At 58.0% G+C, this 56144-nt stretch carries 54 protein-coding genes, 7 tRNA genes, 1 other RNA gene and 1 pseudogene (2 of these 63 only partly in view); 41 read left to right on the top strand and 22 right to left on the bottom strand.

Annotated elements, in window-relative coordinates; all coding sequences use genetic code 11:
* The 19 genes from cydA to ACLEXF_RS11530 form a co-directional block, all read left to right on the top strand.
* On the top strand, nt 1–1506 hold the 3' portion of the coding sequence (gene cydA, locus ACLEXF_RS11620) for a cytochrome ubiquinol oxidase subunit I (RefSeq protein ID WP_032455734.1). The gene continues 63 nt to the left of window position 1, outside the view; 1506 of the gene's 1569 nt are visible here — the last part of the coding sequence; the start codon falls outside the window, past its left edge; its stop codon occupies nt 1504–1506.
* Nucleotides 1507–1521: 15 nt separating this feature from the next.
* The gene (gene cydB / locus ACLEXF_RS11615) at nt 1522–2661 is read left to right on the top strand and encodes a cytochrome d ubiquinol oxidase subunit II (RefSeq protein WP_004885993.1); all 1140 of its coding nucleotides are present in this window, start codon (nt 1522–1524) and stop codon (nt 2659–2661) included.
* 15 nt (nt 2662–2676) lie between these two features.
* Nucleotides 2677–2793, top strand: a complete 117-nt coding sequence (cydX, locus tag ACLEXF_RS11610; protein WP_002895051.1) for a cytochrome bd-I oxidase subunit CydX — start codon at nt 2677–2679, stop codon at nt 2791–2793.
* Nucleotides 2793–3083 (top strand): cyd operon protein YbgE, encoded by a 291-nt coding sequence (ybgE, locus tag ACLEXF_RS11605; RefSeq protein WP_002895053.1) that lies wholly within the window; start codon nt 2793–2795, stop codon nt 3081–3083. The genes cydX and ybgE overlap by 1 nt, the downstream gene beginning before the upstream one ends.
* 149 nt (nt 3084–3232) lie before the next feature.
* Nucleotides 3233–3637: a tol-pal system-associated acyl-CoA thioesterase gene (gene ybgC / locus ACLEXF_RS11600; protein WP_002895056.1), complete on the top strand. Its 405-nt coding sequence runs from the start codon at nt 3233–3235 to the stop codon at nt 3635–3637.
* Nucleotides 3634–4326 (top strand): Tol-Pal system protein TolQ, encoded by a 693-nt coding sequence (gene tolQ / locus ACLEXF_RS11595; RefSeq protein ID WP_004152221.1) that lies wholly within the window; start codon nt 3634–3636, stop codon nt 4324–4326. Before ybgC ends, tolQ begins: the two co-directional genes overlap by 4 nt.
* A 3-nt stretch (nt 4327–4329) precedes the next feature.
* A complete protein-coding gene (gene tolR / locus ACLEXF_RS11590; RefSeq protein WP_002895061.1) occupies nt 4330–4758 on the top strand; it encodes a colicin uptake protein TolR in 429 nt (142 codons plus the stop codon).
* A 99-nt stretch (nt 4759–4857) separates the two neighbouring features.
* Nucleotides 4858–6198 (top strand): cell envelope integrity protein TolA, encoded by a 1341-nt coding sequence (gene tolA / locus ACLEXF_RS11585; RefSeq protein WP_099441834.1) that lies wholly within the window; start codon nt 4858–4860, stop codon nt 6196–6198.
* A 132-nt stretch (nt 6199–6330) separates the two neighbouring features.
* Entirely contained in the window at nt 6331–7623 is a 1293-nt protein-coding gene (gene tolB / locus ACLEXF_RS11580) for a Tol-Pal system beta propeller repeat protein TolB (RefSeq protein ID WP_004885999.1), read from the top strand.
* 34 nt (nt 7624–7657) lie between these two features.
* Nucleotides 7658–8182 (top strand): peptidoglycan-associated lipoprotein Pal, encoded by a 525-nt coding sequence (pal, locus tag ACLEXF_RS11575; protein WP_002895068.1) that lies wholly within the window; start codon nt 7658–7660, stop codon nt 8180–8182.
* 9 nt (nt 8183–8191) lie between these two features.
* Complete coding sequence (gene cpoB, locus ACLEXF_RS11570) at nt 8192–8986, top strand: cell division protein CpoB (RefSeq protein WP_004886003.1); 795 nt, start codon at nt 8192–8194, stop codon at nt 8984–8986.
* Nucleotides 8987–9147: 161 nt separating this feature from the next.
* A tRNA-Lys gene (locus ACLEXF_RS11565) sits at nt 9148–9223 on the top strand.
* Nucleotides 9224–9348: 125 nt separating this feature from the next.
* Nucleotides 9349–9424: transfer RNA gene (locus tag ACLEXF_RS11560), tRNA-Val, on the top strand.
* A 2-nt stretch (nt 9425–9426) separates the two neighbouring features.
* Nucleotides 9427–9502, top strand: a tRNA-Lys gene (locus ACLEXF_RS11555).
* 52 nt (nt 9503–9554) lie between these two features.
* A tRNA-Val gene (locus tag ACLEXF_RS11550) sits at nt 9555–9630 on the top strand.
* A gap of 3 nt (nt 9631–9633) precedes the next feature.
* Nucleotides 9634–9709 (top strand) — tRNA-Lys (locus ACLEXF_RS11545).
* 146 nt (nt 9710–9855) lie between these two features.
* Nucleotides 9856–9931 (top strand) — tRNA-Lys (locus ACLEXF_RS11540).
* Nucleotides 9932–10065: 134 nt separating this feature from the next.
* A tRNA-Lys gene (locus ACLEXF_RS11535) sits at nt 10066–10141 on the top strand.
* Nucleotides 10142–10177: 36 nt separating this feature from the next.
* Nucleotides 10178–10299, top strand: a non-coding RNA gene (locus ACLEXF_RS11530) — RtT sRNA.
* A 59-nt stretch (nt 10300–10358) separates the two neighbouring features.
* On the opposite strand, the pseudogene ACLEXF_RS11525 reads toward ACLEXF_RS11530, so the two are convergent.
* Nucleotides 10359–10521: pseudogene (locus ACLEXF_RS11525) on the bottom strand (hypothetical protein).
* A gap of 69 nt (nt 10522–10590) precedes the next feature.
* Here ACLEXF_RS11525 and nadA point away from each other — a divergent pair.
* On the top strand, nt 10591–11634 hold the full coding sequence (gene nadA, locus ACLEXF_RS11520; RefSeq protein ID WP_017899604.1) for a quinolinate synthase NadA: 1044 nt from the start codon (nt 10591–10593) through the stop codon (nt 11632–11634).
* 35 nt (nt 11635–11669) lie between these two features.
* The gene (gene pnuC, locus ACLEXF_RS11515; protein WP_407259883.1) at nt 11670–12389 is read left to right on the top strand and encodes a nicotinamide riboside transporter PnuC; all 720 of its coding nucleotides are present in this window, start codon (nt 11670–11672) and stop codon (nt 12387–12389) included.
* Here the strand turns inward: pnuC and zitB are convergent.
* Together zitB and ACLEXF_RS11505 are read right to left on the bottom strand one after the other, a co-directional pair.
* Nucleotides 12386–13330, bottom strand: coding sequence for a CDF family zinc transporter ZitB (gene zitB, locus ACLEXF_RS11510; RefSeq protein ID WP_048294396.1), 945 nt, complete (start codon nt 13328–13330; stop codon nt 12386–12388). The genes pnuC and zitB overlap by 4 nt on opposite strands.
* Before the next feature lie 118 nt (nt 13331–13448).
* The gene (locus ACLEXF_RS11505) at nt 13449–13826 is read right to left on the bottom strand and encodes a YbgS-like family protein (RefSeq protein WP_017899606.1); all 378 of its coding nucleotides are present in this window, start codon (nt 13824–13826) and stop codon (nt 13449–13451) included.
* A gap of 316 nt (nt 13827–14142) precedes the next feature.
* Between ACLEXF_RS11505 and aroG the strand changes: the two genes are divergently transcribed.
* On the top strand, nt 14143–15195 hold the full coding sequence (gene aroG, locus ACLEXF_RS11500) for a 3-deoxy-7-phosphoheptulonate synthase AroG (protein WP_049004307.1): 1053 nt from the start codon (nt 14143–14145) through the stop codon (nt 15193–15195).
* Between the two features lie 72 nt (nt 15196–15267).
* Here the strand turns inward: aroG and gpmA are convergent, their stop codons facing one another.
* From gpmA to modE, 7 genes are all read right to left on the bottom strand, one after another.
* The gene (gpmA, locus tag ACLEXF_RS11495; RefSeq protein ID WP_002895089.1) at nt 15268–16020 is read right to left on the bottom strand and encodes a 2,3-diphosphoglycerate-dependent phosphoglycerate mutase; all 753 of its coding nucleotides are present in this window, start codon (nt 16018–16020) and stop codon (nt 15268–15270) included.
* A 290-nt stretch (nt 16021–16310) separates the two neighbouring features.
* Nucleotides 16311–17354, bottom strand: a complete 1044-nt coding sequence (galM, locus tag ACLEXF_RS11490) for a galactose-1-epimerase (protein WP_114505806.1) — start codon at nt 17352–17354, stop codon at nt 16311–16313.
* Nucleotides 17348–18496, bottom strand: a complete 1149-nt coding sequence (gene galK / locus ACLEXF_RS11485) for a galactokinase (protein WP_043521777.1) — start codon at nt 18494–18496, stop codon at nt 17348–17350. The genes galM and galK overlap by 7 nt, the downstream gene beginning before the upstream one ends.
* 2 nt (nt 18497–18498) lie before the next feature.
* Nucleotides 18499–19545 (bottom strand): galactose-1-phosphate uridylyltransferase, encoded by a 1047-nt coding sequence (gene galT / locus ACLEXF_RS11480; protein ID WP_004886023.1) that lies wholly within the window; start codon nt 19543–19545, stop codon nt 18499–18501.
* A 9-nt stretch (nt 19546–19554) separates the two neighbouring features.
* Nucleotides 19555–20571 carry a UDP-glucose 4-epimerase GalE gene (galE, locus tag ACLEXF_RS11475; protein ID WP_017899610.1) on the bottom strand — a complete coding sequence of 339 codons (1017 nt, stop codon included), beginning with the start codon at nt 20569–20571 and terminating at the stop codon, nt 19555–19557.
* Nucleotides 20572–20780: 209 nt separating this feature from the next.
* On the bottom strand, nt 20781–22253 hold the full coding sequence (modF, locus tag ACLEXF_RS11470; RefSeq protein WP_114505807.1) for a molybdate ABC transporter ATP-binding protein ModF: 1473 nt from the start codon (nt 22251–22253) through the stop codon (nt 20781–20783).
* Between the two features lie 67 nt (nt 22254–22320).
* Complete coding sequence (gene modE / locus ACLEXF_RS11465) at nt 22321–23109, bottom strand: molybdenum-dependent transcriptional regulator (RefSeq protein ID WP_004886029.1); 789 nt, start codon at nt 23107–23109, stop codon at nt 22321–22323.
* 153 nt (nt 23110–23262) lie between these two features.
* On the opposite strand from modE, the gene ACLEXF_RS11460 reads away from it, so the two are divergent.
* From ACLEXF_RS11460 to modC, 4 genes are all read left to right on the top strand, one after another.
* Complete coding sequence (locus ACLEXF_RS11460) at nt 23263–23412, top strand: AcrZ family multidrug efflux pump-associated protein (RefSeq protein WP_002895156.1); 150 nt, start codon at nt 23263–23265, stop codon at nt 23410–23412.
* 142 nt (nt 23413–23554) lie between these two features.
* The gene (gene modA / locus ACLEXF_RS11455) at nt 23555–24328 is read left to right on the top strand and encodes a molybdate ABC transporter substrate-binding protein (RefSeq protein ID WP_114505808.1); all 774 of its coding nucleotides are present in this window, start codon (nt 23555–23557) and stop codon (nt 24326–24328) included.
* Nucleotides 24328–25017, top strand: a complete 690-nt coding sequence (modB, locus tag ACLEXF_RS11450) for a molybdate ABC transporter permease subunit (RefSeq protein WP_080837401.1) — start codon at nt 24328–24330, stop codon at nt 25015–25017. The genes modA and modB overlap by 1 nt, the downstream gene beginning before the upstream one ends.
* A gap of 2 nt (nt 25018–25019) precedes the next feature.
* On the top strand, nt 25020–26078 hold the full coding sequence (modC, locus tag ACLEXF_RS11445) for a molybdenum ABC transporter ATP-binding protein ModC (RefSeq protein ID WP_080837405.1): 1059 nt from the start codon (nt 25020–25022) through the stop codon (nt 26076–26078).
* On the opposite strand, the gene ACLEXF_RS11440 is transcribed toward modC, so the two are convergent.
* Nucleotides 26079–26897 carry a pyridoxal phosphatase gene (locus tag ACLEXF_RS11440; protein WP_004886041.1) on the bottom strand — a complete coding sequence of 273 codons (819 nt, stop codon included), beginning with the start codon at nt 26895–26897 and terminating at the stop codon, nt 26079–26081. It abuts the gene before it with no gap.
* Between the two features lie 227 nt (nt 26898–27124).
* Between ACLEXF_RS11440 and pgl the strand changes: the two genes are divergently transcribed.
* Nucleotides 27125–28120, top strand: a complete 996-nt coding sequence (gene pgl / locus ACLEXF_RS11435) for a 6-phosphogluconolactonase (RefSeq protein ID WP_004886043.1) — start codon at nt 27125–27127, stop codon at nt 28118–28120.
* Between the two features lie 109 nt (nt 28121–28229).
* On the opposite strand, the gene ACLEXF_RS11430 is transcribed toward pgl, so the two are convergent.
* The 3 genes from ACLEXF_RS11430 to ycgZ all read right to left on the bottom strand — a co-directional run bounded on the left by ACLEXF_RS11430 (nt 28230) and on the right by ycgZ (nt 29223).
* Nucleotides 28230–28496 (bottom strand): biofilm development regulator YmgB/AriR family protein, encoded by a 267-nt coding sequence (locus ACLEXF_RS11430; RefSeq protein ID WP_423265766.1) that lies wholly within the window; start codon nt 28494–28496, stop codon nt 28230–28232.
* A 51-nt stretch (nt 28497–28547) separates the two neighbouring features.
* Nucleotides 28548–28853 (bottom strand): hypothetical protein, encoded by a 306-nt coding sequence (locus ACLEXF_RS11425; protein WP_017899616.1) that lies wholly within the window; start codon nt 28851–28853, stop codon nt 28548–28550.
* A gap of 124 nt (nt 28854–28977) precedes the next feature.
* The gene (ycgZ, locus tag ACLEXF_RS11420) at nt 28978–29223 is read right to left on the bottom strand and encodes a regulatory protein YcgZ (protein ID WP_004151693.1); all 246 of its coding nucleotides are present in this window, start codon (nt 29221–29223) and stop codon (nt 28978–28980) included.
* Nucleotides 29224–29550: 327 nt separating this feature from the next.
* Here ycgZ and ACLEXF_RS11415 point away from each other — a divergent pair, with 327 nt between their 5' ends.
* Together ACLEXF_RS11415 and ACLEXF_RS11410 are read left to right on the top strand one after the other, a co-directional pair.
* Nucleotides 29551–30762, top strand: a complete 1212-nt coding sequence (locus tag ACLEXF_RS11415) for a diguanylate phosphodiesterase (protein WP_004886055.1) — start codon at nt 29551–29553, stop codon at nt 30760–30762.
* Between the two features lie 154 nt (nt 30763–30916).
* Nucleotides 30917–31651 (top strand): MerR family transcriptional regulator, encoded by a 735-nt coding sequence (locus ACLEXF_RS11410; RefSeq protein WP_017899619.1) that lies wholly within the window; start codon nt 30917–30919, stop codon nt 31649–31651.
* A 41-nt stretch (nt 31652–31692) separates the two neighbouring features.
* Here ACLEXF_RS11410 and ACLEXF_RS11405 read toward each other — a convergent pair whose 3' ends face one another.
* Nucleotides 31693–32247, bottom strand: coding sequence for a helix-turn-helix transcriptional regulator (locus ACLEXF_RS11405; RefSeq protein WP_017899620.1), 555 nt, complete (start codon nt 32245–32247; stop codon nt 31693–31695).
* 82 nt (nt 32248–32329) lie between these two features.
* A complete protein-coding gene (locus ACLEXF_RS11400; RefSeq protein WP_004886058.1) occupies nt 32330–32542 on the bottom strand; it encodes a biofilm development regulator YmgB/AriR family protein in 213 nt (70 codons plus the stop codon).
* 370 nt (nt 32543–32912) lie between these two features.
* Here ACLEXF_RS11400 and ACLEXF_RS11395 point away from each other — a divergent pair, with 370 nt between their 5' ends.
* Nucleotides 32913–33209 (top strand): hypothetical protein, encoded by a 297-nt coding sequence (locus ACLEXF_RS11395; RefSeq protein WP_162304088.1) that lies wholly within the window; start codon nt 32913–32915, stop codon nt 33207–33209.
* A gap of 53 nt (nt 33210–33262) precedes the next feature.
* Nucleotides 33263–33769 carry a hypothetical protein gene (locus tag ACLEXF_RS11390; RefSeq protein WP_004886059.1) on the top strand — a complete coding sequence of 169 codons (507 nt, stop codon included), beginning with the start codon at nt 33263–33265 and terminating at the stop codon, nt 33767–33769.
* A 16-nt stretch (nt 33770–33785) separates the two neighbouring features.
* On the opposite strand, the gene ACLEXF_RS11385 is transcribed toward ACLEXF_RS11390, so the two are convergent.
* Genes ACLEXF_RS11385 through ACLEXF_RS11375 form a run of 3 tightly spaced genes read right to left on the bottom strand, consistent with a single transcriptional unit; the run spans nt 33786 to nt 38899 of the window.
* The gene (locus ACLEXF_RS11385) at nt 33786–34709 is read right to left on the bottom strand and encodes an acyltransferase (RefSeq protein WP_074186554.1); all 924 of its coding nucleotides are present in this window, start codon (nt 34707–34709) and stop codon (nt 33786–33788) included.
* Between the two features lie 38 nt (nt 34710–34747).
* The gene (locus ACLEXF_RS11380; RefSeq protein ID WP_049093526.1) at nt 34748–37813 is read right to left on the bottom strand and encodes an efflux RND transporter permease subunit; all 3066 of its coding nucleotides are present in this window, start codon (nt 37811–37813) and stop codon (nt 34748–34750) included.
* A complete protein-coding gene (locus ACLEXF_RS11375; protein ID WP_094311247.1) occupies nt 37814–38899 on the bottom strand; it encodes an efflux RND transporter periplasmic adaptor subunit in 1086 nt (361 codons plus the stop codon).
* A 534-nt stretch (nt 38900–39433) separates the two neighbouring features.
* On the opposite strand from ACLEXF_RS11375, the gene ACLEXF_RS11370 reads away from it, so the two are divergent.
* Together ACLEXF_RS11370 and ACLEXF_RS11365 are read left to right on the top strand one after the other, a co-directional pair.
* Nucleotides 39434–39865 carry a universal stress protein gene (locus ACLEXF_RS11370; RefSeq protein ID WP_004886076.1) on the top strand — a complete coding sequence of 144 codons (432 nt, stop codon included), beginning with the start codon at nt 39434–39436 and terminating at the stop codon, nt 39863–39865.
* Between the two features lie 51 nt (nt 39866–39916).
* The gene (locus tag ACLEXF_RS11365) at nt 39917–42604 is read left to right on the top strand and encodes a cation-transporting P-type ATPase (protein ID WP_049116087.1); all 2688 of its coding nucleotides are present in this window, start codon (nt 39917–39919) and stop codon (nt 42602–42604) included.
* 76 nt (nt 42605–42680) lie between these two features.
* On the opposite strand, the gene ACLEXF_RS11360 is transcribed toward ACLEXF_RS11365, so the two are convergent.
* Nucleotides 42681–43964, bottom strand: a complete 1284-nt coding sequence (locus ACLEXF_RS11360; RefSeq protein WP_335894863.1) for a putative acyl-CoA thioester hydrolase — start codon at nt 43962–43964, stop codon at nt 42681–42683.
* 214 nt (nt 43965–44178) lie between these two features.
* Between ACLEXF_RS11360 and hutI the strand changes: the two genes are divergently transcribed.
* The 6 genes from hutI to ACLEXF_RS11330 all read left to right on the top strand — a co-directional run bounded on the left by hutI (nt 44179) and on the right by ACLEXF_RS11330 (nt 52018).
* Nucleotides 44179–45438: an imidazolonepropionase gene (hutI, locus tag ACLEXF_RS11355; protein ID WP_072421935.1), complete on the top strand. Its 1260-nt coding sequence runs from the start codon at nt 44179–44181 to the stop codon at nt 45436–45438.
* Nucleotides 45435–46391: a formimidoylglutamase gene (gene hutG, locus ACLEXF_RS11350; protein WP_048294407.1), complete on the top strand. Its 957-nt coding sequence runs from the start codon at nt 45435–45437 to the stop codon at nt 46389–46391. The genes hutI and hutG overlap by 4 nt, the downstream gene beginning before the upstream one ends.
* Before the next feature lie 57 nt (nt 46392–46448).
* A complete protein-coding gene (locus tag ACLEXF_RS11345; RefSeq protein WP_017899626.1) occupies nt 46449–47174 on the top strand; it encodes a histidine utilization repressor in 726 nt (241 codons plus the stop codon).
* A gap of 142 nt (nt 47175–47316) precedes the next feature.
* On the top strand, nt 47317–49005 hold the full coding sequence (gene hutU / locus ACLEXF_RS11340) for a urocanate hydratase (RefSeq protein ID WP_004886099.1): 1689 nt from the start codon (nt 47317–47319) through the stop codon (nt 49003–49005).
* Nucleotides 49002–50537: a histidine ammonia-lyase gene (gene hutH / locus ACLEXF_RS11335; RefSeq protein ID WP_136084606.1), complete on the top strand. Its 1536-nt coding sequence runs from the start codon at nt 49002–49004 to the stop codon at nt 50535–50537. Before hutU ends, hutH begins: the two co-directional genes overlap by 4 nt.
* Before the next feature lie 98 nt (nt 50538–50635).
* Entirely contained in the window at nt 50636–52018 is a 1383-nt protein-coding gene (locus tag ACLEXF_RS11330) for an amino acid permease (RefSeq protein ID WP_004886104.1), read from the top strand.
* Nucleotides 52019–52258: 240 nt separating this feature from the next.
* Here the strand turns inward: ACLEXF_RS11330 and ACLEXF_RS11325 are convergent, their stop codons facing one another.
* Complete coding sequence (locus ACLEXF_RS11325) at nt 52259–52735, bottom strand: kinase inhibitor (protein WP_002895575.1); 477 nt, start codon at nt 52733–52735, stop codon at nt 52259–52261.
* 70 nt (nt 52736–52805) lie between these two features.
* The gene (bioA, locus tag ACLEXF_RS11320; RefSeq protein ID WP_064189369.1) at nt 52806–54095 is read right to left on the bottom strand and encodes an adenosylmethionine--8-amino-7-oxononanoate transaminase; all 1290 of its coding nucleotides are present in this window, start codon (nt 54093–54095) and stop codon (nt 52806–52808) included.
* Nucleotides 54096–54180: 85 nt separating this feature from the next.
* Here bioA and bioB point away from each other — a divergent pair, with 85 nt between their 5' ends.
* Nucleotides 54181–55221 carry a biotin synthase BioB gene (gene bioB / locus ACLEXF_RS11315; protein WP_004886109.1) on the top strand — a complete coding sequence of 347 codons (1041 nt, stop codon included), beginning with the start codon at nt 54181–54183 and terminating at the stop codon, nt 55219–55221.
* Nucleotides 55218–56144, top strand: partial view of an 8-amino-7-oxononanoate synthase gene (gene bioF / locus ACLEXF_RS11310; RefSeq protein ID WP_004886112.1) — the 5' portion only. It continues 231 nt past the right edge of the window; 927 of the gene's 1158 nt are visible here — the first part of the coding sequence; the start codon lies at nt 55218–55220; the stop codon falls past the right edge of the window. The genes bioB and bioF overlap by 4 nt, the downstream gene beginning before the upstream one ends.

Below are 56144 nucleotides of genomic sequence, written 5' to 3'. Positions count from 1 at the left end.
TTTGTGCCACTGACGCTCGGTATGGCGTTCCTGCTGGCCATTATGGAAACGGTCTACGTCCTTTCCGGCAAACAGATTTATAAAGATATGACCAAATTCTGGGGCAAGTTGTTTGGTATCAACTTCGCGCTGGGTGTGGCGACCGGTCTGACCATGGAGTTCCAGTTCGGGACTAACTGGTCGTATTACTCACACTACGTGGGGGATATCTTCGGTGCGCCGCTGGCCATTGAAGGTCTGATGGCCTTCTTCCTCGAATCCACCTTTGTAGGTCTGTTCTTCTTCGGTTGGGATCGTCTGGGTAAAGTTCAGCACATGGCCGTCACCTGGCTGGTCGCACTGGGCTCCAACCTCTCCGCGCTGTGGATCCTCGTCGCAAACGGTTGGATGCAGAACCCTATCGCATCGGACTTCAACTTTGAAACCATGCGTATGGAGATGGTTAGCTTCTCCGAACTGGTGCTCAACCCGGTTGCTCAGGTGAAATTTGTTCACACCGTGGCGTCGGGCTATGTCACCGGTGCGATGTTCATCCTGGCTATCAGCTCCTGGTACATGCTGAAAGGCCGTGACTTTGCCTTTGCTAAGCGCTCCTTTGCCATCGCAGCCAGCTTCGGTATGGCAGCGATCCTCTCCGTTATTGTGCTGGGTGACGAATCTGGTTACGAAATGGGCGACGTGCAGAAAACCAAACTGGCGGCTATCGAAGCAGAGTGGGAAACCCAGCCTGCGCCGGCGGCCTTTACCCTGTTTGGTATTCCCGATCAGAATGCGCAAACCAACCACTTCGCCATCCAGATCCCTTACGCGCTGGGCATCATTGCCACCCGCTCGGTGGATAAGCCGGTTATCGGTCTGAAGGATCTGATGGTTCAGCACGAAGAGCGTATCCGTAACGGCATGAAGGCCTATGCGCTGCTGGAGCAACTGCGCGCCGGTTCCACCGACCAGTCCGTTCGCGACCAGTTCAATAACGTGAAGAAAGATCTTGGCTATGGTCTGCTGCTGAAACGCTATACCCCGAACGTCGCTGACGCCACGGAAGAGCAGATCGCCAAAGCGACCAAAGACTCTATTCCAAGCGTCGCACCGCTGTACTTCGCCTTCCGTATCATGGTGGCGTGCGGCATCCTGATGCTGTTGATTATCGGCGCCTCCTTCTGGAGCGTGATCCGTAACCGTATCGGCGAGAAAAAATGGCTGCTGCGCGCCGCGTTCTATGGCTTGCCGCTGCCGTGGATTGCCGTGGAGTCAGGCTGGTTTGTTGCCGAATACGGCCGTCAGCCGTGGGCGATTGGTGAAGTCCTGCCGACGGCGGTGGCCAACTCGTCGCTGACCGCGGGCGATCTGATCTTCTCTATGTTGCTGATCTGCGGCCTGTACACGCTGTTCCTGGTGGCTGAACTGTTCCTGATGTTCAAGTTTGCCCGCAAAGGACCTAGCAGCCTGAAAACCGGCCGCTATCACTTTGAACAGTCCTCTGCGGCTATTCAGTCGGCACGCTAAGACAGGAGTCGTCAAATGATCGATTATGAAGTATTGCGTTTTATCTGGTGGCTGCTGATTGGCATCCTGCTGATTGGCTTCGCCGTCGCCGACGGGTTCGACATGGGGGTGGGCATGCTCACCCGCTTCCTCGGCCGTAACGACACCGAGCGTCGGATTATGATCAACGCCATCGCCCCGCACTGGGACGGTAACCAGGTGTGGCTGATCACCGCCGGCGGCGCGCTGTTCGCTGCCTGGCCGATGGTCTACGCCGCGGCGTTCTCCGGTTTCTATGTGGCGATGATTCTGGTGCTGGCCTCGTTGTTCTTCCGTCCGGTCGGTTTCGACTACCGTTCCAAGATCGAGGACACCCGCTGGCGCAACATGTGGGACTGGGGCATCTTCATCGGCAGCTTCGTGCCGCCGCTGGTGATTGGCGTGGCCTTCGGCAACCTGCTGCAGGGCGTGCCGTTCCATGTCGACGAATACCTGCGTCTCTTCTATACCGGTAATTTCTTCCAGCTGCTGAACCCGTTTGGTCTGCTGGCCGGTATCGTCAGCGTGGCGATGATCCTGACCCAGGGCGCGACCTACCTGCAGATGCGTACCGTAGGCGAACTGCACCTGCGCACCCGCACCGTCTCCACGGTGGCGGCGCTGGTGACGCTGGTCTGCTTCGCGCTGGCGGGCGTGTGGGTCTACTACGGTATCGACGGCTATGTGGTGAAATCGGTGATTGACCATACCGGCCCGTCTAATCCGCTGACCAAAGAAGTGGTGCGTGAAGCTGGCGCGTGGATGGTGAACTTTAACAATATGCCAGCGCTGTGGGCGATCCCTGCCCTGGGCGTGGTGCTGCCGCTGCTGACCGTCGTTTCGACCAAAGCGGATAAAGGCGCCTGGGCATTCCTGTTCTCCTCGCTGACCCTGGCCTGCATCATTCTGACTGCCGGTATTGCGATGTTCCCGTTCATCATGCCGTCCAGCACTATGCTGAACGCCAGCCTGACGATGTGGGACGCGACCTCCAGCCAGCGGACGCTGAATCTGATGACCTACGTGGCGATTGTCTTCGTGCCGATCATTCTGGGCTACACCAGCTGGTGTTACTGGAAAATGTTTGGCCGCATCACGCGCGAAGACATCGAAAAGAACACCCACTCGCTGTACTAAGGTAAGGAGCTATATATGTGGTACTTCGCATGGATTTTGGGAACGCTTCTTGCCTGTGCCTTTGGGGTGATTACCGCGCTGGCGCTTGAGCACGTGGAAGCCACCAAAGCCGGGAAGAAAGAAGAAATCTGATGAAATTTATCGCTACTCTGTACGCGATAATGGACAAGCGCCCGCTCCGGGCGCTTTCCTTATTGATGGCGCTGCTGCTGGCAGGCTGCATCTTCTGGGATCCGTCGCGCTTTGCCGCGAAGACCAGCGAGCTGGAAATCTGGCATGGTTTCTTGCTGATGTGGGCAGTTTGCAGCGGCGTTATTCACGGCGTGGGCTTCCGCCCGCGTGCCGTTCACTGGCAGGGGATTTTTTGTCCGCTTATCGCTGATATCGTGCTCGCTTTAGGTCTCTTCTTTTTCTTCTTTTGAATAAGAGATCTCTGTTAATGCTATGGGCTTGCATAAGCCCATAAAAATTTACGCCCCGTTTACTTTCCCCCATTCCAAACCACCTTTCCCGCGCGTATAGTAGCGAAGTTTGAAAGCTCTAACCTTTTTTTGCATTACCGGGATGTAAAGTGAATACAACGCTGTTTCGATGGCCGGTTCGGGTCTACTACGAAGATACCGACGCCGGTGGTGTGGTTTACCACGCCAGTTACGTCGCTTTTTATGAAAGAGCACGCACAGAGATGCTGCGCCACCATCACTTTAGTCAACAGGTTCTGTTGGCTGAACGCGTTGCCTTCGTGGTTCGCAAAATGACGCTGGAGTATTTTGCCCCCGCCAGACTCGACGACATGCTCGAAGTCCAGACGGAAATTACCTCGATGCGCGGCACCTCTTTGGTTTTCACGCAGCGAATCGTCAACGCCGAGAATACAGTGTTAAACGAAGCTGAGGTTCTCATTGTGTGCGTTGATCCACTCTTAATGAAGCCACGTGCGCTTCCCAAGTCTATTGTCGCGGAGTTTAAGCAGTGACTGACATGAATATCCTTGATTTGTTCCTGAAGGCGAGCCTTCTGGTTAAACTTATCATGTTGATTTTGATTGGTTTTTCTATCGCTTCCTGGGCTATCATTATTCAGAGAACGCGTATCCTTAACTCGGCCGCGCGCGAAGCTGAAGCGTTCGAGGACAAATTCTGGTCCGGGATTGAACTGTCCCGTTTGTATCAGGAAAGCCAGGGGCGTCGCGATAATCTGACCGGTTCGGAGCAGATCTTCTACAGCGGCTTCAAAGAGTTTGCGCGCTTGCATCGGGCCAACAGCCATGCGCCGGAGGCGATCGTCGAAGGGGCATCGCGCGCGATGCGTATTTCGATGAACCGCGAGCTGGAAACGCTGGAGACCCATATTCCGTTCCTCGGCACCGTAGGCTCCATCAGCCCGTATATCGGTCTGTTCGGTACCGTTTGGGGGATCATGCACGCCTTTATCGCTCTTGGCGCGGTGAAGCAGGCCACCCTGCAGATGGTGGCGCCGGGTATCGCCGAAGCGCTGATCGCCACTGCGATCGGTCTGTTCGCTGCTATCCCTGCGGTCATGGCGTATAACCGCCTGAACCAGCGCGTGAACAAGCTTGAACTGAATTACGACAACTTTATGGAAGAGTTCACCGCCATTCTGCACCGTCAGGCTTTTACCACCAGCGAAAGCAATAAGGGGTAAGCCATGGCCAGAGCACGTGGACGCGGACGTCGCGAACTGAAGTCCGAGATCAACATCGTTCCGCTGCTGGATGTCCTGCTGGTGCTGTTGCTGATCTTTATGGCAACGGCGCCGATCATTACGCAGAGCGTGGAAGTCGATCTGCCGGACGCCACGGAATCGCAAGCGGTGAAAAGCAATGACGATCCGCCGGTGATTGTGGAAGTCTCCGGGGTAGGGCAGTACAGCGTGAAAGTGGGGCAGGAGACGCTGTCCCAGCTGCCGCCGGAGCAGGTGATTGCCGAAGCGAAGCGTCGTCTTGAAGCCAATGAGAAAACGGTATTCCTGATCGGCGGTGCGAAAGACGTCCCTTACGATGAAATTATTAAAGCGCTGAACCTGTTGCATAGTGCAGGGGTTAAATCGGTCGGCTTGATGACCAAACCTATTTAATCGCTTCAGGTAGGTGCGTCCGCGCGGCGTTCGGCGGCGAGTATCGCTCGCCGTCGGTGCGCATCGCGGGTACAGGCGAACAGTTTTTGGGAACCGATAGTGTCAAAGGCAACCGAACAAAACGACAAGCTTAAACGAGCGATCATCATTTCAGTCGCGCTGCACATCATACTGATCGCGCTGCTGATCTGGAGTTCGTTTGACGAGCATCTTGATGCCTCTGCCGGCGGCGGCGGGGGATCGTCGATTGATGCCGTCATGGTCGATCCGGGGGCGGTGGTAAATAACTATAACCGTCAGCAACAGCAGCAGGCCAGCGCACGTCGCGCCGCTGAACAGCGCGAAAAACAGGCGCAGCAGCAGGCGGAAGAGTTACGTGAGAAGCAGGCGGCGGAACAGGAACGGCTGAAACAGCTCGAACAGGAGCGGCTGCAGGCGCAGGAAGCGGCGAAAGAAGCGAAGGAACAACAGAAGCAGGCTGAGGAAGCCGCAGCCAAGGCTGCCGCGGCGGCGAAAGCCAAAGCGGATGCGCAGGCTAAAGAAGCGCAGGAAGCAGCGGCCAAAGCGGCCGCCGAGGCGAAAGCGAAGGCGGATGCCCAGGCGAAAGCGGCTGAACTGGCGGCAGCGAAAGCGGCTGCTGACGCGAAGAAACAGGCCGAAGCCGCCGCCGCGAAAGCAGCGGCCGAGGCGAAGAAACAGGCGGAAGCCGAAGCGGCGAAAGCCGCGGCAGAGGCGCAGAAGAAAGCAGAAGCGGCAGCGGCGAAGAAAGCGCAACAGGAAGCGGAGAAGAAGGCCCAGCAGGAAGCGGCTAAACAGGCAGCGGCTGAAAAAGCGGCTGCAGAAAAAGCCGCCGAAAAAGCAGCTGAGAAAGCGGCCGCGCAAAAAGCGGCCGCGGAGAAGGCCGCCGCCGAGAAAGCCGCCGCAGCTGAAAAAGCAGCGGCAGCCAAAGCGGCAGCTGCTGAGAAGGCGGCGGCTGATAAAGCGGCCAAAGCGGCAGCAGCAAAAGCCGCGGCAGCGAAGAAAGCGGCTGCAGCGAAAGAAGCGGACGGCGTTGACGACCTGCTCGGCGATCTGAGCTCTGGTAAGAATGCGCCGAAAGGTAGCACCAGCGGTAGCACAGGTGGCTCTTCACCTGCTAAAGGAAGTAAACCGGGGCAGGGCGGTGCATCTCAGGCGGAGATTGCCAGCTATATTTCGCAGGTGCAGGCCGCGATTAAAGGACATCTCTATGACTGGGATACGTACAAGGGTAAAGTATGTACGTTGCGCGTAAACCTGGCTCAGGATGGAACGTTGTTGAGTGTGAAATCGGAAGGCGGCGATCCGGCTTTCTGCCAGCAAATGCTGGCGGCTACCAGTCGGATGAGCAAATTCCCTAAACCGCCGTCGCAGGCTGTTTATGAAACGTTCAAAAATGCGCCACTGGACTTCAAACCTTAAGCGCTTTTTCTCCCCGCGTTAGCGGGGGGAAAGAAAATAGGGCGGTCATGGGTTTTGGTAGTTTTGTGTATTTGAGTTTGTTAACATTCTGCTAAATTATCGTGGGCTTTCCGCCCGGATAAGGGAGATATGATGAAGCAGGCATTACGAGTAGCATTTGGTTTTTTAATGCTGTGGGCGGCGGTGCTGCACGCAGAAGTACGTATCGAGATCACCCAAGGGGTGGACTCGGCGCGCCCCATCGGGGTGGTACCGTTCCAGTGGGCCGGCCAGGGCGCTGCGCCGGAAGATGTTGGCGGTATCGTGGCAGCTGACCTGCGCAACAGCGGTAAATTCAACCCGCTGGATCGCTCGCGTCTGCCGCAGCAGCCGACCAGTCCCCAGGAAGTGCAGCCTGCAGCCTGGTCTGCGCTGGGTATTGACGCCGTGGTCGTCGGTCAGGTGACGTCAAACCCGGATGGTTCTTATCAGGTCGCGTATCAGCTGGTGGATACCGGCGGTGCGCCGGGCACAACGCTGGCGCAAGGCTCTTTCAAAGTCACTAAGCAGTACCTGCGCTATGCAGCGCACACTGCCAGCGATGCGGTATTTGAAAAGCTGACTGGTATTAAAGGCGCCTTCCGTACCCGTATCGCCTACGTGGTGCAGACCAACGGCGGTCAGTTCCCGTATGAGCTGCGTGTCTCCGATTATGATGGCTACAACCAGTTCGTGGTTCACCGCTCCTCCCAGCCGCTGATGTCCCCGGCCTGGTCTCCGGACGGTTCAAAACTGGCTTACGTAACCTTCGAAAGCGGTCGTTCTGCGCTGGTGGTGCAGACCCTGGCGAACGGCGCAGTGCGTCAGATTGCCTCCTTCCCGCAGCACAACGGCGCGCCGGCGTTCTCGCCGGATGGCTCTAAACTGGCTTTCGCGCTGTCGAAAACCGGTAGCCTGAACCTGTACGTGATGGATCTGGGCTCGGGTCAGATTCGTCAGGTGACCAACGGTCGCAGCAACAACACCGAACCAAGCTGGTTCCCGGACAGCCAGAACCTGGCCTTCACCTCTGACCAGGCCGGTCGTCCGCAGGTGTATAAAGTCAATATTAATGGCGGCACGCCGCAGCGTATCACCTGGGAAGGCTCGCAGAACCAGGACGCTGACGTGAGCGCGGATGGTAAAACGATGGTAATGGTCAGCTCGGCCGGCGGCCAGCAGCACATTGCCAAACAAGATCTGGAAGCGGGTGGTGTACAGGTTCTGTCATCAACGTTTTTAGACGAAACGCCAAGTCTGGCACCTAACGGCACTATGGTAATCTACAGCTCTTCTCAGGGGATGGGATCCGTGCTGAATCTGGTTTCTACAGATGGGCGTTTCAAAGCGCGTCTTCCGGCAACTGATGGACAGGTAAAATCACCTGCCTGGTCGCCGTATCTGTGATAATAAATAATTGATTATTAAAGGAATCAAAGAAATGCAACTGAACAAAGTGCTGAAAGGGCTGATGATCGCTCTGCCGGTTATGGCAATCGCGGCATGTTCTTCTAACAAGAACGCCAGCAACGACCAGAGCGGTGAAGGCATGCTGGGTGCCGGCACTGGTATGGACGCTAACGGTAACGGCGGCAACATGTCTTCTGAAGAGCAAGCTCGTCTGCAGATGCAGCAGCTGCAGCAGAACAACATCGTTTACTTCGATCTGGACAAGTACGATATCCGTTCTGACTTCGCTGCCATGCTGGACGCGCACGCTAACTTCCTGCGCAGCAACCCGTCCTACAAAGTGACTGTAGAAGGTCACGCGGATGAGCGCGGTACGCCGGAATACAACATCGCGCTGGGTGAGCGTCGTGCTAACGCCGTTAAGATGTATCTGCAGGGCAAAGGTGTTTCTGCCGATCAGATCTCCATCGTTTCTTACGGTAAAGAAAAACCAGCAGTACTGGGTCATGACGAAGCGGCATATGCCAAAAACCGTCGCGCCGTACTGGTTTACTAAGAGAATTGCATGAGCAGTAACTTCAGACATCATTTATTGAGTCTGTCGTTACTGGTTGGCATAGCGGCCCCCTGGGCCGCTTTTGCTCAGGCGCCAATCAGTAGTGTCGGCTCAGGCTCGGTCGAAGACCGTGTCACTCAACTTGAGCGTATTTCCAATGCTCACAGCCAGCTTTTAACCCAACTCCAGCAACAACTCTCTGATAACCAGACTGACATTGATTCTCTCCGTGGTCAGATCCAGGAGAACCAGTATCAGCTGAATCAGATCGTTGAGCGTCAAAAGCAGATTCTGCTGCAGATTGACGGGCTGACGAGCGGGGGTGGCGCAGCAGCGGCTGGCGCCCAGACGTCGTCTTCCGGCGATCAGAGCGCGGCTGCTACCAGCGCAGCGCCAGCGGCCTCTTCAGGCGCTCCGGCGATGACCGGCGATGCGAACACCGATTACAATGCGGCCATTGCCCTGGTGAAGGATGCTTCACGCCAGGATGACGCCATGGCGGCGTTCCAGAACTTCGTTAAAAAGTACCCGGATTCGACTTATCAGCCGAACGCCAACTATTGGCTCGGACAGTTGAACTACAATAAGGGGAAAAAAGACGATGCGGCGTTTTACTTCGCCTCGGTGGTGAAGAACTACCCGAAATCGCCAAAAGCGCCAGACGCCATGTTTAAGGTCGGCGTGATCATGCAGGACAAAGGTGATACCGCGAAAGCGAAAGCGGTTTACCAGCAGGTGATCAACAAATTCCCCGGCACCGACGGTGCGAAACAAGCGCAAAAACGACTTAATGCCCTTGGTTGATTACGGCATGACCAGAAATCGCATCATTTCTGGTCTTGTCGCCTGAATCGCCAGCAGTTAAGTGATCTTTATCGAAATTTTAGTTGCGCTGAATTCTGAAATCAGTAATATATGCCGCCGTTGCCAAGGGATATCAAACAAGCCCAAAGCGACGCCAGAGTGGGTCGTTAGCTCAGTTGGTAGAGCAGTTGACTTTTAATCAATTGGTCGCAGGTTCGAATCCTGCACGACCCACCAATCGTTCTGGTGGAACGCGATAGTAAAACGTGAAGGATAACGTTGCGACAGCAACGGCCCATAGGGCGAGGCAAAGCCGAGTCATCCTGCACGACCCACCAATTAGCAGTATCCAGCGTAGTATCGGGTGATTAGCTCAGCTGGGAGAGCACCTCCCTTACAAGGAGGGGGTCGGCGGTTCGATCCCGTCATCACCCACCACCGGGTCGTTAGCTCAGTTGGTAGAGCAGTTGACTTTTAATCAATTGGTCGCAGGTTCGAATCCTGCACGACCCACCATTATAATGATGGGGTCGGTGGAGGCAGTATCAGTAGTATCCAGCGCAGTTTCGGGTGATTAGCTCAGCTGGGAGAGCACCTCCCTTACAAGGAGGGGGTCGGCGGTTCGATCCCGTCATCACCCACCACTCGGGTCGTTAGCTCAGTTGGTAGAGCAGTTGACTTTTAATCAATTGGTCGCAGGTTCGAATCCTGCACGACCCACCAATTTCAGCATTTAACTCAGATGTTGAACGTGAAGGATAACGTTGCGTCAGCAACGGCCCGTAGGGCGAGGTGAAGCCGAGTCATCCTGCACGACCCACCAATTTTAATATTGGTGTCCAGTGAAATTATTCAGGTAGTACCAGAGCGGGTCGTTAGCTCAGTTGGTAGAGCAGTTGACTTTTAATCAATTGGTCGCAGGTTCGAATCCTGCACGACCCACCAATCTTTAATGATGGTAACTGGTAGAAAAGTGAAGGATAACGTTGCGTCAGCAACGGCGCCGAAGGGCGAGGCGAAGCCGAGTCATCCTGCACGACCCACCATCCTGAATGATTACAGTAGCAAAATCCCGCAAGGGGTCGTTAGCTCAGTTGGTAGAGCAGTTGACTTTTAATCAATTGGTCGCAGGTTCGAATCCTGCACGACCCACCAATGTAAAAAGGCGCCCTAAAGGCGCCTTTTTGCTATGCGTTGAACTCAACGATTCGAACCTGCGGCAGGTTCGGGTCTCACGTAGTGAGACAACGGAGCCGCTTGCGGCGACGGCCCGAAGGGCGAGGCGAAGCCGAGTCATCCTGCACGACCCACCAATGTAAAAAGGCGCCCTAAAGGCGCCTTTTTGCTATGCGTCATTCTCCACAATCCTACTTCAGCATGACCCCCTGCCGCCGCTTACCGTGACGCCATAAGGCACGAACCGGTAGCCCGGGAAGATGCGTAGCATCGTCCCCGGGGAATAGGTGCTCATGTACAAAATTCATCACGACTTTTTGCTCGTAATCCGCTATCTTGTTTAGCATATAAAACACCATGACCGTGTTAAGGCATAGACAGGCCATAGTGACGGTCTTAGAGTTAAGCCAGTAAAACGAGATTGCATGATGAGCGTAATGTTTGATCCTGAAACGGCGATTTATCCCTTCCCACCGAAACCGCAGCCGCTGACCGTCGACGAAAAGCAGTTTTACCGCGAGAAAATCAAGCGTCTGCTGCGCGAGCGCGATGCCGTGATGGTGGCGCATTACTACACCGATCCTGAAATTCAACAACTGGCGGAAGAGACCGGCGGCTGTATAGCCGACTCGCTGGAGATGGCGCGCTTTGGCGCCCGCCATTCGGCCTCCACGCTGCTGGTCGCCGGGGTGCGTTTTATGGGGGAAACCGCCAAAATCCTTAGCCCGGAAAAGACCATTCTGATGCCGACCCTGAACGCCGAGTGTTCGCTGGATCTGGGCTGTCCGATTGAGGAATTCAACGCCTTCTGCGACGCCCATCCCGATCGCACCGTGGTAGTCTATGCCAATACGTCCGCCGCGGTGAAGGCTCGCGCCGACTGGGTGGTGACCTCCAGCATCGCCGTGGAACTCATTGACCATCTGGATAGTCTTGGTCAAAAGATCCTCTGGGCGCCGGACCGCCATCTTGGCCGCTATGTTCAGCGTCAGACCGGCGCAGACGTGATCTGCTGGCAGGGGGCGTGCATCGTGCACGATGAGTTTAAAACCCAGGCACTGACGCGTATGAAGGCCCTCTATCCTGAAGCTGCTGTACTGGTCCATCCCGAGTCGCCGCAGGCAATCGTCGAGATGGCCGATGCCGTAGGTTCCACCAGTCAGCTGATCGCGGCGGCGAAAAGCCTGCCCCAGCGCCAGCTGATCGTGGCGACCGATCGCGGTATCTTTTATAAAATGCAGCAGGCGGTGCCGGAGAAAACGCTGCTGGAAGCGCCCACCGCTGGTGAAGGGGCGACCTGCCGCAGCTGCGCGCATTGTCCTTGGATGGCGATGAACGGCCTGAAAGCCATTGCCGAGGGGCTCGAGCAGGGCGGCGCTGAACATGAAATCCACGTCGACGAAGCGCTTCGGACCGGCGCATTAATTCCCCTTAACCGGATGCTGGATTTTGCGGCTACACTACGGGGATAACGTATTGTCGCGTCGCAAGACGCTGAGGGGATGAAATGGATTTTTTTAGCACGCAGAATATTTTAGTACATATACCCATCGGCGCCGGGGGGTACGATCTCTCCTGGATAGAGGCCGTGGGGACCATCGCCGGGCTGCTGTGTATCTGGCTGGCGAGCCTGGAGAAGATCAGCAACTATGCATTCGGTCTGGTCAACGTCACGCTGTTCGCCATCATCTTCTTTCAGATCCAGCTGTACGCCAGCCTGTTGCTGCAGCTGTTCTTCTTTGCCGCTAACGTTTACGGCTGGTATGCCTGGTCGCGGCAAAGCAGCAATCATGAGGCCGAGCTGCAGATCCGCTGGCTACCACGCAGTAAAGCCCTGGGCTGGCTGGCGGCCTGCGTGGTGGCGATCGGCTTGCTGACCCTGTTTATCAATCCGTTTTTTGCCTTCCTGACGCGAATCGCGGTCAGCCTGATGCAAGCGCTTGGTTTGCATGTCACGATGCCGGAACTGCAGCCGGATGCCTTCCCGTTCTGGGACTCCTGTATGACGGTGCTGTCGGTAGTGGCGATGATCTTAATGACCCGCAAATACGTTGAGAACTGGCTGCTGTGGGTCATCGTCAACGTCATAAGCGTGGTGATTTTTGCCCGTCAGGGCGTCTATGCTATGTCGCTGGAATATCTCTTGCTGACGTTCATTGCGCTGAACGGCAGCCGAATGTGGATAAACAGCGCGCGTGAGCGAGGTTCTCACGCGTTTTCTGGCTAATGATGGTGGTGATGATCGTGCCCGGCGTGCATCGTGTTGAGATGGCACTCCGGGCCGCTGCAGGGCTGGTACTCCATCTGCACCGTGGCATGCTCAATTTCATATTTATGTTCCAGGAAATGCAGGATGCGGTTGAGTAACGCATCATGATCGTGCGGCGGGACCACCTGCACATGCAGCGTCATCACCGGTTTTTCCCCCACTAGCCAGACGTGAACGTGGTGAACATCGCGCACCTCCGGGATAGAGCGGCGGATATCCCGCTGCAGGGCCGCCACATCGAGCGAACGCGGTGCGCCTTCCAGCAGCTCATGCAGACTCTCCTTCAGCAGCCGCCATGCGCTACGTAGCACCAGGCAGGAAACCAGCACGGAAAGGATCGGATCGACAGGCGTCCAGCCGGTGGTGAGGATCACCACGGCGGCCACAATCGCGCCAACCGAACCCAGCAGATCGCCGAGCACGTGTAGCGCCGCGGCGCGCACGTTGAGATTCCGCTCTTCGCTGCCACGATGTAGGATCCAAAACGCCAGCACGTTGGCCAGCAGGCCAGCGACCGCAATGACCATCATCGTCACCCCGGCAACCGGCTGCGGATGCTGGAAGCGCTGAATGGCCTCCCAGACAATCAGCATGGTGATCACCACCAGAGCAATGGCATTGAGAAACGCCGCCAGGGTGGTCAAACGCAGCCAGCCAAAAGTATGGCGGGCGTTCGGGGGACGGCTGGCGAAGCGAACCGCCAGCAGCGCAAACAGCAGGGCGGCGGAGTCGGTGAGCATATGGCCGGCATCCGCCAGCAGGGCCAGCGAGCCGGAGATCGCGCCGCCGATGGCTTCTATCAGCATAAAACCGGCGGTGACGATGAACGCCCAAAGCAGCCGGCGGGCGTTGCCGTTATCCGGAGCCTGGGCAGGGGAGTGCGAATGCGAGTGCGCCATGGTGTCGTCCCTTGATAGTTATCATTATCACGCTATGACAGCATAAACAGAGAACGATAACAAACAGAGAAAAGGCGAGCCCAGCTCGCCTTTTCTCTGTTTGCACTCACCGCATCAATTACTGGGTGGTGCCGTCGGTTTTGCTGTTGTCATGGTTCATGCTGTCGCCGTTGTCCAGTTTCTTACCGGTATCCGGACAGCGGCCGTCTTTACACATCGAGTTTTTATGTACCTCATCGCTCGACATATTGTCCTGGCTCATCGTCGAGCCGTCAGGATGAAGCATGGTGCCGCCAGAGCCAGAGTTAATTTGGCTATTATCCACGTTATTCGGCGCCACGTTTTCACGGGCATCCGGCGCCACCTGGCCGGCATCAGCGGAAGAGTTGGCCTGGCCATTGTTGGACTGGGCGCCGGTGTCTGCCGCCAGGGCCGCGCCGCTGGCAAGACTTAAGGTGGCGGTGAGCAAAAGGGTCGTCAGTTTTTTCATATTCATCGGATACTCCTGTTGGGTCGGGAAGCGGTAAAAAACGCCTCCAGCGGTAAGTGTGCCAGGGATCTGACTCGCTATGGTTTAAGACTCCGCAGACGATCGCAGTGTCACTATATAATCCTGAAACGTAAGACTTAATTAGCTTTAACAGTTAAATATTGTAGTTCATGAGCCTGCTTTCGCTACTTTATGGCGTATTTTTGCCTATTTCCAGGATTATTCCATCACTACTGTAAAATCACGTTTACACTATTTCAGCGAAGAGATAGATTGGAGGGATTGCATTTCATTGAATAAGTATGGCAACGCTGGAAAGAAGATGAATTATCAGAACGACGATTTACGCATTAAAGAGATCAACGAATTATTACCTCCCGTTGCGCTCCTGGAAAAATTCCCTGCTACCGAAAATGCTGCAAACACCGTTGCACATGCTCGCAAAGCGATCCACCAGATCCTCAAAGGCGATGATGACCGCCTGCTGGTGGTGATTGGGCCTTGTTCTATTCACGACCCGGCGGCGGCGAAAGAGTACGCTTCCCGTCTGCTGACCCTGCGCGAGGCGTTGAAGGGCGAGCTCGAGATCGTCATGCGCGTCTATTTTGAGAAACCGCGCACCACCGTCGGCTGGAAAGGGCTTATCAACGATCCCCATATGGATAACAGCTTCCGCATCAACGACGGGTTGCGCATTGCGCGCAAACTGCTGCTGGACATTAACGACAGCGGTCTGCCGGCGGCGGGGGAATTCCTCGATATGATCACCCCGCAATATGTCGCCGATCTGATGAGCTGGGGCGCCATTGGGGCGCGTACCACCGAATCTCAGGTTCACCGCGAGCTCGCCTCGGGGCTCTCCTGCCCGGTGGGCTTTAAGAATGGTACCGATGGCACCATCAAGGTGGCTATCGACGCGATTAACGCCGCCGGCGCGCCGCACTGTTTCCTGTCGGTCACCAAGTGGGGCCACTCCGCTATCGTTAATACCAGCGGCAACGGCGACTGCCATATTATTCTGCGCGGCGGCAAAGAGCCGAACTACAGCGCGAAGCACGTGGCGGACGTGAAGATCGGCCTGGCTAAAGCGGGCCTGCCGGCCCAGGTGATGATCGATTTCAGCCATGCCAACTCCAGCAAGCAGTTCAAGAAGCAGATGGAAGTGGGCGCCGACGTATGCCAGCAGATCGCCGGCGGCGAGCGCGCCATTATGGGCGTGATGATTGAAAGCCATCTGGTGGAAGGCAACCAGAGCCTCGAGAGCGGTGAACCGCTGACCTACGGCAAGAGCGTCACCGACGCCTGCATCGGCTGGGAGGATACCGACACGATCCTGCGTCAGCTGGCAGAAGCAGTGAAAACCCGTCGCGGCTAAGCTACTCTGCGTTAGCGCAGGTCATAAAAAAAGCGTGGAGATTTCCACGCTTTTTTGTTTTGACCGGGGAAATTACTTCGCTTTACCCTGGTTGGCGACGGCAGCCGCTTTCGCCGCGATCTCTTCCGCATTGCCCAGATAGTAATGTTTGATCGGCTTGAAGTTTTCATCGAACTCATACACCAGCGGTACGCCGGTCGGGATGTTCAGTTCGAGGATCTCGTCTTCGCCCATGTTGTCGAGGTATTTCACCAGTGCGCGCAGGGAGTTACCGTGAGCGGCGATGATCACGCGCTCACCGCTTTTCAGGCGCGGCAGAATGGTTTCGTTCCAGTAAGGCACGACGCGGTCGATGGTCAGCGCCAGGCTTTCAGTGGTCGGCAGTTCGGCGTCGGTCAGTTTTGCATAGCGCGGGTCGTGACCCGGGTAGCGCTCGTCGTCTTTGGTCAGCTCCGGCGGAGTGACAGCGAAGCCGCGACGCCACTGTTTAACCTGCTCGTCACCGTATTTCTCAGCGGTTTCCGCTTTGTTCAGGCCCTGCAGCGCGCCGTAATGACGCTCGTTCAGCTTCCAGGATTTCTCAACCGGCAGCCAGGCCTGATCCAGTTCGTCCAGTACGTTCCACAGGGTATGGATGGCACGTTTCAGCACGGAGGTATAAGCAAAATCAAAGCTGAAGCCTTCAGCCTTCAGCAGTTTACCTGCCGCTTTCGCTTCGCTAACGCCTTTCTCGGACAGATCAACGTCGTACCAACCGGTGAAGCGGTTTTCGTTGTTCCACTGGCTTTCGCCATGACGAACCAGTACCAGCTTAGTTACAGCCATTCTCTTACTCCTCTCTACACGCCATCCCTCGCGCCGCGAACGGTGCGCTGAATATGTTGGTGTATGTGTTATTGATTGATAACTATTCTCATTATATTGCCGTGATTTGGCTCACGGCAATGCTTATCCCTAACCATAGCGAAAATAGTGGCTCAGTGTAAGGTGCTTGTAAAACACAGGTTATTTTTTTGCCCTTTGGTGACGGAAAATAGAGCAGGTTGCTGAAAAAAGAGGCGGCAGAGAGGAGGGCGGGGACGAAAAGCAGCGCCCCCGGCGGAGGGCGCTGGCGATTATCGGGCGATAAACTGATATTCCGTCAGGCTGACGTACTCCTGGCCCGGACGTAACACACAGTCCGGCTGCGGCCATTCCGGATGATTCGGCGAATCCGGGAGGAATTCGCTCTCCAGCGCCAGCCCCTGCCAGTCGGCGTAGGGCTCTGTCGTCTGCGACGGGGTGCCGCCGAGATAGTTGCCGGAGTAAAACTGCAGCGCCGGAGCGGAGGTATAGACCGTCATCTGCAGCTTACCGTCCTGCGACCAGACCTGCGCCGCAGGCTGACTGGCGTCGCCTCCGGCGTCCAGCAGGAAGGCATGATCGTATCCTTTCACCTTTTGCTGATCGGCGTCGGCGAGGAAGTCGGCGGCGATGGTTTTCGGCTGGCGGAAATCAAAGCTGGTGTTAGCAACATCTTTGAGTTCACCACCCGGGATACCGTCGCTTTCCACCGGCAGATACCTCTGGGCGAGGATCTGCAACTGGTGCTGGCGCACGTCGCCCTGGTCACCGTCGAGGTTGAAATAGACGTGATTGGTCATGTTCACCGGGCAGGGTTTATCCACGGTGGCGCGATAGGTAATCGCGATGCGGTTATCGTCGGTCAGACGATAGTGCGCGGTAGCCTGCAGCGTGCCGGGAAAGCCTTGATCGCCATCTGGCGAGGTCAGGGCGAAGAGCACTTCCTGCTCGTCGGCGCGGACGATGCGCCAGCGACGTTTATCAAACCCTTCGGGGCCGCCGTGGAGCTGGTGGCCCGCGTCGTTTGACGGCGTGACGTTGACGAGCTGGCCGTCAAGCGGGAAGCGGCTATTGCCGATGCGGTTGGCGTAGCGGCCTACCGAGGCGCCAAGAAACGCGGCCTGGCGGGTATAGTCTTCCAGCCTGGCGCAGCCCAGCAGCGGGCGGCGCAGGTTGCCATCGGCCAGCGGCACCTCGGCGCTGAGCAGCGTCGCGCCCCAGTCCGCCACGGTGACGGTCATCCCCGCCTTATTGCGCAGGGTTACCTGCTGCCAGGGCTGGCCGTCCGGCGCCAGCGCGGTGGTTTGCGTTACCATTGGCCAGCCCCCTGTGACGGTTTGCAGACATAGAACGTCTCTTTAATTCCGGTTTTCGCTTCATACTCGTTGGCAACGGCCTGCTGCACGGTATCGACCAGATCTTCCGGGACCAGCGCTACCACGCAGCCGCCAAAGCCGCCGCCGGTCATGCGCACGCCGCCTTTATCGCCGATTGTAGCCTTGACGATCTCCACCAGGGTGTCGATCTGCGGGACGGTGATCTCGAAATCATCGCGCATCGAGGCGTGGGATTCGGCCATCAGCTCGCCCATCCGCTTCAGGTCGCCTTTTTCGAGGGCGCTGGCGGCTTCCACGGTGCGGGCATTCTCCGTCAGCACATGGCGTACCCGCTTCGCGACCACCGGATCCAGCTCATGGGCGACGGCGTTGAATTGCTCAAGGGTGACATCGCGCAGAGCGGGCTGCTGGAAGAAGCGCGCGCCGGTCTCGCACTGTTCACGACGGGTGTTGTACTCGCTGCCGACGAGGGTGCGCTTAAAGTTGCTGTTGATGATCACCACCGCCACGCCTTTCGGCATCGAGACGGCTTTGGTGCCCAGAGAACGGCAGTCGATCAGCAGCGCATGGTCTTTTTTGCCCAGCGCCGAAATCAGCTGATCCATGATTCCGCAGTTGCAGCCGACGAACTGGTTTTCCGCCTCCTGGCCGTTGAGGGCGATTTGCGCGCCGTCCAGCGGCAGATGATACAGCTGCTGGAACACGGTGCCGACGGCGACCTCCAGCGAGGCTGAGGAGCTTAAGCCCGCGCCCTGCGGCACATTGCCGCTGATCACCAGATCCGCGCCGCCGAAGTGGCTGTTCCGCTGCTGCAGATGCTTCACCACGCCGCGGACATAGTTCGACCACTGCTGGCTGTCGTGGCTGATAATCGGCGCGTCGAGAGAGAATTCATCGCTCTGATTGTCGTAATCGGCGGCAATCACCCGCACGGTACGATCGTCGCGCGGCGCACAGCTGATCACCGTCTGGTAGTCGATAGCGCAGGGCAGCACAAAGCCGTCGTTGTAATCGGTATGCTCGCCGATCAGGTTGACGCGGCCTGGCGCCTGAATGACATGGCTGGCCGGGTAACCGAAGGCCTCAGCAAACAGGGTTTGGGTTTTCTCTTTCAGACTCATCATTACACTCCGGATTCACGAAAATGGACGTCGCTGACGGCGCGCAGTCGTTCGGCAGCTTGCTCGGCGGTCAGATCGCGCTGCGTTTCGGCCAGCATTTCGTAGCCAACCATAAACTTGCGGACCGTCGCGGATCGCAGCAGCGGCGGATAAAAGTGGGCGTGGAGCTGCCAGTGGTTATGGTTTTCGTCGTTAAACGGCGCGCCGTGCCAGCCCATGGAGTAGGGGAATGAGCACTGGAACAGGTTGTCGTAACGGCTGGTCAGCTTTTTCAACGCCAGCGCCAGATCGCTGCGCTGGGCGTCGGTTAAATCGGTAATACGCTGCACGGGCGCTTTCGGCAGCAGCAGCGTTTCAAACGGCCACGCGGCCCAGTAGGGCACGACCGCCAGCCAGTGCTCGGTGTCGACCACGGTGCGGCTGCCGTCGGCCAGTTCGCGCCGGGCATAGTCCAGCAGCATTGGCTGGCCCTGGCTGGCGTAATATTCTTTCTGCAGACGGTCTTCCCGTTCCGCTTCATTGGGCAGGAAGCTATTGGCCCACACCTGACCATGCGGGTGCGGGTTGGAGCAGCCCATCGCTGCCCCTTTATTTTCAAAGACCTGGACCCACGGGTAGCTTTTCCCGAGGTCCGCGGTCTGTTCCTGCCACGCTTTAACCACGCCTTCCAGCGCTTCAAGGCTCAGTTCCGGCAGCGTTTTGCTGTGGTCTGGCGAGAAGCAGATCACCCGACTGGTGCCGCGCGCGCTCTGACAGCGCATCAGCGGATCGTCACTCTCCGGGGCGTCCGGGGTGTCGGTCATCAGGGCCGCAAAGTCGTTGGTAAACACGTAGGTACCGGTGTAATTCGGATTCGTGTCGCCGGTGACCCGGGTGTTGCCCGGGCACAGGAAACAGTCCGGATCGTGGGCCGGCAAGGTCTGTTTTGCCGGCGTTTCCTGCGCCCCCTGCCAGGGGCGCTTGGCGCGATGCGGAGAAACCAGAATCCACTGCCCGGTTAACGGGTTATAACGACGATGCGGATGGTCAACGGGGTTAAATACGCTCATGAAGGTTCCTTAGTCTGGATAACCCTGCGGATGGCGGGACTGCCAGTGCCAGGTGTCCTGCGCCATTTCGTCCAGGTTGCGCGTCACGCGCCAGTTCAGCTCGCGGTCGGCCTTGGCGGCATCCGCCCAGTAGGCCGGGAGGTCGCCATCGCGGCGCGGCGCGAAATGGTAGTTAATCGGTTTGCCGCAGGCTTTGCTGAAAGCATTGACCACGTCGAGCACGCTGCTGCCGACGCCGGCGCCAAGGTTGTAGATATGAACCCCGGCTTTGTCAGCCAGTTTTTCCATGGCCGCGACGTGACCGTCAGCGAGGTCCATCACGTGGATATAATCGCGCACGCCGGTGCCATCTTCGGTCGGGTAGTCGTTACCAAACACGGCCAGCGATTCGCGACGGCCAACGGCGACCTGGGCGATGTAGGGCATCAGGTTATTCGGGATCCCCTGCGGGTCTTCACCCATGTCGCCCGACGGATGGGCGCCGACCGGGTTGAAGTAGCGCAGCAGGGCAATGCTCCACTCCGGCTGGGCTTTCTGCAGGTCGGTCAGGATCTGCTCCACCATCAGTTTGCTTTTACCGTAGGGGCTTTGCGGGGTGCCGGTCGGGAAGCTTTCGACATACGGGATTTTCGGCTGGTCGCCGTAGACGGTGGCGGAGGAGCTAAAGATGAAGTTCTTCACGCCCGCGGCGCGCATGGCGGAGACTAATTTCAGTGTGCCGGTGACGTTATTGTCGTAATATTCCAGCGGTTTGGCGACGGACTCCCCGACGGCCTTCAGCCCGGCGAAGTGGATCACCGCTTCAATGGCGTGGTCGTGGAGGATCTCGGTCATCAGCGCTTCATTACGAATATCGCCTTCAATAAAGGTGGCTTTTTTGCCGCCGAGACGCTCAATCACCGGCAGTACGCTGCGCTTGCTGTTGCAGAGATTGTCGAGGATCACCACCTCATGCCCCTGCAGCAGCAGTTGAACGCAGGTATGACTTCCAATGTAACCGCTACCACCTGTAACCAGAACTTTCATGATTCGCTCCATTCGGCTTATCGTGTATGAGGAAGATAGCATATCAAAGAAGTGAAAAGTGTGACACAGAACAAGTTAGTGAAATCGTTTACACTTGAGGGTGAAACGACATCATTTAATTTATTTTGTTTTATATACAATTGGTTATATGAGGTTGGCGCTATTTTTCTGAAAAATACCAGGGATCTTTCGATCCCCGGCAGGAGGCGTCAGGCCACGGGGCCGAGCTGATAAGTGTAACCGTCTCCACTGGGAACGAATACCAGGCGATGGGTAATACAGTCCGGGGCATCTTCCGCATGGTGCGAGACAAACAGCAGCTGCGTGGCGCCTTCGCCAATCAGGACGTCGACAAAGCGGCGTACCAGCTGGCGATTGAGGGGATCCAGCCCCTGCAGCGGTTCATCGAGGATCAGCAGGGTTGGATGCTTGACCAGCGCGCGAACGATAAGCGCCAGCCGCTGCTGGCCCCACGACAGGCTCTGAAACGGCGCGTCGGCGGTGCGCTTATCGATGCCGAGAATATCCAGCCATTGCTGCACCAGCTTATGCTGTTTATCGGACACCGCCTGATAAATGCCGATCGAGTCAAAATAGCCCGACAGAATAACGTTGCGGACGTTGGTGCTGACCCGGTAGTCCAGATGCAGGCTGCTGCTGACGTAGCCGATATGCTTTTTAATATCCCAGATGGTCTCGCCGCTGCCGCGGCGGCGGCCAAAGAGGGTGAGATCGTTGCTGTAGCCCTGCGGATGATCGCCGGTGATAAGGCTCAGCAGCGTGGATTTACCGGCGCCGTTGGGGCCGACGATCTGCCAGTGTTCGCCCGGGCTCACGGTCCATGAGAGATGGTTGATGACCGGACGATCGTTGTAGGAGACCACGCCGTCATTGAGCACGATACGCGGCGCCGAGTCTGCCAGCGCATGACGGGCTGGTGGTACATCTGGCTCCGGTAGGGTGATGCCGTCCAGTTTTTCACTGTGCGCCAGCTGAGCGACCAGCGCCTGCTGCAGAAGAGCGCGCTTCTCGCCGGTCTCGCTGAGGAGGCAATCAGCCAGCACGCCGGCGTATTGCACAAACTCCGGGATCTCATCGAAGCGGTTGAGGACCAGCACCAGGGTGAGGCCGGCGCGATGCAGGTCGGCCAGCAGGGCAGCCAGCTGCTGGCGGGAGTTGACGTCGAGGCCGTCGAAAGGTTCGTCGAGGATCAACAGTTGCGGATCGGTCATCAGGGCCTGGCACAGCAGGGTCTTACGCGTTTCGCCAGTGGACAGATACTTAAAGCGGCGGTCCAACAGGGCGCTGATGGCAAACTGTTCGGCAAGCTGCGCGCAGCGGGCAGGATCTTTCACCTCGTCCTGAATAATCTCCGCAGTGGTGCGGCCGGTATCTTCTTCTCCGGGGCTGAGCAGGTCGGTGTTATTGCGCTGCCACTCGTCGCTGACCAGCTTCTGCAGCTGTTCGAAGGAGAGACGTGTTACGCGGGAGAAGTGGCTTTCGCGCTGACCGCTGAGCAGGGTCAGGTCACCGGCCAGGGCTCGCGCGAGGGCGGATTTGCCGCTGCCGTTGCTGCCGACGAACGCCCAGCTTTCACCCGCCGCCACGCTCAGGTGGTCTATTTTTAAGGTTTTTGTATCGCTCAGGCGAAACGTGCCTTGCGAAATTTGCAATGATGACATGATGTATCCCATTTTTTGCAGCGATGTGCATCAGGGATACGACTTCAGGCGCGCAATGTCAATGGGGTCAGCATAACGTCGCGAGAATGATGCGATCGGCGTTGAAGTAAGCGATCGCCTCCGTCCCTTCCGTCAGGCCAGACGTCTGCGCCTGCGGCAGAGTGGCGCACAGGGTCTGGCCGTCCGCGAGGGTCATCAGCACTTCGCACTGCCCGGAGCCGCATTCGATATGGCTGATACGACCCGACAGCTGGTTTTCGGCCTGGCGGGCCACCGCCGGGTCGAGGGTGATGCCGACCCAGGGCGCTTTCAACAGAACCAGCACCTCCTGGCCCTCATCGAGCCCCAGCTTTTCAGCGCTCTGGGCGGTAATGGCGACGTTCAGGCGGGTCTGACCGTCGGCCAGCAGCACCTCAACGTGCTGCTGCACCTGCTGGCGATCGCGGCCGGTAATGGTGCCGAACCACTGGTTGCGGGCGCTGGTCTGCAGGGAAAAGCGCGAGATGGCCGCCAGCAGGCTGTCCAGCGGCAGGGCGTCGTCATCGCTGAGCACATCAAACGCTTTCTGCTGGATCTGCGCCAGCAGATCGTACAGTTGGATCAGACGCTGCCCGTAGCGGGTCAGCACCGCGCCGCCGCCGCCTTTGCCGCCGGTGGCGCGATCCACCAGCGGCTGTTCGCTGAGCTGGTTCATCTCGTTGATGGCATCCCACGCGCTTTTATAGCTGATGCCCGCGTGCTTCGCCCCCTGGCTTATCGAGCCGGTCTGGTCAATCTGTTTGAGCAGGGCGATCCGCCGGGGGTCGGCAAACAGGCGCTGCTGTAGCTTAAGGGTGAGAAGAATTTCAGCCTGCATAATCGTTTCCTGACAAAAAAGCGTATTGTGACCGATAGTCACCCAGTTGCAAAACCTCTGTGCGCGGTTTTGTCATTACCCACCGCACAAATGGGGCGTGTTTTTTCGGCTGAAACCGTTACAATCAGCAAATCATACTATCTGGAGTGAACCATGTTAGAGCTTTTGAAAAGTCTGGTTTTTGCGGTCATCATGGTACCGGTGGTGATGGCGGTCATCCTGGGATTGATTTACGGTCTTGGCGAAGTGTTCAACCTCTTCTCCGGCGTAGGCCACAAAGATCGCAGCCAGCAAAATCATTGATTTCCCGGCGCCCGGTTTAACCGGGCGCTGTGCTATTTCCCTCCTGTATCATTTCCCTTCGTTTTATTGTCCTGTGTCACTATAAAAATGCTCTGCATATCGTTATATTGTCGAATACATAACGCATTGACAGGAGATTCAGATGGCAGGTTCTTGGTTACGCGGGGTTATCGGGGTATCACTCACGCTGTGCGTCGCGGGTCAGGCGCTGGCGGCAGAGGGGAAAGTGACCGTTTTCGCCGCCGCATCGTTAACCAACGCGATGCAGGATATCGCCCAGGCGTATAAGAAAGAGAAAAACGTCGAGGTCGTCTCGTCGTTTGCCTCGTCGTCGACGCTGGCGCGGCAGATTGAAGCAGGCGCCCCGGCGGATCTGTTTATCTCCGCCGATCAAAAGTGGATGGACTACGCGGCTGACAAAAAGGCCATCGATCCGGCGACCCGCGCCACCCTGCTTGGCAACAGCCTGGTGGTGGTGGCGCCGAAAGCCAGCGCGCAGGGTGCGATTACCATTAATGAGAAAACCGACTGGACCAGCCTGCTGAAAGGGGGCCGTCTGGCGGTGGGCGATCCGCAGCACGTTCCGGCAGGGATCTACGCCAAAGAAGCGCTGCAGAAACTGGGCGCCTGGGAGACCCTGTCGCCGAAGCTTGCGCCGGCGGAAGACGTGCGCGGCGCGCTGGCGCTGGTGGAGCGTAGCGAAGCGCCGTTGGGCATCGTCTACGGATCGGATGCCGTGGCCAGCAAAGGGGTGAAAGTGGTGGGCACCTTCCCGGAGGCGTCGCATCAGAAAGTCGAATACCCGCTGGCGATTGTCGATGGCCACCGCAATGCGGCCGTGAGCGCTTTCTATGACTACCTGAAAGGGCCTGAAGCGTCCGCGATTTTCCAACGTTACGGATTTACCACCCGCTGATGTTTCTGAGCGAACCCGAATGGCAGGCGGTGCTGCTGAGCCTGAAAGTCTCCTCCCTGGCGGTGGCCTTGAGCCTGCCCTTTGGCATCTTTTTTTCCTGGCTGCTGGTCAGGCGCACCTTCCCCGGCAAGGCGCTGCTCGACAGCCTTCTCCATCTGCCGCTGGTGCTGCCGCCGGTGGTGGTGGGATATCTGCTGCTGGTGGCCATGGGGCGGCGCGGGTTTATTGGCAGCTGGCTGTATGACTGGTTCGGCATCAGCTTTGCCTTCAGCTGGCGCGGGGCGGTGCTGGCGGCGGCGGTGATGTCTTTCCCGCTGATGGTGCGCGCCATCCGCCTGGCGCTGGAGGGGGTGGACATCAAACTGGAGCAGGCGGCGAGAACCCTCGGGGCCAGCCGCTGGCGGGTATTTTGCACCATTACGCTGCCGCTGACTCTGCCGGGAATTATTGTTGGCACGGTGCTGGCCTTCGCCCGCTCGTTAGGGGAATTTGGCGCGACCATCACCTTCGTCTCCAATATTCCCGGCGAAACGCGTACCCTGCCTTCGGCGATGTACACCCTGATCCAGACTCCGGGCGGGGAGGGGGCGGCGGCTCGTCTGTGCCTCATCGCTATCGGCCTGGCGCTGGTCTCGCTCTTGATATCAGAATGGCTGGCCCGCGTGAGCCGCCAGCGCATAGGAGGATAATGATGCTGGAGCTGGACTTTACCCAGACCCTCGGCAGCCACTGTCTGCAGATCCGTGAAACGCTGCCCAGCAGCGGGATCACCGCCATCTTTGGCGTCTCCGGCGCCGGGAAAACGTCGTTGATCAACGCTATCAGCGGCCTGACCCGGCCGCAGGCGGGGCGGATCGTGCTCAACGGCAGGGTGCTGAACGACACCGCGCAGCGTATCTACCTGGCGCCGGAGCAGCGGCGGATCGGCTATGTCTTTCAGGATGCGCGCCTGTTTCCCCACTATAAAGTGCGCGGCAATCTACAGTACGGCATGGCGAAATCCATGGTCAGCCAGTTCGATAAGCTGGTGGAGCTGCTGGGGATCGCTCCCTTGCTGGATCGCCTGCCTGGCCGGTTATCCGGCGGCGAAAAGCAGCGTGTAGCCATCGGCCGCGCTTTGCTGACCGCGCCGGAGCTGCTGCTGCTGGACGAGCCGCTGGCCTCGCTGGATATTCCGCGCAAACGCGAACTGTTGCCCTATTTGCAGCGACTGGCACAGGAGATCCATATTCCGATGCTTTACGTCAGCCACTCGCTGGACGAGATCCAGCATCTGGCCGATCGCGTGCTGGTGCTGGAGGCCGGTAAGGTGAAGGCTTTCGGTCCGCTGGAGGAGGTCTGGAGCAGCAGCGTGATGCACCCCTGGTTGCCGGCGGAACAGCAGAGTACGATCCTCAGCGCCACCATCGCCGCGCAGCATCCGCAGTACGCGATGACCGCGCTGACGCTGGGGGATCAAATGCTGTGGGTCAACCGGCTCGAACGTCCCGCAGGTGATACCGCGCGGATCCGCATTCAGGCGTCGGATGTTTCGCTGGTGCTGGCCCAACCGTCCGCCACCAGCATCCGCAACATCTTGCGCGCCGAGGTGGTTCAGTGTCTGGAGGTCAACGGACAGATCGAGGTTCAGCTCAGGGTGAGCGGCCATCCTCTGTGGGCTCGAATCAGCCCGTGGGCGCGGGATGACCTGGCGATAGCGCCAGGCCAGCAGGTGTTTGCCCAGATCAAAAGCGTGTCGATCGCCGCCTGATCACAGCAGCTGACGGTAGATAAACTCGGCGATGCTGGCGGACTCATTGTCCCCGATGACCACGTTGGCGCGGGCTTTGACCTCGTCCACCGCATTGCCCATCGCCACCCCGGTGCCTGCTGCTTCCAGCATACTCAGATCGTTGTAGTTATCGCCGAAGGCCACCACATTCTGCATCGACAGCCCCTGGTCAGCGACCCACTGCGCCAGGCGTTTGCCTTTGCTGTTGCCGGCGCGGGCAATATCCACCTGGTCGTGCCACGACCATTCGCACGCCAGGCCCAGCGTCTCGCCGACCTCCTGCGCAAAGCGCTGCAGACGGGGAATGTCATCGTCGGTGAGGGCGAATTTCCATACCGCCTTGACCTCGCGGACCGCCTGCGCCAGCGAGTCGACCTGGCTGAAGACCGGGCGCTGATCCTCCGGTAGCGCCTGCGCCCAGTTGCGGGTGCGGATCACATGCCCGGTGGGCTGTTCGTAAAGCATCGCGTCATCCACATAGGCCAGACCGTGGATCTGCTGTTCGGCGAGCATGGCGGTGAGGCTTACCGCGTGTTCCACCGACATAGGATCGGCCGCCAAAACCTTTTTTGCGTGATAATCATACAAATAAGTGCCATTACAACAAATTGCAGGTGTATCGAGGGCCAGTGCCTGATAAAAAGGATGAATAGCGACGTGATGACGTCCGGTAACGACGATCACCTGGTAGCCCGCCTCTCTGGCGCGGGCCAGCGCTTCCAGCGAAGCGGGCAGGATGGTTTTTTTGCTGGTAAGCAGGGTGCCGTCTAAATCCAGGGCAATCACGCGTGTTGTCATGTGTTATTTCCGGTTGATGTTGAAAAGTACCTGGCCATGATGGTACACCGCCGTGGCGTCAGGACCAATTTTTCCACATCTGCCGTGAATGTCTGTATGCCCTTTGTGCCGCCTTCCGTCGGTAATTCGGTCGGCGATGCGAGTATCATGGGCGGATGTCTTATAATTTTCAGGGTGCTGTTATCCTGAAAATGAAAAATCCACGTGCAGTGAGGGAAGGAGTAGTCATGAAACAAACCGTTTATACCGCCAGCCCGGAAAGCCAACAAATCCACGTCTGGAGTCTTGAAGCGGACGGCAAACTGACGCTGGTGCAGGTGGTTGATGCCCCGGGTCAGGTCCAGCCGATGGTGGTCAGTCCCAATAAGGAGTATCTGTACGTTGGCGTTCGTCCGGAGTTTCGCGTGTTAGCTTATCGCATCACGCCGGATAACGGGGCGTTGACCTTTGCGGGGGAAGCGGCGCTGCCGGGCAGCCCGACCCACATTTCTACCGATCATCATGGCCGCTTTGTCTTCAGCGCCTCCTACAATCAGGGCTGCGTCAGCGTGACCCCGCTGCAGGATGGCCTGCCGGGTGAAACTATCACCGTGGTGGAAGGGCTGGAAGGCTGCCACTCGGCCAATATCTCCCCTGACAACCGTACCCTGTGGGTGCCGGCGCTGAAGCAGGATCGCATCTGCCTGTTTACCCTCAGCGAAGATGGTTTCCTCTCCGCCCAGGAGCCAGCGGAAGTCACCACCGTCGAGGGGGCGGGTCCGCGCCACATGGTGTTCCATCCGAATCAGCAGTATGGTTACTGCGTCAATGAGCTGAACAGCTCAATTGACGTTTGGGAGCTGAAAGACCCGAATGGCAACATCGAATGTGTACAAACTCTGGATATGATGCCGCCTGATTTCACCGGCGTGCGCTGGGCGGCGGATATTCATATCACTCCGGACGGGCGTCATTTGTACGCCTGCGATCGTACCGCCAGCATCATCACGGTGTTCAGCGTGTCGGAAGATGGTAGCGTGCTGGCGGTGGAAGGCTATCAGCCGACCGAGACCCAGCCGCGCGGCTTTAATCTCGATCACAGCGGTAAGTATCTGATTGCCGCCGGGCAGAAGTCGCACCATATCGCGGTGTACGAAATTACCGGCGAGCAGGGGCTGCTGCAGGAGAAAGGCCGCTATGCGGTCGGGCAGGGACCGATGTGGGTGGTGGTCAACGCTCACTGATCCGTCAGGCGGTAAAAGAAAAAACCTCGCGTGAGCGAGGTTTTTTTGATCAGAGCGGACAGGCTCTGTAGGGAAGGTGTTGCCCTGGTAGACCTGAAGCGTGAAAACCTTAGATATCGTCAATGGTGTAGCCGACGACAATCTCCAGCGTTTTACGGATCACGTCTGCGGTCACCACGTCATCGGTGCTTTCCAGCGCCTGAATCAGCCATAAAATAATGGCCTTATTGTTCAGGTGACCCTCGGACTGGAGAATACTGTTGATGGCCAGCGACATCACGGCGGACTCATCAACCAGCTTATCACCGGCGTTACGGAAATAGTCGGAGAGCGCGGTGTCCTGCAGTCCTGCGTAAATATCGGGTTGCTGATGCATAGTCTGTCTCATCACATTCTCACTCTGTGTTATTCACCATGGTTGGGAGACTCAGTGGATCTTTTTACCTTCCAGCGCCATGGCGCTTTGTGTCGGCGAACCTCGGGTTTCCCAACGGCCATTGATTTTCTTTACCTGCAAAGGCGCTTGCTTGCGCTGACGGGCAAGCTTCGCGCAAATTTCTTCGATCACGGCAGCGATGAGCTTTCTTCGCTGTCGGTCTGACTCTGTCGCCTGCATCAACCGAAGTCGCACCAGCAGGGTCGGGGTGGTAATCGGGCGATTCGTTTTCAGAAGCGCGAGCACCGCCTCGCCGATGATCTCATCGGTGATTTCCTCAGTTTCACTGCTATTCATAACCGTCTCTCTGCATGCCACTCTCTCCCTGAACCTGCGAACGGGCATTCAGGTCAGCAGCAGGTTTGTGGAAGCGATCGCCCCTCATCTGCTACTGCGGCGCAACAGGCGACGATCGATGACGTTATTCCTGACCGGCAAACAGCAGACCAATTAAGGTCTGATAGTGACTCTCTTCCTCGGGGGCACGGGCGCGGTCGAGGCGGCTCAACAGTTTGGTGCACAGCGCTTTGCGGTTGAGATGACGCCCTTCGTTGAGAATATCCATCACAATCTGACCCAGCGTTTCCTGCTGGGAAGGTAACGATGCTTTGTTGAAATACTGGGCAATTGCGTTCGCTGTATCTGGAATGTAACCATTCTGCTGCATATGTGCTCCTTTCATTTCATTCATCTGTTAACTGCCATTAAACTTATACAATATTTACTAACCTGTACACACAAAGTTGCACAGAAATGATTCAAAACGTGTTAACATTTTGATTTATAATCGGTTAATTTTTTATGTTTAGTGTGTTTCTGGCTTGTGAAGGTAGGGTTTAGCGTTGCATGTTGTACAAGAAAAGAAAAATGAAAAAGCCTTGCACAAAAAAGGGATTTTTAGTGTATCTTTTTTGTTAAGACAAAACCTAGTTTTACAAGACGATTAGCCTGATAACTGCTACTGTGAATGCTTACCCTCCCATCTGGAATCACTATGCTAACCACCATCATTTATCGCAGCCATATCTGCGACAATGTCTCATTCAAATCGATCGAGGCCATGGTCGCCAGGGCAAACGAAAGAAATGGGCAGGCGGACGTCACCGGTATTTTACTTTTTAACGGGACGCATTTTTTTCAACTCATTGAGGGGCCTGAAGAAAAGGTTCGGGATATTTATCAGCATATTTGCCGCGATCCCCGCCACTATAACCTGGTGGAGCTTCTGTGCGACTATGCGCCGTCCCGCCGTTTCGGTAATGTCGGCATGGAACTGTTTGATTTACGCGAACATGATCGCGAGGAAGTGCTGCAGACGGTGATGGACCGCGGGACCTCAAAATATCAGCTCACCTATGACGACCGGGCACTGCAATTTTTCCGCACCTTCGTCGAATCAACGGAAAAAGCGAACTATTTTGAGATTCCTTCCGCTGACAGCTGGGTATTCATCCCCGATCAGAATACTTTCTATCCTGATACCCCGATAATTGATAATAAGGAAAGCTGGTCCTTTGCCTTCCAGCCGATCGTCGACCCTTTCGCCTGCGAAATTATTTCGTGGGAAGCGCTGTTACGCGCACCGGACGGCCAGTCGCCTGGCGCCTATTTTGCCGGGCTTTCCGGGGACGACATTTATCTCGCCGATCTGCACAGTAAACGGGTGGCGCTGTCGCTGGCAGGGAAATTAGGCTTACGTAATAAGGCGTTAAGTATTAATCTACTACCGATGACGCTGGTTAAAGCGCCGAACGCGGTGGGTTTCCTGCTCGATCAAATTCAGCGTAATGATCTTATTCCTGAGCAGATTATTGTCGAGTTTACCGAGCGGGAAGTGATTTCGCGGATGGATGATTTTACCGATGCGGTGCGAAAGCTAAAGGGGGCGGGCATCAATCTCGCCATCGATCACTTCGGCGCCGGGTTTGCGGGGCTGTCACTGCTGGCGCAATACCAGCCCGACAGAATTAAAATCGACCATGAGCTGATCCGCAATATCCACCAGGATGGGCCGCGCCAGTCGATTGTACAGGCGATTATCAAATGCTGTTTTTCACTGGAGATTGCGGTCTCAGCCGTCGGCGTTGAGCGCGCTGAAGAGTGGATGTGGCTGGAATCAGCCGGTATTTCACAGTTTCAGGGGAATTTGTTCGCCAGCGCGCGCCTGGGGGGCTTGCCTGCCGTCGCCTGGCCAGAGAAAAAATGATCCATCTCGAAATCAGCTAATTATTTTTTCATCTTTTTCCCAAGCGCTGTGAGCCACAACCTGATATCTTTATCTGTACAAGAAAATAGAGTTGTACAGGATGCCTGAATTCGTTAGTTTAGGTATTAAAGTATCAGGTTGATGTGAGGCTGCTATGGCGTTTTACAGTATCGGTGAAGTCGCCGAACGTTGCGGAATCAATCCGGTCACCCTGCGCGCCTGGCAGCGTCGTTACGGGCTACTGAAGCCGCAGCGTAGCGAAGGCGGGCATCGACAATTTGATGAAGAAGATATCCTGCGCATTGAAGAGATCAAGCGCTGGATAGAGCGTGGTGTATCAGTAGGGAAAGTTAAAGCGCTGCTGGAGGATAACCTGCCGGCGGCGCGCGACGAATCCGCGCATCTTCAGGAAGAGATGATGTCCATTCTGCGTTATATGCAGCCTGCCAGAATCCGTGCCAAATTAATGGCGCTAAGCCATCAACACCCCGTCGACACGCTCATCGATAGCCTGTTAGTGCCGGTACGTCAGCGTCTGAAGCTCGATCAGAATACCTCGCTGGTGATTAGCAGTATGCTGGATGGTCTGTTGATTGACTGCGTGGCGCTGTTTCTTGCCGAAGCGCGTAAGAAGAACGGCAGGGAGACGCTGCTGGTGGGCTGGAGCAATGAGGACAGGACCCGTCTGTGGCTGGAAGCATGGCGTCTTTCCCAGCGTGGCTGGCACGTCAACGTCCTCGCCGAACCGCTGGAGTCGCCGCGGCCCGAGCTGTTTCCCGGCCAGCATATCTTCGTCTGGACCGGACGCGCTGCCACCCCTCTGCAGGAAGAGCTGCTCAGCCACTGGCAAGAGCAGGGCTTCAGCATCCATTTTCACGGTAATAATTAATCGCCCCGATCCGCAAAGCAGACCGGGGCTAACGCGCCGGGTTACAGGTGGATCTGGCTCCAGGATTTAAAGGTTTCGCTGCGGCTGATATTAAAAAAATCGGTCCTACCGCTACAGCCGAGCTTTTTAATCAGATTCAGCCGGATCTGATAAATGGTTTTAATATGCAGATTCAGCGACCGGCCAATGCTGGCGACCGCTTCGCCATTGCTGATAAGTTGAATCACTTTCTTTTCCCGCTCGGTAAACTGCACCGAGGCGCCCGGCGCCGGGTGGGTTTTATAGTAGCGGGTGGGCTGGTGCAGAAATATCTTTAACTCTTCCGGCGTTGAATTGGCCGGTAAGCGCAGCATAGGCAGTTCACTCAGAAAATTAAGATCGTTGCCTTCGGTTAACAGAATAAATAACGTATCCCGACGGTTATAGTTGTGCTGCAGTACTGCGAAATAATTGTCGCTGGTAAAGAAAACATGTTTTTTGCGAAAGTAAGATGCCGGCAGACTATTCAGGATCAGCGACATCCCGTAGAGAAGAAAACGATTATCAAACCACAGATCGTAATGTTCAGTACGATAGCAGGTATTATGGTGTGACATTTTATTTGCCTCAGTTAGCCGATAAAGACCCAGGCGTGCCGGCACCGCGGGGGTGAGCCTGCTGCCAGCTCCGCGGGGTTAATTAATGATGAGGTTTGCTGGACAGCATATCCAGCGCCTGCAAATAGAGGTCGGAAAGTATTTCATTACTTTCCGTTTGCAGGCGATGCTGGATTTCCGTAATCATCCGCTCATTATTTATCGTTCTGTGCTGCTTAATGAGCGTATTTTCAATATTCTTCATCAGGGCCGAATTGAAGACAAACTCTGCTGGAATGGTATTTTTAATATGCATAGCTCGAACTCTCCCACGTATAACGCAAACTGACAATAAAAGTCGCTACGTACCATTGGTACGCGCTAAGTCACGAACAGGAAATGCAAAACCAGGAACCACCGCCTGACTTGCCGCGCCACCGTTAAACATCCCCGCTTCGTTGCGCAACAAGCAGTTAACACTCCAAAACTATAGACGGTGATTCTGCTATGTACAACTTTTTTCAGGACTATATGTACAACGGAACGACTTATTTTTGTATTTTGTATTAATTGATTGATTTTAAAGAATTTTGTTGTTTGCATTACTTGTACATAAAATCCGGTTTGTGCAAGATACCTTTGTAAAACTGGCGGGAAGAGGCTGACGATAATGAGAAGGTGATGTTTTGACCGGCGTGCTGGATGAAATAGCGCCGACGCAGGAAGGGGTACACAGCAACTCTGTCGTCGACAGGTGGCTTTCTTCCGCGTCGGACGCTAATCATAACGAAAAGCAGGTGAGGTTTTGTCTTTTTTTTGCACAATTAGGTAAAGGGAAACACATCGGTCATTTCGTTGTCGGTTTGCTCAGTTTGTTGGCGGATAAGGGGTGTGCTACGCTTTTTAATACCGATGTGGCGGTTCGGCATCGTTATCTTTCCCCCATTTCCCTCTCGGGCTTTTCCCCTTGTCCCGACGGATAAATATGGCAGAAGCTATCTGTCCATGGACAGGCCTTGAAGACTGAGGAGGGAAAATGCGCGGTAGAACCGTAATGCTCCTTGCCGGGTTAGCGACTCTCGCGCAGGCGAAAGAGATTAACCTCTATTCGATGAATACCGGTTCCTATGTTTACCATTTGACCAATAACCATGGGCAATATACTGAGAATTTCGAAAACCACTTTTTCTCAGTGGAACGTAAATTCTCAGAAGACTCGAAATACAGTCTGCTGATTGGCACTATGAATAATAGCTTCGACGATCGCTGCCTGGCGCTGGGCGTGAGAAGAGACTGGTACCACAACGGCAGCGGATGGACCTTCAAAGGCGTTTACGGCTATACCGGCGAATTCTTCTTCGACGCCTTCGAGCATTGCGGCGATCATGGCTCCTATAAAGATTTTAAGGATGCCACCGGGATCGGCTTTTCACCCTATATTTACCATGCTATCCAGTACAACTTTACCGACTATTTCGCTCTTGAGAGTGGCATCATTATTCCCAGCGTGTTTGTGATCAGCATTCAGTGGAGCTTCCGCTAAATCGCCGCGTTGTCGGTTACAGGGTTATCACCTTCTTGAGCAGCGTACTGGAGAGCGCGGCAAGGGAAATGAGCACCGACAGGACAAACGTTAGCGCAATCACTCCCAGCTTGGTGGCTAACGAGTGTATAGGGATCAGCATCACCAGCAGGTGAAAAACGGAGTAGTGCAGAATATAGACCCCGGTCATCGCTTTGCTAACCGTCGCCAGTACCGCCTCCTTCAGTTCGCGGTTCTTTTTAAACTGCACGGCGTTAGCGGCGATCACCAGCAGGACGATCAGAATATAAATCTGCGACCCCGTCAGAATGAACGCATTGCGATCGGCTTTAAACAGCGCGAAGAAAAAGTGGCGCTCATAAAACCAGGTAAATAAATAGACAAAGGGCAGGGCGATAATCGACCCTTTAATGACCCGCGGGTCGCGTATCCACTCCGTGACTCGCGGATCGTTAAACAACTGCCCGGTTAAATAAAAAAGTAGCCATGTCCACAGACGATACTGCGGCGCCAGGCTGAAAAGATGTCTTTCCGGATAGAGCACTGAGAGCAGGTCGTAACCATAAGAGCAGCACAGCAGCGTCAGGACCACGGTGAAAAACAGGCCGCGCCGCTGACTGAGCCAGGCAATCAGGGGATGGAAGGTATAGATGACGATCAGGGCGAAAATAAACCAGGGCTGGATCAGGTAGCCGCGCTGATAAGGCTCCCAGACATAATAGACCGTCATCCAAAACAGAAAGACGATCACCACGCTTTTAATTTTGCCAATTTGCCAGTTGGCGTCGTGGCGCGTCTGCGCGTCAAGATAGCCGGCTACCACAAAAAACAGCGGCGTGGCGATGGTCGAGACGAAGGTCAGCAGCCCGAGGATCCAGTGATAGTCATAATCAAAGCGATCCCAGGTGTTATAGATGGTGAAAAAAGTCACCGCTGTCATACAGCCGAGTGTCTTAATAATGCTCAGACCGGTACTGTTCATCGTTGAGGCGTCATATCCTTATGGTGAAAGCAGGCGTAAATCACCGGCAGAACCAGCAGCGTCAGCACGGTGGCGAAGGCCAGACCGAACATAATCACCACCGCCATACTCTGGAAAAAAACATCGCGCAGCAGCGGGGCAAGGCCAAGCACGGTGGTGAAGGCGGTCAGCAGGATTGGCCGCAGACGGGATGTTGCCGCATCAATGATCGCTTGTCGTTGATCTTTCTCTTGTTTTTGTTGCTCTATCTCTTCCACCAGCACAATGCCGTTGCGGATCAGCATGCCGCTGAGGCTGAGAAGGCCGATTAAGGCCATAAAGCCGAAGGGAATGCCGGTCAGCAAAAAGCCGGGCGTGACGCCGATCAGCGCCAGCGGCACGGTCAGCCAGATGGCGACGGCGTTTTTTAGCGAACTGAACATCAGCACCGTAATGATAAACATCACCAGATAGCCAAGCGGTAGGGTCGTGAACAGCCCTTGCTGCGCCTCACTGGAATTCTCCGCATCGCCGCCCCATTCGATACGGTAGCCATGCGGCAGCGTCAATGCGTCAATGCGTGGTTTCACCCGGGCGAGAATATCACCCGAGGTTTGGCCGCTTGGCGGACTGGGGTCGGTCTGGACCGTCAGCACCCGGGTGCGATCCCGGCGGAGAATCAATGGATCTTCCCACTCCAGTGAGAAGCCATGGATGACGTTACTCAACGGGATATACTGCTGGCGGCTCTGGCTCCAGACCAGCACGTTATTCAGGTGGTTGGCATCCTGTCGCTCCGTTGCCGGCGGCCGGACGATCACCGGCAGCAGATCGGCGCCCTCGCGATATAACCCGGCGCGACTGCCGGAGAAATTCATCTCCAGCGCATGATCAATGTCCTGTTTATCCACCCCCAGCTCGCGCCCCAGCGCCGGGGAGTACTGTGGGCGGATCACCTTGCTGCGGTTCTGCCAGTCGTTACGCACGCTGTCGGTGGCCGGATCTTCGGCGAGAATATCGCTCACCTGACTGGCCAGCGCGCGCAGCGTATCCGGGTCAGGGCCCTTAATGCGCACCTCAATTGCGCTATCCCCGGAGGGGCCGAACATAATGCGTTTAGTGCTGGCGTTCACCTGCGGGTAGTTTCTGGCGATCCAGGCTTCCACGTGGCGGGTGACGGGGGCGATGCCGCGCTGGTCGTCCATCCGCACCATAATTTGCGCGTAGTTGCTGTACTGCCGCTGGCCGCTGTAGGTAAGAATAAAACGCATACTGCCCTGGCCAATGGTGGCGACGGTGGTGACTACCCCCGGCTGGCCGGCGATCGACCGCTCAATATCGCGGGTCATCTGCTCGGTGGCGTTAATATCGGTACCGTAGGGGAGCCACAGGTCGACAAAGAAAATGGGCGTATTCGATGACGGAAAGAAATTCTGCCGAACGAAGGTGAAGCCCCAGATAGCCGCGGCCAGCAGGGCGCCCATCAGCACCAGGGTCACGGTCTTTTGCTGCAGCAGTATTCGCAGCGTCTGCTGATAGCCGCGATAAAAGCGGCCGCGGTATGGATCGGCTTTTTCCGCCGACGCGGCGGCCGACGGGGCGTGCTTAAACAACCACCACTTAATGAGTACCGGCGTGATGGTCAGGGCGGAGAACCAGCTTAGCATCAGCGAGATCAGCAGTACCTGGAACAGGGATTTGCAATACTCCCCGGTGGAGTCCTGCGAGAGGCCAATCGGCGCGAAGGCGAGGATGGCGATGATCGTGGCGCCGAGCAGCGGCAGGGCGGAGCGGCGGATCACATAGTTAATGGCGCCCAGCAGCGGCGAACCTTGCTGGCGGGCGATCAGCACCCCTTCGACAATAACGATGGCATTGTCCACCAGCATACTCAGGGCGATGATCAGCGCCCCGAGGGAGATCCGCTGTAACTCTATCCCCCAGATATACATGATAAGCAGGGTGCCGAGAACGTTGAGCGCCAGCGACAGGGCGATAATGATCCCGCTGCGCACCCCCATGAACACCAACAGCACGCCGACCACGATCGCCAGGGCCATCAGGAAGTTGGTAATAAAGCCATTGACCGAGTGGGCGACCTCTGCCGCTTGATCGTAAAAAATGGCGATGTCGATCCCCGCCGGTTTGTCGGCGGCCATCTGCTGGAGGCGGGCTTCAAGGGCGTGCCCGACGTCAATGACGTTGACGCCAGGAATAAAAGAGACCCCCATGGTCACCGCCTGGCGGCCGTTGGCATGATAGATACTGGACGGCGAGTCGGTCAGCCCGCGCGACAGTGTGGCAATATCCCGCAGTCGGGTGGTGGCGCTGGCGCCGTGAGGGCTGACCAGCAGATCCCCCAGCTCATCGATGCTCTGAAACTCCCCGGTGGGGTGAAGGCGGATCGATTCGCTGCCAACGCGGATCTCTCCGGCGCTGGACACCACGTTGAGCCGGGTCAGGATAGCGGCGAGCTGGTTGAGCGTGATCCCGCGCGCCGCCATCTTCGCCAGCGAGATATCAACATTGATCTGTTGCGGAATGACGCCGCCGATAGCGACTTTACCGACCCCAGGAACCAGCACCAGCTCCCGACGCAGCTGTTCGGCATAGCGCACCAGTTCGGGGTTGGTAAAACTGTCGCCCGAGATGGCGAAGAAAAAGCCAAACACATCGCCAAAGTCGTCATTGACGAAAGGGGTCACGACGCCAGGCGGGAAAAGTCGGCTGGCGTCACCGACGCGGCGACGTAGCTCATCCCAGATTTGCGGCAGCTCGCTGGAATGGTACTGCGAAGCGATATTCACCGTAATTTGCGATAAGCCATTTGAGGAGATGGAGCTGACGTTATCCAGTGAGGGAAGCTGCTGAATCGCATTTTCCAGCGGCAGGGTCACCTCCTCCTCCACCTGCTGAGCGGACGCGCCAGGGTAGTGGGTGACGATCACCGCCGTTTTAATGGTGAAGGCAGGATCTTCCAGACGGCCGATATTGAGCAGGGCGAACAGCCCCCCCACCCCCAGCAGCAGAATGGCTAACCAGACGCGGGTCGGGTTATTAATAAACTGACGGGAAATGTCCATTTATAATCCTCGTTCACGCGTCCAGATCCGCACCGGCTGCCCGGCATGCAGCTCGCTCACGCCCGCCGCGACCACCTGCTCACCCGCGTGGAGACCGTCGGTGATGGTCACTCCCTGCGAGGTCACCTCGCCGACGGTGACTTTGCGCTCTTCAAGAAACCGATGCGCATTGTCGCCTTTCACCACCCAGACGATGGGTTCATTCTTCGGCCGGTTATCCGGGTTAAACACCGCCTCCACTGGCACCACGAGGGTTTCCCTTCCGGCGCTGGCCGGTAAATTGCCGAGGTTGACCGTCACGGTGCCGCTAACCCCGCCGACGGTGGGAAAATCATCCGGCCGCGGCATGGTTAAAATGATCTGCCAGGTGAGGGTGCTGTTATCGCTGCTGCCGGTATGCTCTTTGTATTCCGCCGTAAATTCGCGGCCCGGCAGGGTATTGATCCTGACGACGGGACGGTAGGCGGTATTACGGATATCCAGGGAGGTGAACAGATTTTCGGGAATGCTGAAGACTACATCCAGCAGGTCGGTCCGCGTCAGGGTGATCACCGGCTGGCCGGCGGCGACCACCTGATGGTTGCGGATATGCACGCCGGCGGCAATCCCGCCGAAGGGCGCGGTGAGGCTCATTTGCGCCAGCTCTTCACGGGCGATTTTTAAGGCCGCGTTGGCGGCATCGCGATTGGCGCGCTGCACGTCCATTTCCGCCTGGGAGATGGCCTGACGTCCCGCCAGGGTCTGGAAGCGGTCGAACTGACGCTGGGCGAGGGTGGCCGCCGTTTGTCGCTCATTGACCCGCTGTTGGGCCTCGCGGGCATTCAGGCGCGCCAGCGTTTGTCCCTGGGCGACGGTCGCCCCCTGGCGAATATCCAGCGATTCCACCTGGCCCCCCCGCTTAAACGACAGCTCGGTGGAGTCGCCAGACTCGATACGTGCCGGAAACGTTCGCTGCTGGGTATTGCCCACGGCGGTCACCTGCGCCACCTTGACCATGCGCGGGGCGGACTCGACGGACGGCGATTTCTGATCGCAAGCGGTTGCCAATAAAATAACAACCGGGATGAGAGAAAAATAACGGTTCACAGTATTCCCCTCAGATTCAGGATTTATTTTACATTTTTATTACGCGGCGCACGCTTATTCGGCGAGGGCGGCGACAACCAGATAGGTGAATAGTCCCACCAGCGTGCAGGCGACAATGGCCAACGCGACAAAGAATCCCAGACGTAACAGGCTATAACCAAACATGATTTTCTCCCTTAACACCCACCCGAACCGCAAATGTCATTTAATTCGGCCCTCGCTGTGACCACTGGACATTCGGAGCGGCACTCCTGCTTGTAATCAGCATAGTCGGAGAAAAGGTGAAGTGTTAAAAAAGTGAATACCCCGAGCGTTGGCGACATCGTTGGGGAAAGGGCAGGAGATTCGCAGGTGATAAGAGCTTTTTATAATATTTTTCAGTCTATTAATCCGTCATTTTCTAATGTTAATTTTCCTGTGCTACGTTTAATAACATCTATTCCGCTCGCCGCTTCTGTTGTTGAGATTTCGTTCCTCCCCAAGTATAGGGTTATTCATCACTACGCATTGTATTGGTAATAAAAGGATTATCTCATGTATAAAAATATCGTTGTTCCCGTTGACGTTTTTGATGCAGGCCTGGCCGACAAAGCGCTCTCTCATGCAAAATTCCTTGCCCAACATTCTGCCGGGCAAATTCATCTTGTCCATGTCATTCCGGCATTCTCTCCGGTGTTAACGCGTGGATTTATCTCTGATGCCCGAAAGATGGAAGACCATTTGATTACTACCGCTAAGGAAAAACTGACCGAGCTGGTTAAAAAAAATGGCCTGGCGGAAGACGCCAGCCATCTTTATGTGCGCAGTGGCAATGTTCGCGATCAAGTGATCGCCCTGGCCGATGAGCTAAAAGCGGACGTAGTGATTGTCGGTTCACGCAATCCGGGGATCCAGACTCACCTGCTGGGCTCGGAAGCGGCCAATATCGTGCGCTATGCCCATGTACCGGTTTTCGTTGTGCGCTGATGACGGCGGGATGTCGTCCTGACTTCCGCTTCATAAATCGAGGGAGAGAGTATGAATACAGATAAACCGGGGGCGCCCTACTATCAGCGCTCCGTCGAGGAGACGCTCGCCAGCGTGCAGAGTTCGCCGGACGGGATTAGCGGAACAGAGGCGGCCACGCGCCTGCAGCAGTATGGCGAAAACGCCCTGCCGCAGAAGCCGGGTAAACCCGCCTGGCTGCGTTTTATTGTGCATTTTAACGATGTGCTGATCTACGTCCTGCTGGCGGCGGCGCTGCTCAAGGCGGTAATGGGCCACTGGATCGACATGTCAGTGATCCTCGCGGTGGCGGTGGTCAATGCGCTGATCGGCTTCATTCAGGAGAGTAATGCGGAAAAATCGCTGCAGAGTATCCGTAATATGCTCTCCAGCGAGGCGGTGGTGATCCGCCAGGGCAACCATGAAACCATCCCCACCACCTCGCTGGTGCCCGGCGATATCGTGGTGATCCGCGCCGGCGACCGAATCCCCGCCGATTTACGGGTGATTGAGGCGCACAACCTGCGGGTGGAAGAGGCAATCCTCACCGGCGAGTCGACGGTGGTGGAAAAAACCACCGAGCCGCTAAGCGGTGATTTGCCGCTCGGCGATCGCAGCAACCTGGTGTTTTCCGGGACCACCGTCAGCTCAGGGGCGGGGAAAGGGATCGTGGTGGCCACCGGCGGCGATACCGAGCTGGGCCACATCAACCAGATGATGGCGGGCATTGAGAAACATCGCACGCCGCTGCTGGTGCAGATGGATAAGCTGGGCAAAGCCATTTTTATCCTCATTCTGGTGATGATGGCGGCGCTGTTCGTCTTTAGCCTGCTGTTCCGCGATATGCCGGTCTCCGAACTGATGCTGTCGTTAATTAGCCTCGCGGTGGCGTCGGTCCCGGAAGGGTTGCCGGCGATTATCTCGATTATTCTGTCGCTTGGCGTGCAGGCGATGGCCCGTCAGAAAGCGATTATCCGCAAGCTGCCGACGGTGGAAACCCTCGGTGCGATGACCGTTATCTGCTCGGATAAAACCGGGACCCTGACCATGAACGAAATGACGGTGAAGGCGGTGATCACCGCGGACAGCGTCTATCGGGTGGAAGGGGACAGCTATGAGCCGGTCGGTAAAATCCATGCCATCGACGACCCGACGCCGATCGCCGTGGCGCCAGGATCGCTTCTTGAGCGCTATCTGCGCACTATCGATCTGTGTAACGACAGCCAGCTTATCAAAGAGGAAGGCGGGCTGTGGAAAATTACCGGCGGCCCCACCGAGGGGGCATTGAAGGTGCTGGCGGCGAAGATAACCCTGCCGCCGCAGCCCAGCGAGCTGCGTAGTAAAATTCCTTTTGATTCGCAATATAAATACATGTCGACGCTTTACCGGCTGGGCGAAGAGGAGGTGGTGCTGGTCACCGGCGCGCCTGACGTTCTGTTCCGCCTGTGCCAGTATCAGCAGAGCGACAACGGACTGCAGCCGCTGGATCTCCCGTACTGGGAAAGCAAAATTGAAGAGTACGCCCGGGAGGGGCTGCGCATGGTGGCCGCGGCCTGGAAGCCAGCTGCCGCAGGCCAGACCGAGCTGACCCATCAGGATCTGCAGCAGGGGGTCATTTTATTAGGGGTTGCCGGGATGATGGATCCGCCACGTCCGGAAGCGATCACGGCGATTGCCGACTGCCTGCAGGCCGGGATCCGCGTGAAGATGATCACCGGCGACCATCCGCAAACGGCGATGAGCATCGGCAAAATGTTGGGGATTGGCAATGCGGGTAACGCCATCACCGGGCGCGAGCTGGAGGTGATGGACGACGCGCAGCTGAGCGTCGCCGCGCAGCAGTTCGATATCTTCGCCCGCACCAGCCCGGAAGATAAGTTCCGTCTGGTGCAGGCTCTGCAGAGCAAGAAAGAGATTGTCGGCATGACCGGAGACGGGGTGAACGATGCCCCGGCGCTGAAGCAGGCTGACGTCGGCGTGGCGATGGGGATCAAGGGAACCGAAGTCACCAAGGAAGCCGCCGATATGGTGTTGACCGACGACAACTTCGCCACCATCGCCAGCGCGGTCCGCGAGGGGCGCCGGGTGTATGACAATCTCAAGAAAACCATTCTTTTTGTCATGCCGACCAACCTTGCGCAGGGTTTACTGATCGTGATCGCGCTGCTGGCAGGCAACGTGCTGCCGCTGACGCCGGTGCTGATCCTGTGGATGAACATGGCCACCTCCGCCACGCTGTCGTTTGGTCTGGCGTTTGAAGCCGGTGAGAAAAATATTATGCGGCGGCCGCCGCGCGACCCGAAAATTCACGTCATGGACGGGTTTGCCATCTGGCGCGTGGCGTTTGTGGGGTCGATGATTGCGGTCAGCGCCTTTATTCTCGAAGCCTGGCTGCAGCCGCGCGGCTATTCGCCGGAGTTTATCCGTACCGTGCTGTTGCAGACCCTGGTCACCGCCCAGTGGTTCTATATGCTGAACTGCCGCGTGTCGGATGGTTTCTCGTTAACCAAAGGTCTGCTGGCTAACAAGGGGATCTGGATCGTCAGCGGCGTGCTGCTGGTGCTGCAGCTGCTGATTATCTATGCGCCGTTTATGCAGATGCTGTTTGGCACCACCGGGCTGCCGTTCCGCTACTGGGTGATCACCTTTATCATCGGCTTCGCCATGTTCCTGATCGTGGAGCTGGAAAAACCGCTGACCCGCAAATGGCGAACCGCCTGAGGGCGTGAAGCGCTGAACGAAAAAGGAAAGAGGGGGCATCGCCCCCTCTTTTATTATGCTTCACGCTTGTTGCGCTTTACTGTTTCGGCTCGGCGACCACGCTGCTTCCCACGCCGCGGTTGTTATATTCCCACATGCGGTTGAAGCTGTTGTCGTTGAGGTTGCGCTGCAGATTGCCTTTGTCATCCGCGCTGCCGGTGTTGCCGCTGAACGGACGGCCGGAGCCTACCGCTGCCGCCCACGGCTGGGCGATATTAAAGCCTTCGTTGATGGCGCTGTCGCGGATCACGACCTGACCGTTGCTGTTACCGTCAACATCCAGCGCGCGGCCGAGCTGCGCGACGTTATCCCCGGAGGCGGTGAAGCGGCTGTTAGTCGCCAGGAAGCCGTAGGTCACGCTCTTCAGGGTGGCCGGCGCGAAGACATAGGCTTCTTTCTGAGTACGGGAGTTCACCACGCGGAAGTCGGTGTTATCAAACACCACGGCGCCACGGCCAGAAACGATATCCACGTCGCCTTCAATATAGCTGTTGGTTACCAGGGTGCGAGTCTGGCGGTTGTCCTGCAGACGGTTCTGCACACCGCTGTTGGTCACGAAGAAGGTGTTCTGGCGGCCAAGAATGTTCACCTTATCGATCTGCACCTGGTCGCCATCGCTGCGCAGGGCAACGGCCTGGTGGATACCGGCATCGACGCTGTCGCCAAGGTTGTTGGCGATGGTCAGGTTCTGCAGCTGCAGGCCGTTATTCTGCGACCAGAAGACCGCGGAGCACATCACGCCGACGGTGGCGGTGGATTTGCTCTGGCAGCTGTCGAACATATACCACGCCGGTTTGCCCGGCATGTATTTACCACCCGGATTGACCAGACGACGCCAGGTGTTGCGATCCATTTCAGAATCAATGGCTTCGCTGATTTTTACGTCAATCGGTTTATCGCCGGTACCATACAGAGTCAGGGCGCCCGGCGCCGCCGGAACGTAGACGGTGCCCGGGTATTCGCCCGGCATGATGGCGATAAACAGGCGACGGTTAGAGTGGCGGGCAATTGCCGCATCCACCGCTGCCTGGACGGTGGTATGGGTCACGCCCTGGGTTCCCGCCGGGCCGACGATAAAGTCAGGCTGCGCCGGCAGGCTGATGGCGGACGGCGTCCAGGCCGCGGCATTGGGGTTCAGCGACTGGAAATAGGCCGCCGGGGTAAAGTTTTTTGCTTCATCGGCGTTCAGAATGGGACGCGCGGTGGTGCCCGGTGCAGTCTGCGTTGAGGGCTGTTGATCGGCAGGCGTCGAGCTACAGGCGGACAGCGTCACGCCGAAGGCCAGCGCCAGCGCCAGACGGGAAACGGAATATGTGTTCATGTTGCTCCGGGCAAAATTAAGCGTAGTGAAATACCCCGGCTGAGACGCCAGGCTATAAGTCCTTTAAAACCTGCTGTTTTATACTAACTTGAACGAAACGGGAAGATGTGGGCTGAAAAACTTACCTTCTTTACGCAATGAACGCTTTCCCGGGACGGTCCCTAGTCACAAATAAATAACATTTAGTCGCGCTTTTGTTGACATTCCCGGCGTTATGAAAATAAATGTCTATACAACCCATGACAAGTTAAGCGCTATGACTGAAGCTACCTCCGAATTCGTTATCTGGCGAAACGCCCGTCTCGCCACCTTGAACCCCGACCACGCTCAACCATACGGTCTGCTGGAGCGCCACGCGCTGCTGGTCCGCGACGGTCGCATTGCGGCGATCGTCGCCGAAGATGACCTTCCCAGCGGGCGCAGGATCGATCTCGAAGGCCGGCTGGTCACGCCGGGATTAATCGACTGCCACACCCATCTCGTCTTCGGCGGCAGCCGGGCCCAGGAGTGGGAGCAGCGTCTGAACGGCGTCTCCTATCAGACCATCAGCGCCAGCGGCGGGGGGATTAATGCCACCGTGCGCGCCACCCGCGACAGCAGCGAAGCCGAGCTGCTGGCGCTGGCCCAGCCGCGTCTGGCCCGCCTGCTGCGTGAAGGGGTGACCACTCTGGAGATCAAATCCGGCTACGGTCTCGATCTGCAAAACGAGCGCAAAATGCTGCGGGTCGCCCGCCAGCTGGCCGACGACAATGGCGTCGAGCTTTCGGCGACGCTGCTCTCTGCCCACGCCACGCCGCCGGAATATCAAGGCGACGCCGACGGCTATATTACGCTGGTCTGCGAGACGATCCTGCCGACGCTGTGGCGGGAGGGGCTGTTTGAAAGCGTCGACGTCTTCTGCGAAAACGTCGGTTTCAGCCCGCAGCAAACCGAGCGGGTGTTTCAGGCGGCGCAGGCGCTAGGCATTCCGGTTAAAGGTCACGTTGAGCAGCTCTCCTCGCTGGGCGGCGCGCAGCTGGTGAGCCGTTATCACGGACTGTCCGCCGACCATATCGAATATCTGACGGAAGAGGGGGTGGCGGCGATGCGCGAGAGCGGCACCGTGGCGGCCCTGCTGCCCGGCGCGTTCTACTTCCTCAATGAAACCCGCAAACCGCCGGTGGAACTGTTGCGCAAGTACCAGGTGCCGATGGCGGTGGCGACGGATTTCAACCCCGGCACCAGCCCCTTCGCCAGCCTGCATCTGGCGATGAACATGGCCTGCGTCAAATTTGGCCTGACGCCGGAAGAGGCGTGGGCCGGCGTGACGCGCCATGCCGCGCGGGCGCTGGGGCGGCAGAACAGCCACGGCCAGCTGGCGGCGGGCTTTGTGGCGAACTTTGCCATCTGGGATGCTGAGCATCCGGTCGAGATGGTGTATGAGCCGGGGCGCAGTCCGCTCTGGCAGCGTGTGGTACGAGGAGAACTGCAATGATGCTATGGCAAGCTACCCCCGCTAACCTTTGGCAAGGTCGCGACGACAGCGCGGAAGCGCCGAATGCGCTGCGTCTGTTCCAGACCATTCCCCGTGCCGAACGCTTCGCGCCGCAGGAGATGCCCGGCGATATCGCGCTGCTCGGCTTCGCCTGTGACGAAGGCGTCCGGCGCAACAAAGGGCGTACCGGAGCAGCTGACGGCCCGGCGACCCTACGCCGGGCGCTGGCCAATATGGCCAGCCATCAGGGCCACGACCGCTGCGTGGATATGGGCACGATTAGCGTCGATGGCGACCAGCTGGAAGCCGCGCATCAGGCGCTGCGCGAGGCGGTGACCGCCTGCCAGCGCGCCGGCAAACGCACGCTGGTACTGGGCGGCGGCCACGAGACCGCCTTCGGTCACGGCGCCGGGATACTGGATGCCTTCCCCGGCGAAAAAGTGGGCATTATTAACCTCGATGCGCATCTGGATCTGCGCTTTGCCGAGTGCGCCAGCTCCGGGACGCCGTTCCGCCAGCTGGCGCTGGAGTGTGAGGCGCAGCAGCGCGGTTTTCACTATACCTGCATCGGGGTCAGTCGGGCGGCCAACACCCAGGCGCTCTGGGAGGAAGCGGCGCGGCGCGAGGTGGCTATTGTGGAGGATCTACAGGTATTAGAGGCCTTCGAAACCCGGGTGCAGGCGGAGCTTGAGCGCAATATCGCGCAATTCGACCGTCTGTATCTGACTATCGATCTCGACGTGCTGCCGGCGCGCGAAATGCCGGCGGTATCCGCGCCGGCGGCGCTGGGCGTGCCGCTGGCGACCCTGCTGCGCATCGTAGAGCCGTTGTGCCGCAGCGGTAAGCTGCAGGCGGTGGATCTGGTGGAGTTCAACCCGCAGTTTGACATTGACGGTCAGGGCGCCCGCGCGGCGGCCCGTCTGGCATGGCAAATCGCCCATTGGTGGCAGTAGCCATTCCGGTATATTCTGGGTGTTTCGCCGCCCATTTTGCAAAAGGAAAGCCAGGCTATGTTTTCACAGCAACCCCGTTCCGCGCCCGCGCCTTTTTATGAGAAGGTGAAGCAGGCTATCGGTGAAAAAATTCACAGCGGCGTCTGGCGACCGCATGACCGTATCCCTTCGGAAGCGGAGCTGGTGGCCCAGTTCGGCTTCAGCCGGATGACCATCAACCGCGCGCTGCGCGAGCTAACGGATGAAGGCCTGCTGGTCAGGTTGCAAGGGGTGGGGACCTTTGTCGCCGAGCCGAAAGGGCAGTCGGCGCTGTTTGAGGTGCGCAGCATTGCCGAAGAAATTCTTGCCCGTCACCATCAGCACCGCTGCGAGGTGCTGCTGCTGGAGGAGACCCGGGCGGATCATATTCAGGCGACGGCGCTCAGCGTAGCGGAAGGCACCCGCATCTTTCACTCGCTGATGGTGCATTACGAAAACGAGGTGCCGGTACAAATCGAAGATCGCTGCGTCAATGCCGCGGTGGTGCCGAACTATCTCCAGCAGGATTATACCGCCACCACGCCCCATGATTATCTGTCGCTGATCGCCCCGTTAACCGAAGGTGAACATATTGTTGAAGCGGTGCAGGCCACAGCGGAAGAGTGCGCGCTGCTGCATATTCACGCCCACGATCCCTGCCTGCTGATCCGTCGCCGCACCTGGTCGACAACCCATATCGTTTCCCACGCGCGCCTGCTGTTCCCCGGCAGCCGTTATCGTCTGCAGGGCCGCTTTGGCTCCTGATCCACACTGGCGTCAGCAAAACGTGATTGCTGACGCAATATAACAAAATTGTATCATTTCTGTTAAATCCTGGCTTGCGCATGCTTGTATAGACAAGTATATGTATCTACGTAAACAACGTTCATTGTCAGGAGAAACCCCGATGTCGCAAAGCAAATATCGCCAGCTGGACGTCCGTGCGCCAAGAGGCACGACGCTGACCGCGAAGAGCTGGTTGACCGAAGCCCCGCTGCGTATGTTAATGAATAACCTCGATCCCGATGTCGCCGAAAACCCGCACGAGCTGGTGGTCTATGGCGGTATTGGTCGCGCAGCGCGCAACTGGGAATGCTATGACGCTATCGTGAAGGCGCTGAAGAACCTGGAAAGCGACGAAACCCTGCTGGTCCAGTCCGGCAAGCCGGTGGGCGTTTTCAAAACCCATGAAAACTCGCCGCGCGTGCTGATCGCTAACTCCAACCTGGTCCCGCACTGGGCGACCTGGGAACACTTCAACGAGCTGGATGCCAAAGGGCTGGCGATGTACGGCCAGATGACCGCTGGCAGCTGGATCTACATTGGCAGCCAGGGCATCGTGCAGGGCACCTACGAAACCTTCGTCGAAGCCGGTCGTCAGCACTATCAGGGCAGCCTGAAAGGCCGCTGGGTGCTAACCGCCGGGCTGGGCGGCATGGGCGGCGCGCAGCCGCTGGCCGCGACGCTGGCCGGGGCCTGCTCGCTGAACATTGAATGCCAGCAGAGCCGCATCGATTTCCGTCTGCGCACCCGCTATGTGGACGAACAAGCTACTTCTCTGGATGACGCCCTGGCGCGCATCAAGAAATACACTGCCGAAGGTCGCGCTATCTCCATCGCCCTGTGCGGCAACGCCGCGGAGATCGTGCCGGAGCTGGTGAAACGCGGCGTGCGCCCGGATATGGTCACCGACCAGACCAGCGCCCACGACCCGCTGCACGGCTATCTGCCGAAAGGCTGGAGCTGGGAAGAGTATCAGCAGAAAGCCGAATCCGATCCGCAGGGCACCATTCTGGCGGCGAAACGCTCGATGGCCGACCACGTGCAGGCGATGCTGGCCTTCCATGAGATGGGGGTCCCGACCTTTGACTACGGTAACAACATTCGCCAGATGGCTCAGGAAGTGGGCGTCAGCAACGCCTTTGATTTCCCGGGCTTCGTGCCGGCCTATATCCGCCCGCTGTTCTGTCGGGGTATCGGACCGTTCCGCTGGGTAGCGCTCTCCGGCGATCCGCAGGATATCTACAAAACCGACGCCAAAGTGAAAGAGATCATTAAGGATGATAAGCATCTGCACCACTGGCTGGATATGGCGCGCGAGCGCATCAGCTTCCAGGGGCTGCCGGCGCGTATCTGCTGGGTCGGTCTGGAATGGCGGCAGAAGCTGGGCCTGGCGTTTAACGAAATGGTGCGCAGCGGCGAAGTCTCCGCGCCGATCGTCATTGGCCGCGATCACCTTGACTCCGGCTCCGTCGCCAGCCCAAACCGCGAAACCGAAGCGATGCGCGACGGCTCTGACGCGGTCTCCGACTGGCCGCTGCTCAACGCCCTGCTCAACACCGCCAGCGGCGCGACCTGGGTGTCGCTGCACCACGGCGGCGGGGTAGGCATGGGCTTCTCGCAACACTCCGGGATGGTTATCGTCTGCGATGGCACCGATGAAGCGGCGGCGCGTATCGCCCGCGTCCTGCACAACGACCCGGCCACCGGTGTGATGCGTCATGCCGACGCGGGGTACGAGATTGCCATTGAATGCGCAGCAGAACAGGGTCTCAATCTTCCGATGGTCGCGGCAACGCAGGGGAACGCGAAATGAAATCTTTAACTCTGATCCCGGGTCAACTCAGCCTGTCGCAGCTCCGCGACATCTACAGCCACCCGGTGAATATTACCCTCGACAGCGGCGCGTTTGCCGCCATTGACGAGAGCGTGGCCTGCGTCAACGCCATCCTTGCCGAAGGGCGGACCGCCTACGGCATTAACACTGGTTTTGGCCTGCTGGCGCAGACCCGGATCTCGACGGAAGATCTGGAGAACCTGCAGCGTTCGCTGGTGCTGTCCCATGCGGCGGGCGTTGGCGAGCCGCTGGACGATGACCTGGCGCGCCTGATTATGGTGCTGAAGATTAATAGCCTGTCCCGCGGTTTCTCCGGGATCCGCCTGAGCGTGATCCAGGCGCTGATTGGCCTGGTGAATGCCAGCGTGACGCCGTGGATCCCGGCGAAAGGTTCCGTCGGCGCCTCCGGCGACCTCGCGCCGCTGGCGCATATGTCGCTGACCCTGCTTGGCGAAGGCAAAGCGCGGGTACGCGGCGGCGAATGGCTGCCGGCTACCGAAGCGCTGCGTCAGGTTGGGCTGGAGCCGATTACCCTGGCGGCGAAAGAGGGGCTGGCGCTACTCAACGGCACCCAGGCCTCGACCGCTTTTGCCCTGCGCGGTTTGTTCGAAGCCGAAGATCTGTTCGCCTCCGCGGTCGTTTGCGGGGCGTTAACCACCGAAGCGGCGCTGGGCTCTCGTCGTCCGTTCGATGCGCGTATTCATGAGGTACGCGGCCAGCGCGGGCAGATTGATGCGGCGGCGCTGTATCGCCATCTGCTGACCGACGATAGCGCGATCTCGCAGTCGCACCATAACTGCAGCAAGGTGCAGGACCCGTACTCCCTGCGCTGTCAGCCGCAGGTGATGGGCGCCTGCCTGACCCAGATCCGCCAGGCGGCGGAAGTGCTGCTGGCCGAAGCCAACGCGGTCTCTGATAACCCGCTGGTCTTTGCCGCTGAAAATGACGTCATCTCCGGCGGTAACTTCCACGCCGAGCCGGTGGCGATGGCCGCGGATAATATCGCGCTGGCGATCGCCGAAATCGGCTCGCTCTCCGAGCGCCGCATCGCGCTGATGATGGACAGCCATATGTCGCAGCTGCCGCCGTTCCTCGTGAAAAATGGCGGGGTGAACTCCGGGTTTATGATTGCCCAGGTCACGGCGGCGGCGCTGGCCAGTGAAAACAAAGCGCTGTCGCACCCGCACAGCGTCGACAGCTTGCCGACCTCCGCCAACCAGGAAGACCACGTCTCGATGGCGCCGGCGGCCGGTCGCCGCCTGTGGGCGATGGCCGAGAACACCCGCGGCGTATTGGCCGTTGAGTGGCTGGCGGCGGTGCAGGGGCTGGATATGCGCGAAGGGCTGACCACCAGCCCACTGCTGGAAGAAGCGCGTCATCTGCTGCGCGAACGTGTCCCTCATTATACGCAGGATCGCTACTTCGCCCCGGATATCGATAATGCCATTGCGCTTCTGGCGGCCCGTCACCTGACGCGTCTGCTGCCTGCCGTACTGCCAGGCCTGCACTAATCACCGTTGTTCTCTGTACCCGCGTCGGGGGAAGTCATTCCCCCGACCGCCCTACATCGCATATTTGTCGTCATATAAAAAAACCAGGACACCTGTATATGCAACAACAACACAAGCCACATCTGCTGCGCGGGCTCAATGCCCGACACATTCGATTTATTGCGCTCGGCTCCGCTATCGGCACCGGGCTGTTCTACGGCTCGGCCTCCGCCATCAAGGCGGCGGGCCCGGCGGTGCTGCTGGCCTATCTGATTGGCGGCGCGGCGGTGTTTATCGTCATGCGCGCGCTGGGCGAGATGGCGGTGCGCAACCCGGTTTCCGGCTCCTTCGGCAGCTATGCCCGCCAGTATCTCGGGCCGCTGGCCGGGTTTATTACCGGCTGGACCTATACTTTTGAAATGGTGATCGTCGCCCTGGCCGACGTCACCGCCTTCGGCATCTATATGGGATTGTGGTATCCCGATGTCCCGCGCTGGATCTGGATCCTCAGCATCATCTTCTTTATCGGCGCCATGAACCTGTGCAACGTGCGGGTGTTCGGCGAGATGGAGTTCTGGCTGTCGCTGGTGAAGGTGGTGGCGATTATCGCCATGATGCTGGCGGGCGCCGGGATCATCTTCTTTGGCTTCGGCCATAGCTTCCCGGCTACCGGGCTGGAAAATCTGTGGAGCCACGGCGGCTTTGCTCCTAACGGCTGGCAGGGCGTTATCGCTTCGCTTGGCATCGTGATGTTCGCTTTCGGCGGGGTGGAGATTATCGGCGTCACCGCCGCGGAAGCGAAAGATCCGAAAAAGGTCATCCCGCAGGCCATCAATACCATTCCGCTGCGTATTATCCTGTTCTACGTCTGCACCCTGGCGGTGCTGATGGCGATTTTCCCGTGGAACAGCTTTGGCGAGCAGGGGAGTCCGTTTGTGCTGATTTTCGACGGTCTGGGGATACCGGCGGCGGCGACAATCCTTAACATCATCGTGATCAGCGCCAGCATTTCGGCAATTAACAGCGATATCTTCGGCGCCGGGCGCATGATGTACGGCATGTCGAAAGAGGGGCTGGCGCCGAAAAGCTTCCAGCGCATCGCCAGCAACGGCGTACCCTGGATGACGGTGGTGGTCATGGGCGGCGCGCTGCTGGCGGCGGTGGTGCTGAACTATCTGATCCCCGAGCAGGTCTTTGTGCTGATTGCTTCGCTGGCGGCATTCGCCACGGTGTGGGTGTGGTTGATGATTCTGCTGTCCCATTTCGCCATGCGCCGTAGTTTGTCTGCCGAAGAGCGCAGCCAGATTGCCTTCCCCGTCCCGTTCTGGCCAGTTGCGCCGCTGTTGACGCTGCTGTTTATGGGGCTGGTTATCGCGGTGCTGGGGATGTTTGCTGAGACGCGGATGGCGCTGATTGCCGGCCTGGTCTGGCTCGGGCTGCTGACGGTGGTGTGGTACGCGCGGGTGCGTAAAACGGCGCTGCAGGTAGCCACTGAACAGTAAGGCCAATTTCCCCGGTGGCGCTGCGCTTACCGGGGCTACAAATGGCACGGACCGTAGGCCGGGCAAGGCGTCAGCCGCCGCCCGGCATAAAAGCGGCTCCGTGCCCGCGGCAATCGCCCGGCGGCGCTGCGCTTGCGTGGGCCTGGGGGGATTGTAGGTCGGGTAAGCGCAGCGCCACCCGAAAAACAAATGGCGCCGCAAGTAGCCCGGATAAGGCGACAGCCGCTATCCGGGGGGAGATTAACTGAACAGGGCGGTGATGGAGGCGCTGGCGAGGGAATGGAAATGGACGTTAAAGCCGACCATTGCGCCGCTGGCCTCGGCATCCACTTCAATTTTTTCGACGTCCAGGGCGTGGACGGTAAAGATATAGCGGTGGGTTTCGCCCTTCGGCGGGGCTGCGCCGCCGTATCCCGCCTTGCCAAAATCGGTGCGGGTCTGAACGGCCTCTTCCGGCAGCTCCGCCTGACCGGAACCGGCCCCCTGGGGCAGGACGCGGGTATCCGCAGGCAGGTTAGCCACCACCCAGTGCCACCAGCCGGAGCCGGTCGGCGCATCCGGATCGTAGCAGGTCACCACAAAGCTTTTGGTTCCCGCGGGCACATCATCCCACATCAGATGCGGCGAAATATTGTCGCCATCGTAGCCCATGCCGTTGAAGACGTGACGATTAGGCAGCTTACCGCCGTCCTGGAGATCGTGACTGATCAGTTTCATGCTTCATCCTCATTGATAATGCGCTGATTAACCTGGAAGTGTAGCCTGCACCACGACGCAATTCCGCTATTTATTCGCTAAAAAATGTTTCGTCCTGCACCGCCAGGTTAACGGCGCGGGTCAGGCGGGACAGCTGGTCAGGCGCGATGATGTACGGCGGCATCAAATAGATCAGGCGGCCAAACGGGCGGATCCACACCCCCTGCTCGACGAAAAAGCGCTGCAGGGCAGCCATATTGACCGGGCGACGGCTTTCAACCACGCCAATAGCGCCCAGCACGCGGACATCGGCGACCAGGGCGGATCCCCGCGCCGGCGCCAGCTCGGCCAGCAGCTGGGCTTCAATCGCCGCCACCTGCCGCTGCCATTCGCCGCTCTCCAGCAGGCGCAGGCTTTCGCTGGCCACCGCGCAGGCCAGCGGGTTGCCCATAAAGGTCGGGCCGTGCATAAAGCAGCCAGCTTCACCGTTGCTGATGGTTTCCGCCACCTCGCGGGTGGTCAGCGCGGCGGAGAGGGTCATGGTGCCGCCGGTCAGCGCCTTGCCCAGACACAATATGTCGGCGGTAATCCCGGCGTGCTCGCAGGCGAACAGCTTGCCGGTGCGGCCAAAGCCGGTGGCAATCTCATCGGCGATCAGCAGTATCCCTTCCCGGTCGCACATTTTACGCACCCGCTTCAGCCACTCCGGATGGTACATCCGCATCCCGCCCGCGCCCTGTACGATCGGTTCGAGGATCACCGCGGCGATGTCGTGACGGTGCGCGGCCATCAGGCGGGCAAAGGGCACCATATCCATTTCATCCCACTCGCCGTCAAAGCGGCTCTGCGGCGCGGGGGCGAACAGGTTATCCGGCAGATAGCCCTGCCACAGGCTGTGCATCGAGTTCTGCGGATCGCAGACCGACATCGCGCCGAAGGTATCGCCGTGATAGCCATTGCGGAAGGTCAGGAAACGTCGACGCGGTTGGCTTTTCGCCTGCCAGTACTGCAGCGCCATTTTCATCGCCACCTCAACCGCCACCGAACCGGAATCAGCGAGGAAAACGCACTCTAGCGATTCCGGAGTCATTGCCACCAGCTGGCGGCACAGGGCCACCGCCGAGGGGTGAGTGATCCCGCCGAACATGACGTGCGACATCTGGTCGATTTGCGCTTTCATCGCCGCATTAAGACGCGGGTGATTGTAGCCGTGGATTGCCGCCCACCAGGAGGACATACCGTCAACCAACTGTTCGCCGCCGGCGAGGGACAGCTCGCAACCGTGGGCGGAAACCACCGGGTAGACCGGCAGGGGGGAAGTCATAGAGGTGTAGGGGTGCCAGATGTGGCGCCGATCGAAGGCGAGATCGTCCAGGGTCATAAGTGACTTGTAAACCATTTTGAAAACATTTAGGTTTACGAGTATAAACCGAACCGTAAATTAACAAAACCCTTTGGAGAAGCCAATGGCTCACCACGTACGTTGGACAATGTCGCAAGTAACTGAATTATTTAATAAACCACTCATCGATCTGTTATTCGAAGCGCAGCAAATCCACCGGCAACACTTTGATCCGCGCCAGGTGCAGGTCAGCACCCTGCTGTCGATCAAAACCGGCGCTTGCCCGGAAGATTGTAAATATTGTCCGCAGAGCGCGCGCTATAAAACCGGGCTCGAAACCGAGCGCCTGATGGAAGTCGAGCAGGTGCTGGAATCAGCGCGTCAGGCGAAAAACGCCGGCTCGACCCGCTTCTGCATGGGCGCGGCGTGGAAAAACCCCAATGACCGCGATATGCCGTATCTGGAGCAGATGGTGAAAGGGGTGAAGGCCCTGGGGCTGGAGTCGTGCATGACGCTTGGCACTCTGACCGACAGCCAGGCGCAGCGCCTGGCCGAGGCGGGCCTCGATTACTACAACCACAACCTCGATACCTCGCCGGAATTTTACGGCAACATCATCACCACCCGCACCTACCAGGAGCGCCTGGATACCCTGGACAAAGTGCGTGACGCCGGGATCAAAGTCTGCTCCGGCGGTATCGTCGGGCTGGGGGAGACCGTGAAAGACCGCGCCGGCCTGCTGCTGCAGTTGGCTAACCTGCCCACGCCGCCGGAAAGCGTACCGATCAACATGTTGGTGAAGGTCAAAGGTACGCCGCTGGCGGATAACGACGATGTCGACGCTTTCGATTTTATTCGCACTATCGCCATCGCGCGCATCATGATGCCCACCTCTTACGTGCGTCTCTCCGCCGGCCGCGAGCAGATGAACGAGCAGACCCAGGCGATGTGCTTTATGGCCGGGGCGAACTCCATTTTCTACGGCTGCAAGCTGCTGACCACGCCGAACCCGGAAGAGGACAAAGATCTGCAGCTGTTCCGCAAGCTGGGGATCAACCCGCAGCAGACGGCGGTGCTGGAGGGCGACAATGAGCAGCAGCAGCGTCTGGAGCAGGCCTTACTCACCCCGGACACTGAGGAATATTACAACGCGGCGGTGCTATGACCTGGCAGCAGCGAATCGATAGGGCGCTGGACGAGCGACGGGCGGCGGATGCTCTTCGCCGCCGCCTGCCGGTGACGCACGGCGCCGGGCGCTGGCTGGCGCGGGAAGGGGAGCGCTGGCTTAACTTCTCCAGTAATGACTATCTTGGCCTGAGCCAGCATCCGGCGATTATCGCCGCCTGGCAGCAGGGGGCGGAACGTTATGGCGTCGGTTCCGGCGGTTCGGGACACGTAAGCGGCTATAACGAGGCCCACCGCGCGCTGGAAGAGGAACTTGCCGACTGGCTGGGCTATCCGCGCGCATTGCTGTTTATCTCCGGCTTTGCCGCCAATCAGGCGCTGATCGCCGCCCTGGCGGATAAAGAGGATCGGATCGTGGCCGACCGCCTGAGCCACGCCTCCCTGCTGGAGGCGGCAAGCCTCAGCCCGGCGCAGCTACGCCGTTTCGCTCACAACGATCCGCAGCAGCTCGCGCAACTGCTGGCTAAGCCGCTGGCGGGCGAACAATTGGCGGTCACTGAAGGCATTTTCAGCATGGATGGCGACAGCGCGCCGCTGGCGGCCATTCACGCCGCGGCGCAGGCAGCAGGGGCATTGTTGCTGGTGGATGACGCCCACGGCGTCGGCGTGGTCGGCGACGAAGGACGCGGGAGCTGCGCCGCGCAGGCGGTGCGCCCTGAGCTGCTGGTGGTTACCTTCGGCAAGGCCTTCGGCGTCAGCGGCGCGGCGGTGCTGTGCGACGAAGCAATGGCCGATTATCTGCTGCAGTTTGCCCGTCATTTGATCTACAGCACCGCGATGCCGCCCGCCCAGGCGGTGGCGCTGAGCGCCGCCCTGCGGATCATTCGCAGCAATGAAGGACAGCAGCGTCGCGACATCCTGGCCGCCCGCATCCGTCAGTTCCGTGAGGGGATGGGCGAGGTG

The organism is Klebsiella pneumoniae complex sp. WS1778 (assembly GCF_049472055.1).
GTDB classification, from domain to species: domain Bacteria; phylum Pseudomonadota; class Gammaproteobacteria; order Enterobacterales; family Enterobacteriaceae; genus Klebsiella; species Klebsiella quasipneumoniae.
This window is presented reverse-complemented; position numbering and strand designations above follow the sequence as displayed.

Bases quoted from the DNA above. Each gene is read 5' to 3' on its own strand.
- ACLEXF_RS11430 (WP_423265766.1), bottom strand. From the start codon at position 28,496: ATGCATCAGCAACCCGATATTTACGCAGGACTGCAGGACACCGCGCTC.
- ACLEXF_RS11400 (WP_004886058.1), bottom strand. From the start codon at position 32,542: ATGCATATTAAAAATACCATTCCAGCAGAGTTTGTCTTCAATTCGGCC.
- pnuC (WP_407259883.1), top strand. From the start codon at position 11,670: ATGGATTTTTTTAGCACGCAGAATATTTTAGTACATATACCCATCGGC.
- galM (WP_114505806.1), bottom strand. From the start codon at position 17,354: ATGGTAACGCAAACCACCGCGCTGGCGCCGGACGGCCAGCCCTGGCAG.
- ACLEXF_RS11390 (WP_004886059.1), top strand. From the start codon at position 33,263: ATGCGCGGTAGAACCGTAATGCTCCTTGCCGGGTTAGCGACTCTCGCG.
- bioB (WP_004886109.1), top strand. From the start codon at position 54,181: ATGGCTCACCACGTACGTTGGACAATGTCGCAAGTAACTGAATTATTT.
- ycgZ (WP_004151693.1), bottom strand. From the start codon at position 29,223: ATGCAGCAGAATGGTTACATTCCAGATACAGCGAACGCAATTGCCCAG.
- ACLEXF_RS11360 (WP_335894863.1), bottom strand. From the start codon at position 43,964: ATGAACACATATTCCGTTTCCCGTCTGGCGCTGGCGCTGGCCTTCGGC.
- cydX (WP_002895051.1), top strand. From the start codon at position 2,677: ATGTGGTACTTCGCATGGATTTTGGGAACGCTTCTTGCCTGTGCCTTT.
- cydB (WP_004885993.1), top strand. From the start codon at position 1,522: ATGATCGATTATGAAGTATTGCGTTTTATCTGGTGGCTGCTGATTGGC.
- zitB (WP_048294396.1), bottom strand. From the start codon at position 13,330: ATGGCGCACTCGCATTCGCACTCCCCTGCCCAGGCTCCGGATAACGGC.
- galT (WP_004886023.1), bottom strand. From the start codon at position 19,545: ATGAGCGTATTTAACCCCGTTGACCATCCGCATCGTCGTTATAACCCG.
- cpoB (WP_004886003.1), top strand. From the start codon at position 8,192: ATGAGCAGTAACTTCAGACATCATTTATTGAGTCTGTCGTTACTGGTT.
- ACLEXF_RS11345 (WP_017899626.1), top strand. From the start codon at position 46,449: ATGTTTTCACAGCAACCCCGTTCCGCGCCCGCGCCTTTTTATGAGAAG.
- ACLEXF_RS11425 (WP_017899616.1), bottom strand. From the start codon at position 28,853: ATGAATAGCAGTGAAACTGAGGAAATCACCGATGAGATCATCGGCGAG.
- galE (WP_017899610.1), bottom strand. From the start codon at position 20,571: ATGAAAGTTCTGGTTACAGGTGGTAGCGGTTACATTGGAAGTCATACC.
- tolR (WP_002895061.1), top strand. From the start codon at position 4,330: ATGGCCAGAGCACGTGGACGCGGACGTCGCGAACTGAAGTCCGAGATC.
- modC (WP_080837405.1), top strand. From the start codon at position 25,020: ATGCTGGAGCTGGACTTTACCCAGACCCTCGGCAGCCACTGTCTGCAG.
- pal (WP_002895068.1), top strand. From the start codon at position 7,658: ATGCAACTGAACAAAGTGCTGAAAGGGCTGATGATCGCTCTGCCGGTT.
- ACLEXF_RS11460 (WP_002895156.1), top strand. From the start codon at position 23,263: ATGTTAGAGCTTTTGAAAAGTCTGGTTTTTGCGGTCATCATGGTACCG.
- ACLEXF_RS11370 (WP_004886076.1), top strand. From the start codon at position 39,434: ATGTATAAAAATATCGTTGTTCCCGTTGACGTTTTTGATGCAGGCCTG.
- hutU (WP_004886099.1), top strand. From the start codon at position 47,317: ATGTCGCAAAGCAAATATCGCCAGCTGGACGTCCGTGCGCCAAGAGGC.
- galK (WP_043521777.1), bottom strand. From the start codon at position 18,496: ATGAGTCTGAAAGAGAAAACCCAAACCCTGTTTGCTGAGGCCTTCGGT.
- ACLEXF_RS11505 (WP_017899606.1), bottom strand. From the start codon at position 13,826: ATGAATATGAAAAAACTGACGACCCTTTTGCTCACCGCCACCTTAAGT.
- modF (WP_114505807.1), bottom strand. From the start codon at position 22,253: ATGTCATCATTGCAAATTTCGCAAGGCACGTTTCGCCTGAGCGATACA.
- ACLEXF_RS11325 (WP_002895575.1), bottom strand. From the start codon at position 52,735: ATGAAACTGATCAGTCACGATCTCCAGGACGGCGGTAAGCTGCCTAAT.
- hutH (WP_136084606.1), top strand. From the start codon at position 49,002: ATGAAATCTTTAACTCTGATCCCGGGTCAACTCAGCCTGTCGCAGCTC.
- modE (WP_004886029.1), bottom strand. From the start codon at position 23,109: ATGCAGGCTGAAATTCTTCTCACCCTTAAGCTACAGCAGCGCCTGTTT.
- ACLEXF_RS11405 (WP_017899620.1), bottom strand. From the start codon at position 32,247: ATGTCACACCATAATACCTGCTATCGTACTGAACATTACGATCTGTGG.
- modA (WP_114505808.1), top strand. From the start codon at position 23,555: ATGGCAGGTTCTTGGTTACGCGGGGTTATCGGGGTATCACTCACGCTG.
- hutG (WP_048294407.1), top strand. From the start codon at position 45,435: ATGATGCTATGGCAAGCTACCCCCGCTAACCTTTGGCAAGGTCGCGAC.
- ACLEXF_RS11330 (WP_004886104.1), top strand. From the start codon at position 50,636: ATGCAACAACAACACAAGCCACATCTGCTGCGCGGGCTCAATGCCCGA.
- ACLEXF_RS11385 (WP_074186554.1), bottom strand. From the start codon at position 34,709: ATGACAGCGGTGACTTTTTTCACCATCTATAACACCTGGGATCGCTTT.
- ACLEXF_RS11415 (WP_004886055.1), top strand. From the start codon at position 29,551: ATGCTAACCACCATCATTTATCGCAGCCATATCTGCGACAATGTCTCA.
- gpmA (WP_002895089.1), bottom strand. From the start codon at position 16,020: ATGGCTGTAACTAAGCTGGTACTGGTTCGTCATGGCGAAAGCCAGTGG.
- hutI (WP_072421935.1), top strand. From the start codon at position 44,179: ATGAAAATAAATGTCTATACAACCCATGACAAGTTAAGCGCTATGACT.
- pgl (WP_004886043.1), top strand. From the start codon at position 27,125: ATGAAACAAACCGTTTATACCGCCAGCCCGGAAAGCCAACAAATCCAC.
- bioA (WP_064189369.1), bottom strand. From the start codon at position 54,095: ATGACCCTGGACGATCTCGCCTTCGATCGGCGCCACATCTGGCACCCC.
- ACLEXF_RS11365 (WP_049116087.1), top strand. From the start codon at position 39,917: ATGAATACAGATAAACCGGGGGCGCCCTACTATCAGCGCTCCGTCGAG.
- modB (WP_080837401.1), top strand. From the start codon at position 24,328: ATGTTTCTGAGCGAACCCGAATGGCAGGCGGTGCTGCTGAGCCTGAAA.
- ACLEXF_RS11410 (WP_017899619.1), top strand. From the start codon at position 30,917: ATGGCGTTTTACAGTATCGGTGAAGTCGCCGAACGTTGCGGAATCAAT.
- tolB (WP_004885999.1), top strand. From the start codon at position 6,331: ATGAAGCAGGCATTACGAGTAGCATTTGGTTTTTTAATGCTGTGGGCG.
- ACLEXF_RS11380 (WP_049093526.1), bottom strand. From the start codon at position 37,813: ATGGACATTTCCCGTCAGTTTATTAATAACCCGACCCGCGTCTGGTTA.
- ybgE (WP_002895053.1), top strand. From the start codon at position 2,793: ATGAAATTTATCGCTACTCTGTACGCGATAATGGACAAGCGCCCGCTC.
- aroG (WP_049004307.1), top strand. From the start codon at position 14,143: ATGAATTATCAGAACGACGATTTACGCATTAAAGAGATCAACGAATTA.
- ACLEXF_RS11440 (WP_004886041.1), bottom strand. From the start codon at position 26,897: ATGACAACACGCGTGATTGCCCTGGATTTAGACGGCACCCTGCTTACC.
- nadA (WP_017899604.1), top strand. From the start codon at position 10,591: ATGAGCGTAATGTTTGATCCTGAAACGGCGATTTATCCCTTCCCACCG.